Genomic DNA, 57,058 nt, shown 5'->3' on the forward strand with positions numbered 1-57,058 from the left:
CAACCGGGCACTACCGTGGGACACGAGAACCTCCGGTGTTGATGTGACCTTCGACAAGCCACATCCCATCCGGGGGTTCTCGCTCAATCAAACCGGCACGCTGGTACCAACCTCATGGCCGGGTACAGCTAGGCTCGGCGGGTGCGTTACGTGTCGACCCGCAGCGCGGAGCCCGGGCCGGGTTTGCCGTTCTGCGACATCCTGCTCGACGGGCTGGCCCCCGACGGCGGCCTGTACCTGCCCCAGTCCTATCCGCAGCTGAGCGCCGAGACCCTGACCGGGTGGGGCGAGCTGCTCGAGAGCGATGGCTACGCGGCCGTCGCGTTCGAGGTGCTGCGGCTGTTCGTCGACGACATTCCGGACGCCGACCTCCGGGCGATCTGCGAGCGCGCCTACGCCGTGGGGACGTTCGGCGACCCCGTCGTCCCGGTGGCGCCGGTGACCGGGGACCTGTGGCTGCTCAAACTGTCCGAGGGGCCCACAGCCGCCTTCAAGGACATGGCGATGCAGCTGCTCGGGCAGCTCTTCGAGTACGAGCTCGAGCGTCGCGGGCGCACCCTGACCATTCTCGGCGCCACGTCGGGTGACACCGGCTCGGCCGCCGAGTACGCGATGCGGGGACTCGACCGGATCACGGTCTTCATGCTCTCGCCACAGGGCCGGATGAGCCCCTTCCAGCAGGCGCAGATGTTCAGCCTGGACGACCCGCACATCATCAACCTGGCCGTCGAGGGCGTCTTCGACGACTGCCAGGATCTGGTCAAGGCGGTGATGAGCGACGCCGCCTTCAAGGCCACCCACAGCATCGGCGCGGTCAACTCGATCAACTGGGGCCGGGTCGTCGCCCAGGTGGTCTACTACGTGGTCGGCTACCTGCGGGTGCACGCCGCGACCGGCGCCGAACGGGTGTCGTTCGCGGTGCCGACCGGCAACTTCGGCAACATCTGCGCCGCCCACGTGGCCCGGATGATGGGCCTGCCGGTCGATGCGCTGATCCTGGCCACGAACGAGAACAACGTTCTCGACGAGTTCTTCCGCACCGGCGTCTATCGCGTCCGCTCGGGCGCCGCGGAGACCTCCAGCCCGTCGATGGACATCTCCAAGGCGAGCAACTTCGAGCGGTTCGTGTTCGACCTGCTCGGCCGCGACGGCGTCCGGACCGCCGAGCTGTTCGGTCCGACGCTGCTCGAGCGCGGCTTGTTCGACCTGTCCGGCACGCCCGAGTTCGCCGCTGTCCGCGACCGGTACGGCTTCGTGTCGGGCACCTCGACCCACGCCGACCGGCTGGCCACGATCGCCGCGCTCGAGACGTCCGACGGCGTGGTGATCGACCCGCACACCGCGGACGCCGTCAAGGTCGCCCGCGACCTGCGCGCCGAGCTGGCCGGGCCGATCGTGGTCACCGAGACCGCACTGCCGGTGAAGTTCTCGGCCACCATCGTCGAGGCGCTGGGCCGCGAGCCCGAGCGCCCGGACGCCTTCGCGGGCATCGAGGACCTGCCCCGGCACGTCCTCGACATTCCCGCGGACGCCGGGGTGTTGAAGGCGATCATCGCCGACCGGCTCGGCTGAACGGCGAACCGGCTCAGGCGGCCAGCCCGCGCCGCAGCAGCAGGTGGCTGATGTCGGGATCGGCGCCGCGGAAGTCGCGGAAGGTGTCCATCGCCTCGATCGAGCCGCCCCTGGCCAGCAGCAGCCGGCGGTAGCGTTCACCGTTGGCCCTGGTCAGCCCGCCGTTGGCGAGGAACCAGGCGGACGTGTCGGCGTCCAGCACCTCCGACCACAGGTAGCTGTAGTAGGCGGCCGCGTAGCCGCCCTCGAAGATGTGCTTGAAGTAGGTCGAGCGGTAGCGGGTCGGCGCGAGCGGAAAGTCGACGCCGGCGGCGGCCAGTGCCTGGGCCTCGAACCGCTCCACCTCGTCGGCGGACTCGGGCAGGTCGGCCAGCGGCGTCGAGTGCCACGCCTGGTCGAGCAGCGAGGCCGCCAGGATCTCGGTGGTCGCCCAGCCCTGGTTGAACACCTCGGCGGCCCTGAGGTTCTCGATCCAGGCGGCGGGCAGCGGCTCGCCGGTGGCGTGGTGGACGGCGTAGCGACGCAGCAGCCCCGGATCGAACGACCACAACTCGTTCACCTGCGAGGGGAACTCGACGAAGTCGCGCGGGGTGTTCGCACCGGACTGGGAGGGGTAGCGGGTGTCGGAGAGCAGCCCGTGCAGCGCATGCCCGAACTCGTGGAACATGGTGTTCACCTCGCCCCAGCTGAGCAGCGTGGGCCGGCCGGCGGGTGGCTTGACGATGTTGAGGTTGTTCACCACGACCGGCTGCTGGCCGAGCAGGTGGTTCTGGTCGACGATGTTGTTCATCCAGGCGCCGCCCTGCTTGCCGGCCCGGGTGTAGTAGTCGGCCAGGAACAGCCCCAGCCCGGTGCCGTCGGCGTCGAACACCTCGAAGACGCGCACCTCGTCGTTGTAGCCGGCCAGATCGCCGCGCTCGGCGAAGGTGATGCCGAACAGGCCGGTGGCCGCCGCGAACACGCCCTCGTGCAGCACCCGTTCGAGTTCCAGGTAGGGCCGCAGCAGCGCCGTGTCGAAGCTGTAGCGCTGGGCCTTCAGCTGCTCGGCACGGTATTCCCAGTCGGCCGGACGCAACTGTTCGGACTGCAACTGCTGCAGGTCGGACGCCTCGGCCCGCGCGTTGCGGACCGCCGGGCTCACCAGCCGGTGCAGCATCTCCCGCACCGCCTCGGACGTCTTGGCGCAGGCGTCGGCCGCAACGTACTCGGCGTGATGCCGGTAGCCGAGCAGACTGGCGCGTTCGGCGCGCAGCCGGGCGATCTCGACCAGCAACTCACGGGTGTCGTGCTCGCCCTGCCAGCCGCGTGACACCGAGGCCAGGTGGACCCGCTCGCGCAGCGCGGGGTCGTCCAGTTCGGTCAGCACGTCCTGCGGGGTGCACGAGTCGAGCTCGAGCAGCCAGCCGTCGAGGCCGCGGCCCTCAGCGGCGGCCCGGGCTCCGGCCAGCGTCGATTCGGACGCCCCGGCCAGTTCGGCTTCGTCGGTGACCAGGACCGCGGCGGCGTTCGAGCCGGCGAGGGCGGTGCGGCCGAAGGCCGAGGTGAGTTCGGCGAGCCGGGCGTTGAGCTCGCGCAGCCGAGCCTGGTCGGCCTCGGGCAGCGACACCCCGGCCCGGACGAAGTCGCGCAGGTGGGTTTCGATCCAGTAGCGGTCGGCGTCGGTGGCGTCCAGCTCACCGGCGGCGACCCGGGCGTCCAGTGCCCCGACCCGTTCGAACAGGGCCCGGTTCTGGTACATGGCGTCGCTCAACCGGGCCAGCTTGGGCGACAGCTCGGTCTCGACGGCGTCCAGCTCGTCGGTGGTGTCCGCCGGCTGGACGGTGTAGAAGGCCCCCAGCACGCGGCCCAGCAGCTGTGACGACGACTCCCACGCCTCGATCACGTTGCCGATCGTCGGCGGCTCGGGGTCGTCGGCGAGCCGTTGCAGGCTGCTGAGCAACTCGTCGATGCCGGCGTCCGCCGCGGGAAGGTAGTGCTCCGGCCGCACGTCGGCCCACGGAGTCAGCTGGTACGGCAGTGCCGAGGGTGCGGCGAACGGGTTGCTGGGGTCAAGACGCATGTCGCCATCCTTACCCAGCAGGGGTCGGACGGCGAAACCAGCAGGTTGCGTCCGGAGCGCGTGCGAGTCAGCGGGCGTAGCGCTCGGCGTGCAGCACGCGGACGTCGTTGCCCCACCGGTCGACGACCGGGGTGCTGTAGTCGCGGCGTCCCCGCAGCGAGTTCTGCCGAAGGGCGGCTTCGACGGCGGCGATGGGTGCGTACATGATGGTTCCTCCCGTGGCGCGGTCACCCGCGCCGGTGCTTGTCAGGTCAGGTTGGGCCCGGAACTGGTCCGGACCACGAGTTGGTGCGGCAGGGTCAGCTGTCGCGGGGTGCGTTCCGGGTCGAGCAGCAGCTCACCGGCCAGCCGGCCCTTGTCCCGGATGGGTTGCCGGATGGTCGTGAGGCCGCTGCGACCCGCCTCGGGAAGGTCGTCGAAACCGGTCACGGTGACGTCGCGTCCCGGCACCAGGCCGTCGTCGGCGAGGGCGTCGAGGACGCCGAGCGCGAGCACGTCGCTGATGCAGCAGATCGCCGTCGGCCGTTCGGCCGCCTCGAGCGCGTGGCCGGAAGCCAGCCGGCCGGCGTCGCGGCTGTTGGCGCCGGCGCCGACGAACCGGACCCGGCAGTCGGGGCCGAGCCCGTGCAGCAGGCCGCGAATCCGGATGGCGATGTCGAACAGACCGGCTCGCGCCAGGGCGTGGAGCGCCAGCCGGAACGGCTCGCCGTCGACGTCCAATGGGCCGGGCGGCGCGGTGAAGGCGCGGTCGGCGAGTAGAACGACGTCGCGGTGGCCGAGGCGTCGCAGATGCGCACCGAGCTGGGTGCCGGCGGCGAAGTCGTCGATGGCGACCCAGTCGCTGTCGGCGTCCTCGGTGTGTGCCAGCACCATCGGGATCCCGCAGCTGCGGGCGGCCTCGAGTGCGGCGTGGGTGGCACAGAACCCGGCGAGGCCGTCCACGCTGGCTCGTCGGATGACGTCGCGGTCGCTGCCCGGCGCCCTGGGCACCGGCAGCAGCGTCATCGTGGCCCCGGCGGCCTGCAGGGGCTCGCTGAAACCGGCCAGCCACAGCACCGAGTACGGATCGTTGAAGGCGTAACCGAGGCTCTCCGACAGCACCACCCCGTAGCAGTGGGTGCGGCCGGCACGCAGATGCCGGGCGGCCGCGTTGGGACCGCCGTAGCCCATGGCCGAGGCGCGTTGCAGAATGCGTTCACGCAGCGGGGTGGACAGTTGATCGGGCCGGTTGAACGCGTTGGAGACGGTCATCACCGAGACGCCGACCGCTTGCGCGACGTCCTTCATGGTGACCCGTGGCATTGTTCACAACCTCCGCCATCAAGCATGGACTATAACGTTAAAGAATCCAAACCGTCATGGTCTCTGTATCGATACAGCCAAGGATCGTGTGGATGCCGCAGGGCGACCGGGCGGACCGGTCAGACGACGTAGGGCTCGGGCCCGTCGGAATCCAGCGGCTTACCGGCCTGTGCCCAGGCCTGCGTGCCGCCCTCGACGTTGACGGCGTCCACCCCGCGGGCGAGGAGGAACGCCACGGCCTGGGCCGACCGGCCGCCGGAGCGGCAGATGACCGGCAACGGCCCCTCGGAGCGGGGCAGGTCGGCCAGCCGCGCCGGCAACTCACCCAGCGGGACGTGCACGGCGTTGGGGACGCGTCCAGCGGCCCACTCGCCCGGTTCACGGACGTCGAGGACCACGGCGTCGTCGGCCAGGTCGCCGACGGAGATGGCGGGAATGCTCACGGGTCCATCCTGCCAGCATCGCTTCGCGGCACCCGTGCGGGCCGGGATGACGTCAGTGGGGCGCTGTGAGCGGGCGGGGCGTCAGTTGGCCGGCGGCTGCTCGTAGTCGGTGGGGACGTCGGCGTCCAGGTTCGGCGACTCGCGGTGCGCGCTCTTGCTGAAACCGTCGGAGAACACCGTGCGGCCCCGGGCGGACAGCCCTTCGTAGGCCTCCTTGAGCTCGCCGACCAGACCCTTCAACTGGCTCGGCACCTGCTTGGCGTAGTCGCTGAGCGGGCTCGCGCCGGAGGCCTTGCGTTCGGTGTAGGTGTGCCGGCCCTGCTTGACGACGTCCTGCACGGTGCCGGCCACGACATCGGCCAGTCCGGTGACCACGTACGCGGCCTCGGTGGCGACCTTGGCGGCGATCCGGCCGATCTTCTCGGGGGTGATGCGGGTGTTGCTGGACACGTTGGTGCTCCTGATCGGTGGGGACGCGACCTGCCCGCGTCCGAATAACCAGCCTTCCTCGCGCGGCGCACCCGTTCAACATCCCCCAGGGTGCCTCCGGGTGCGCTTGGGGTGGGCTCAGGGGCGTCGATAGGCTGCCGGGATGAATGTCACCGCCGCCGTCGACGCCGTCCTGCCGGGAGTTCTCGCCGATCTGGCGAGCTTCGTCGCCATCCCCTCGGTCAGTGCCCTGCCCGCGCACGCCGCGGACGTCCGGGCCAGCGCCGACTGGGTGGTCGAGCAGGTCCGGGCGCTGGGCTGCGACGACGTCCGGGTGGTCACCGAGCCGGGCGGCCAGCCCGCCGTGATCGCGCGGTTCCCGGCACCCCAGGGCGCGCCGACGGTGTGCCTGTACGCGCACCACGACGTCCAACCGACCGGCGAGGTGTCGTTGTGGACCGGCGACCCGTTCGCCGTCCGGGAGGCAGCCGGGCGGCTGTTCGCCCGCGGCGTCGCCGACGACAAGGCGGGCGTGATGGTGCACTTGGCCGCACTGCGCGCCTTCCAGGGCAGACCGCCGGTCGGCGTCACCCTGTTCGTCGAGGGCGAGGAGGAGATCGGGTCGCCCACCCTGTCGTCGACCCTGAAGGTGCATCGCGACCTGCTCGCCGCGGACGCCTACGTGATCGCCGACTCGGGCAACTGGGAGGTGGGCGTGCCCGCCTTCACCTCGACCCTGCGCGGACTGGTGGACTGCGTGGTCGAGGTCACGACCCTCGACCACGCCCTGCACTCGGGCCAGTTCGGCGGCGTGGTGCCCGACGCGCTGACCGCTCTGTGCCGGCTGCTCGCCACCCTGCACGACGACGACGGCAACGTGGCGATCGAGGGCCTCGGCGCCATGCCCGACCCGGATCTGGACTACTCCGAACAGCGCGTGCGGGCCGAGACCGGCGTGCTGGAGGGGGTCCGGCTGCTGGGTGAGGGCCCGATCGCCGGACGGCTGTGGTGCAAGCCCACCGCGACGGTGATCGGCATCGACGCCACCTCGGTCGAGCACTCGTCGAACACTCTGGCGCCCAGCGCGCGGGCCAAGATCAGCGTCCGGCTTCCGCCCGACACCGACCCCACCGCCGCGATGGCGGCGCTGGCGGAGCACCTGCGCAGCCACGCCCCGTGGGGGGCGAGGGTGACGGTGACCGACGGGTCCAAGGGTTCGGGCACGGTCGTCGGCTTCGACGGAGCCGTGGCCGAGGCCGCCCGGGACGCGTTCACCGAGACCTGGGGCGTGCAGCCGGTGTTCATGGGGCAGGGCGGCTCGATCCCGATGATCGCGGAGTTCCAGCAGGCGTTCCCGGACGCCACGGTGCTGGTCACGGCGGTGTGCGATCCCGATTCGCGGATGCACGGCATCGACGAGTCGCTGCACGTGGACGACTTCGCCAAGGCCTGTCGGGCCGAGGCGGTGCTGCTGGCGAAGCTGGCCGGCTGAGCGGCGCGGCGTCCCGGGGCCGGCGACACCGACCCGCTACAGCAGCGAACGCACGATGCCGGTGGCTGCCAGCACGGCCTGCTGCTCCCAGCCCGCCAGTCCGGACGCCTTCACGGCCTTCTCGAAGGCGGTCAGGGTGGCCTTCGGCGTGCGCCCGGCGGCGATCCGGGCACTGGCGGCCTCCCAGGCCTCCAGCAGGCGGGTCTTCGCCTCACTGTCGGGCAGCGACGACAAAGCGAGCCGGACGCCCTGCAGCGCCGCCCCCAGCGCCACCGACTGCCCCGGGTCCGGGCTGCTGTCGGCCGAGGCGGAGGGGGTCGGTTTCGTCGTCGACGGCTTGGCCTCGGGCGAACCCGACGACAGGGCGCCGGCCAGTTGCGCGACCGCGGCGCCGGTCAGGTTCGCTGTCAGCCCGGCCACCAGCAGCGCCAGTATGAGGCTGACCAGGACACCGGCCAGCCACCACGCTCCCGAGGGTTGCAGGTGTTCCAGCGATCGGGGAGCCGCGAGGGCCGGGGCGGGCCGGCCGGCGGCCGGCGCCGGCTGGGTGTAGGGACGGGTCTGCGGCACCGGGGCGGGCCGCCCGGGCGCGGTCACCGGCCCGCTCGCCGGGGGCGGCAGCTGGACGGCCGGCCCGGACTGATTCGCCTGCAGCGCCTCCAGGGCGCGCAGCGTGGCGGCGGTGTTCGGCCGGAGCAGCGGGTTCTTGGCGAGCAGTGCCGCGACCAGGGCGTCCAGGCCGGGCGGCACGTCCGATCGCCGGGACGCCAGCCGCGGCGGTTCGGCGTTGATCTGCGCCGACGCCACCAGCACCGGCTGGTCGCCGGGGAAAGGCGGGCGGCCGGTCAGCATGGTCATGATCAGGCAGCCGAGCGCGTACAGGTCGGTGGCGGCATCCACCCGTTGCCCCGCGGCCTGCTCGGGTGACATGTAGGCGGCGGTGCCGATCGTCATCTGCGGCGCGGTGAGGTGCGGGTCGACCTGGCCGGTGAGCTGGGCGATGCCGAAGTCGAGCAGCTTGACCCGGCCGTCGCCGAGCATCACGTTGGCGGGTTTGATGTCGCGGTGCACCAGGCCGACCGCGTGCGCGGCGGCCAACCCCCGGGTAACCTGGCGCGCGACGTCGAGGGTCTGGGTGAGGCCGAGCGGCCCGCGGCGGGCGATGGCGTCGGCGAGCGACTCGCCGCGCAGCAACTCCATCACCAGGTAGGCGGTGCGGCCGTCCACACCGCCGTCGAAGACGGTCACCGTGTGCGGACTGGTCAGCCGGGCGGTCAGCACGATCTCGCGCTGGAACCGATCGGCCAGGGTGGGGTCGGAGACCCCCGAGAGGTCGACGGTCTTGACCGCGACCTCTCGATCGAGGCGGACGTCGCGCGCACGCCAGACCCGGCCCATGCCGCCGGCCCCGATCTCGTGCTCCAGGCGGTACCGACCCGCCAGCAGGTGCTCCGCCATCTACTCGCAGGTGCCCATCGGTCCCGACCCCATGTCGGTGGGGGTCTTCTTGTCGTCGCCCCGGTACCAGATGCCGGCGGGCGTCCGGAACACGTAGACGGCCGCCTCGCCGAGCGTGACCCTGCTCAACTTCCCCTTCGGGAAGCTGGACTTCAGTGCGCTGAAGCTGGTGTCGACCGGGAAGCCGTCGGCGACCCGCAGCGCGGAGGGCAGCGGCTGGCCCAGGTTGATCACCCAGCTGGTGAACGTCCGCTTCGAGTCGGCGTTCCCGCCGGCCTTGCTCTGGAAGAGCAGCGCGGCTGCGCCGTAGGCGAGCTGCCGGCCGTAGGCGGTGTCGCTGTCCACTTCGCAGACCGGCCCGGTGTAGGAGTCGTCGGGCTTGCCGAGCTGCGCGGTGAGCAGCGCCGACACGGCGTCCTCGCTGCGGCCGAAATCCATGCCGCTGAGCCCCTTGGGGTGCAGCACCAGGCCGGTGGCGCTGGCGGTCGGGCTCGGAGCGGACGACGTGGCGCTCGCCGACGCGGTGGCGCTGGTGGCGGGCGCGGCACTCCCGGTGCCGCTGGCGGTGCTCGTCGACTCGGCCGAGGCGGACGCCGTGGTCGCGGGCGTCGCGGCCGTCGGGACCACGCTCACCGCCGGCGGCGGGGCGGTGGCACAGGCGGACAGCACCAGCAACACACCGGCAGCGCTGAGCGCGCGCAACGTAGCAGCCATGTAACCACGATAGGCGGAGCGCCGCGATTGGCGGTGCTGCTGCCGGGGTAGGTTGGCGCCATGAACGCCCCGGCCTCCGGCAGCCGCTCCTCAGCCACGTCGTCCTCGTCGTCGAAGAAGGGCGGTGGCGGGCCCGGGTCGAAGCCCACGACGAATGACTCCGCAGAGCAGTCGAAGGCGAAGTCCGCCGCGCCGAAGGCAAAGAAGTCGTCGGGGCGCAAGGGCACCAAGCGGAAGCGGTCCACCCCGGCCAAGCCGCTGGACGGCATGGGGGCGATCGTTGGCGGAGGCGGCGTCGGTTTCCGGGTGTGGGCGCCGCACGCCGACACGGTCAACGTCACCGGCAGCTTCAACGACTGGAGCGACGACGCGGACGCCCTGACCGGTGAGGGCAACGGCTACTGGTACGGCTTCGTCGGCACGGCGAAGCCCGGTGATGAGTACAAGTTCCGGATCGTCAACGGCGACCAGGTGCTGCACCGGATCGACCCGTACGCCCACCAGGTGACGAACTCGGTCGGCAACGGCGTCGTCTACGACCACGCGGCCTTCGACTGGAAGGGTGACGCGTTCGTCTGCCCGCCGCACAACGACCTGGTCATCTACGAGTTGCACGTCGGCTCGTTCGCACCCGACAAAGAGGGCCAGGTCGGCACCTTCGACCAGGTGCAGGCCAACCTGGCGCACTTCCGCAGCCTGGGCGTGAGCGCCATCCAGCTGATGCCGACCGCCGAGTTCGCCGGCGACTGGTCGTGGGGCTACAACCCGGCGCACATCTTCGCCGTCGAGAGCAGCTACGGCGGGCCGGACGCCCTGAAGACCCTGGTCCGCGAGGCGCACCGCAACGGCCTGGCGGTGATCATGGACGTCGTCTACAACCACTTCGGCCCCTCCGACCTCGACCTGTGGCAGTTCGACGGCTGGTCGGAGAACGGCAAGGGCGGCATCTACTTCTACAACGACTGGCGCTCGACCACGCCGTGGGGCGACACGCGTCCCGACTACGGACGCGGTGAGGTGCGGCAGTACCTGCGCGACAACGCCTACCTGTGGTTGCGCGACTACCACGTCGACGGGCTGCGCTTCGACATGACCCCCTACATGCGTTCGGTGGACGCCGACGCCGACCTCGACCTGCCCGAGGGCTGGAGCCTGCAGAGCTGGCTGAACCGCAGCATCCGCCGGGAGTTCCCCGACGCCATCACCATCGCCGAGGACCTGCACGGCAACCCGGCGGTGACCAGCACCGCCGACGACGGTGCCGCCTATCACGCGCAGTGGGAGGCCAAGTTCGTCCACCCGGTCCGGGAGGCGATCATCGTCGCCAGCGACGCGTACCGGTCGGTGCCGGCGGTTGCCGAGGCGATCGCGCACAGCTACGGCGACACCTACGCGCGGGTGATCTACACCGAGTCGCACGACGAGGTGGCCAACGGCAAGGCCCGGGTGCCGCAGGAGGTGGACCCGTCCGATCCCCAGGGCTACTGGGCGCAGAAGCGCTCCACCCTGGGGGCCGGGCTGGTGCTGACCGCGCCCGGCATCCCGATGCTGTTCCAGGGCCAGGAGTTCCTGCAGGGCGGCTGGTTCCGCGACGACGTCCCGCTCGACTGGGAACTCGACTCCGAATACCACGGCATCGTGCGGCTGTACCGCGACCTGGTGGCACTGCGGCGCAACTTCGCCGGTCGCACCAAGGGCCTGATGGGGTCCGGGCTGCGGATCATCCACGCCAACGACGACAACAACCTGATCGCGTTCCAGCGCTGGTGGGACCACGGCGTCCGCGACGACACGGTGGTGATCGCCAACCTGGACGCCCAGGCGCGCAACAAGTACACGATCGGGATGCCGGCCGAGGGATTGTGGAAGCTGCGGTTCAACAGCGACTCGACGATCTACTCCGACGACTTCGGCGACTTCGACTCCTTCGACGTGACCGCCTACCACGAGGACTACGACGGCATGCCCGCGCACGCCGACATCGACATCGCGCCGTACAGCCTGCTGGTGTACAGCCAGGACTGAACCGGAGCCCTTCCCAGCCGGCGGGCATAGGCGCTAGCTTGTGCGCACCTTCCCACCGACCCCCGGGAGCGCAGATGAGTCTGCCGTTGAGTCAGCAACTGTGGCGCCGCAAGCCGATCGTCTTCCAGAACAAGCACCATCAGGGCGAGGAACTGGCCCGCAACCTGTCGACCTTCCAACTGATGATGTTCGGCGTCGGCGCCACGGTGGGAACGGGCATCTTCTTCGTGCTCGGTGAGGCGGTGCCGAAGGCCGGTCCGGCGGTGCTGATCTCGTTCCTGATCGCCGGCATCGCGGCCGGCCTGTCCGCCCTGTGCTACGCCGAATTGGCGTCGGCGATCCCGGTCAGCGGATCGACCTACAGCTACGCCTACCACGCGCTGGGTGAGTTCGTGGCGGTGATCATCGCCGGCTGTGTAGTGCTCGAATACGGGGTGTCGACGGGCGCGGTCGCAGTGGGTTGGAGCAGTTACTTCAACGAGCTGCTGCACGAAACCATCGGCTGGCAATTGCCCGAAGCGCTGTCGGTGTCGCCGATTCCGGTGCCCGTCGAAGGGGCGGACGGCCTGATCACCTACCCCGCCACCGGCGGCCTGATCAACCTGCCCGCGGTCGTGCTCGTCATGCTGTGCATGCTGCTGCTGATTCGCGGAGCGTCCGAGTCGGCAACGGTCAACGCGATCATGGTGCTGATCAAACTCGGTGTGCTGGTGCTGTTCACCGTGATCGGTTTCAGCGCGTTCAACGCCGACCACTTCGCCAACTTCTTCGCCTACGGGGTGGGCGGCATCAGCGCCGCCGCGGGCACGATCTTCTTCTCGTTCATAGGCTTGGACGCCGTCGCGACAGCCGGTGAAGAGGTGAAGAACCCGCAGAAGGCGCTGCCGCGCGCCATCATCGGCGCCCTGGCCATCGTGTCGGGCATCTACATCGCCGTCGCCGCCGCGGGACTGGCCGCCAAGCCGGTCGAGTTCTTCGAGCAGACCCAGGGCGAGGCGGGCCTGGCGCTCATTCTCAAAGAGGTCACCGGCAACCAGATCTGGAGCACCGTGCTCGCCGCCGGGGCCGTGATCTCGATCTTCTCGGTCACCCTGGTCACCCTGTACGGCCAGACCCGCATTCTGTTCGCCGTGGGCCGCGACGGGATGATTCCGAAGAAGTTCCTCGAGGTCAACCCCAAGACCATGACCCCCACCTACAACACCATCGTGGTCTCGATCGCGGTGGCACTGATCGGCGGCTTCGTGCCCGCCGACTACCTGTGGGACACGGTGTCGATCGGCACCCTGATGGCGTTCTCGGTGGTCGCCATCGGCATCATCGTGCTGCGAAGAACCCACCCCGATCTGGAGCGTCCGTTCAAGGTGCCCGGCTACCCGGTGGTGCCGATTCTGACCGTGCTGGTGTGCGTGTACATCATGTGGGGCTTGTCGGCCATCACCTGGGCGATCTTCTTGACCTGGATCGCGGTGGTGTTGCTCTACTACTTCGCCTACGGCCGCAGCCACGCGACGCTGAACCACTACACGACCGACGAGGAGATCGCCGAACCCGGCGGCCGCAAGCGACGGGACGACGAGGAATGACGTACCTGGTCGGCTACAGCCCGCACAAGGACGACCGCGGCGCCTTGGCGCTGGCCTGCCAGTTCGCCCGGTCCGAGTCGGACGACGTGCACGCGTTGACGGTGGTGCCGCGCGGGTGGGAGACGGCGGCGGGCAGCGCAACCGACGGCGAGTTCGAGGCCTGGGCGGCGGCCGAGGGCGAGGCGTCGGCGGCCGAGGCCGCGGCGCTGCTGGCCGAGCACTCCGACATCACCTCCACCGCGACCTGGGTGACCGGCCGTTCGGTGCCGGCGGCGATGCTCGAGCAGGCCGAGGCACTCGGGGCGTCGCTGATCGTGGTCGGCTCGGGCGCCGACGGGCCGCACGGTCGTGTGGCGATGACGTCGAAGACGGACCGGCTGCTCCATTCGTCGCACGTGCCGGTGGTGATCGCGCCGCGCGGCTACACCACCGCCGCCGGGGACAGGATCACCCGGGTGACGCTGGCCTTCCGCGACGACGACGCCACCTGGGCGCTGCTGGACAAGGTGGCGGAGATCTGCACCCGGGTGGGGGCCGAACTGCGTCTGCTGACGGTCGCGCTGCGACAGAAGACCATGGTCACCTCTCCGGTGCGGCGCAACGAGGAGCTCGTGTACCAGCGGCTGCTCGAGCAGGTCCACGACGCGCAGGCCGAAGCCGTCGAGCACCTGGCCGGCAAGGGCCTGCACCCGGACGCCGTCGTCGCCCGGGGGACCTCCTGGCCGGACGCACTGGACGGCCTTGAATGGTTCGGCGGCGACGTGCTGGTGGTCGGCTCGTCGCGCACCCACCAACTGGCGAACGTGTTCCTCGGCTCGAGTGCCGCCAAGATCGTCCGAAACTCTCCGGTTCCCGTGGTCGTCGTGCCGTGATCTCCCGGCAACATCCGGCAACACGGTTGCCGGGCTCCTGCCGTCGCTTTGAATGCTCCGCGGATTTTGAAACGTCTCAATCGACGCGGGGCGAGCCCGGAACAGCGCTCGGTGCGATCGTCGGCGGACGCCTCCGGGCGCGGCGGCAAGCTGTCCTTCTCGCACCTGCTGTGGAAGTGCGGCATCATCGCCAGCCAGGCCTCGGAGCCCTGGTCGGCGACGAGGGAATGTTCGGCGCCCACGTCATGTTTGGCCACATCGCCGTGATCGCGGCGGCGCGTGTGCTGCGGGATCGTGACCCCTGCGGTGAGCAGGCCGTGCAGGACGCCGACGGCGATCAGGTCGTTGTAGCCGACCACGGCCGTCGGCGGGTTCGGCAGCAGCACCTGGGCGGCGGCCAGTCCCCCGTGGAAGGTGGGCTGGAAGGGCCCGATCCGGCGCACCAGGACCCCGGCGGCCTGGCCGTGTTCCCGCAGCGACCGGAAGCGTAGCCCGTCGGTCCACGACGCCTCCGGGCCGGCCGCGTAGGTCAGGCTGCGATGCCCCAGCACCAGTTCGTAGCCCGCCGCGGTGGCGGCGACCTGGGCGCCGCGGATCAACTGCGCGTAGAAGGGGTTGGCGACGTCCGAGACGGTCAGCCCGATCAGCCGGGTGTTGGTGTGGCCGGGCGCGGCGATCGGCTCTGCGCGGTAGCCAGTTCGTCGGCCACCCTGCGCACCCGAGCGGTCTCGGCGCTGACCCGGCCCGGCCTGGCCAGCGCGCGGCTCACCGTCGAGGCGGCCACGCCGGCCGCCTGCGCCACGTCGTAGATCGTGGGTCGGCGGCGCTGCTCACTCACCGGGCAAGCGTAAACCGGCGCTCCGGCGTCCGACCCGGGCGGGAAGGCTCAGGGCGCCAGCCGGTCGCGCACCCAGCCCGCGCCGTCGCGCCGATAGCGCAGCCGGTCGTGCAGCCGGGAGGGCCGGCCCTGCCAGAACTCCCAGGTGCGCGGCACCAGCCGGAAACCACCCCATTCCGGTGGCCGGGGCGGGTCGTCGCCGAATCGTTCGGACGCCGCCCGCTCGTTGGCCTCCAGCTCCGCACGCGAGGCGATCACCGCGCTCTGCGGGGACGCCCACGCACCGATCCGCGAGCCGAGCGGGCGGCTGGCGAAGTATTCGTCGGATTCGGCGTCGGAGACCTTCGTCACGTCGCCCTCGACGCGCACCTGGCGCTGCAGTTCACCCCAGTAGAACAACAGGGCCGCCTGCGGATGTCCGAGCAGCTCCCGGCCCTTGCGCGAGAGGTAGTTGGTGAAGAACACGATGCCCTCGGCGTCGAAACCCTTCATCAGCACGATCCGGGCCGAGGGGCGTCCGTCGTCGCCCACGGTGGCCAGCGTCATCGCGTTGGCCTCGCCTCGACCGAGCGCCGCCGCCTCGGCGAACCACGCCTCGAACTGCCGCACCGGATCGGTGGCCGACGCCGCCTGCTCGTCGAGGGTGTCGCGGTCGTAGTTCAGTCGCATGTCGGCGGGGTCCATGACGGCAGCCTAGGCCCGCCCACGACGGTTCGGCTGGGCTCCGTCCAGCGCTCGTCAGCGGGCCGCGCGCGGCCGCGTCCGGCCCTCGAGCGCACGCTGACAGGCGTCCACCGTCTCGGGCGCCAGGTCGACGCCGAGCGCCCGGGCCTGCCCGGTCAGCCAACGGACCAGCCGCTGGACCTCGGCGGTGTTGCCGGCCATCAGCTCGGTGTTGATCCGCTCGACCAGCAGCAGTTCGTCCTCGGGTGCGGCCAGCAGCGCCCGGGCCGCGGCCCAGCGCGCCACCTCCACCTCCTGGTGCTCCACGGCCCAGCGCGCCAGCACCACTCCGGCGTCGCGGATCAACGAGGACATGTCGGCACGCAGCTCCTCGGCCCAGCGCCACTGCCCGGGTGCCGCGTCGGCGAGCGGCGCCCCCCGGACGAGTTCGAGCATGTCGACCAGCGTTTCGGGCGCCAACCGGTTGACCCCGGGTGCGGCCAGCACCTGCAGGCGCTGCCAGTCCGACTCGACCGCCGGGTGCAGTTCGATCCGGCCCGAGTACGCCTCGGGCAGGTAGGCCCCGCCGTCGGGATCGGCACCCATCCACGACCGCAACCGGGACATGTTCGAGCGCCGGGTGGTTTCGGCCACCACCAGCTCGTTGGCCATCCGGGTGGCGGTGCTGCGGGGGTGCTCGAGCAGCCACCCGCAGTACTCCTCGCACTGCCGCCGCGCCCGGCTCGGCGCCGGACCGGCGGCCCCCAGCAGGTCGATCGGGCCCAGCAGCCGAAGGTAGGGGTGGTCGGGCTCGTCGGGCTCGGCTTCGTCGATCCGCAGCGCCGCACGGTGCGGCAACGCCCGCACGTTGTCGGCCCGCGACCACCACGGCGCCCGGTCGTGGTTGGCCTGGTCCGTGGCGGCGAAGATGGTGCCGATGGCGGCCCGCGTGTGGGCGGCGATCAGTTGCGGGCGCAGCGTCAGCCGCTCGGGCAGCAGGGTGAGGGCGGGATCGTCCTCATCACCGGTGAGAACGAGGGCCGAGGACGTCGAGTCACCCGCAACGATGCCCGCCACCCCGAGGTCGCGCTCGGACAGCACCCGCCCGATCCGCGACCGGGACTCCTCGTCCGGCTCGTCGGCGAACAGCGTCACGTGCGCGGCCCCCGCCTCCGAGCGGTCGGGGTCGACCCTCAGCAGCACGGTGGGTGAGACGTCGGCGCCGCGTTCGGCGGCCAACGCTGCCAGGGCTTCGACGGCCGGCGCGGGGTGGGCGTGGAAGCGGACGAGCTCGGGGCAGGCCGCCCGGACGAACATCTCGTCGCCGCCGACCACCGTCAGCGACACCTCCGACGCCCACGGCGAGCAGGACAGCTCGACGGCGATGGCCGCCGCCACCGCGTGCCGCAGGGCCCGCGACCCGGTCAGGGACAGCGGCGAGCGGGTTTCCAGGTCGATCATCACCCAGTCACCCTCACCGGCGCGGCCCACGGTCACCAGCGCCGGGAACGGCACCGGGTGGCTGGTGGCGGGCAGGGCCGCGGCAGCGTCGATGCTGAGGCTCCAGCCGTCCTGGTCGCCGGTGAATCCGTCGGGCAGAGGGTGATCGTGGCGTTCGTCCCACACGAACCGGACGGCGTCGCCGCTGAGGCGTGCCTGCTGCAGCCGCGGCAGTGGGCGTCCGGTGCGGCGGGCGTGGTCGCCGAGCGCACGCAGCGCCTTCTCGAGCAGTTCAGTCGCTTCGGGCCGCTCGCGATGCCCTAGCGCCGTCTCGTACCGGCGGACGTCGACCGGCGGGTGGCCGATCCGCCGGCCCAGCGGACGCGTCCGCAACTGGGCGAGCCGGCTCACCCCCAACCCGGCGAGGATCATCGCCGCCGCACTGCCCGACAGTCCCCCGATCAGCGGCCAGGTCACGTCCGCCGTCCTCGTCGCCGCGGACTGCTGCGCGTCGGTGCTCGGGGCACCGGACGCCGTGCTGGCCGGCGTTGCGGCCGAACTGGGTGCCCGGTCGTCGGGTCCGGGCGGGGCGGGAGCCGGCTGGTCGGCGTCCTGTTGGGCCCGTGGGAGGTCGGCTCGGGGCGCCTCGATCTGCGACCGGTCGACCTGCTTGCGCGCCGGTCGCGCCTCGGCGGGTTTGGGTTGCCGCCCCTTGCCGGCCGGAAGGACCAGCTTCCAGCCCACGTCGATCAGGTCGGGATCGGCGATCCGTTGCGGGTTGGCCCTGAAGATTCGCGGCCACTTCGCCGCATCGCCGAGGTGTTCCTCGGCGAGGCCGCTGAGCGTGTCGCCGCGCTCCACCACCACCGTGCGCTGCCGCGTCACCCTGCGTTCGGCAGGTCGGGGCGCGCCGCCGCCGGCACGCTGGTGCGCCGCATTCTCGGCGTCGTCGCTCAGCCCGGCCGGCTGGCCGGCCCCGATCGGCGCGACCGGCATCGCCAGCCGGGTCCCCGCTTCGAGATCGATGGTCGGGTTCTCCTGCAGGTCGGCGTTCACCTCGACGATGCGCCGCCACTGCGCACCATCGCCCAGTTCCTGCTCGGCGATGCTCCACAGGTCGTCGCCCGGCCGCACCAGATAGCCGGACGCCTCGGCGGCGCCGGCAGGGTCGCCCACGACACCGGAGTCGTCGGCACCGCCTCCGGGCGCCGCCGACGGCCGCTCGGGGCCGTCCACCCGGGCGACGGCGTCCGCGGGCAACGCCGACCAGGACAGGGCGGTGAACACCAGCACCCCGGCCAGCGCCTGCAGACCGTTCACCAGCGGCAGCCGCAGCGGCACCGCGCGCCGGCCCAGCAGATTCACCGCTTCGGCCGCCACCGACGCGGTGAAGCCGGCCCAGGCCAGCCAGCCCAGCACGGTGAGCAACGCCAGGACTCCCGACCCGTCGTCGGGTCGCAGCAGATTGGCCAGGGTGGTCGGCGACGTCCCCCACGCCGCCAGGGCCAGGGGTACCCCGACGACCCCGGCGAGCAGCAGCAGGGCCGCTCCGGCGGCGCGCAGGCGAGCCATCTCAGCTTCTCCTTCGATAGCGGTCGAGGGCCGAGGTCGACTCGGCCGACAGTTCCCAACGGCCCGGCCAGCCGGGAACGATGAGGTCGGACAACGGCACCGAACAGCTCACCCGGGCCGACACCCGGGCAGGTTCGCCGACGGGTGTTGCGAAGCCGGTCACGTCGAGGTCGACGTGCACGGCGGCGCAGGACAGGCCGGCCGTCTCGAACTGGGTGCGCGCGACCCGTTCCGCCGCCACGCGCGCCTCGCCGGGCGTCCGGGCGGCCGAGGCGGCGCGTGCCGCGGTGCCGGCGACCTGTTCCACCTGGGTGTGGGCGAACCACACCCGTCCGGCGCCGATCATCGTCGTGATCAGCAGGCCGAGCGCCGGCACGATCAGCGCGAACTCGAGCGCGGCCGCCCCCCGCTCGGACCGCGTGACACGGCACGGCCCGGTCATGGCCGCTCCTCGGTGACCATCACCGAATGCTCGGTGACGGCGCCCAGGCCGAGGTCGAAGATGAGGGGTGCCCGACCGGTCACCTGGACCCTGACCAGGCCGGACTGCCGAACGATGTGGACCTCAGGGCCCTGCAGCCCGCCGCCGGTGGCGATCCGGCGTCCCATCGCGGCCGCTTCGCCGTCGGACGCGCGACCCCAGGCGACCTGTTCGGCGACGGCCGAGGCAGCGTTGGACGCCACGGTGCGCCCGTGCAACCAGACCCCGGCCTGAATCGTGCCGAGCACGACGAGCATCAGCGCAGGGATCAGCAGAGCCCACTGGGTGGACTCGGCGACCCCGCGCTCATTCATTTGAGCTTGCCCATTTGGCTGGTCACGAAGGTGGTCACGGCGAAGACCACGATGCCGGCGACCGCGACCGCCCCGGCCAGCAGCAGGGCGTTCTCGGTCGACTGGGACAGGCCCCGTTCGTCCCGCTTCGGCGGGCTCAGCAGGAAGCCGACGACGAGGTTCAGGAATGCGGACATGGGTCTCCTTCGGGGTTGGTCAGCTGCCCAGGATGCGCAGCAACGGTGGGATGAGGAACAACAGGGCGAAGACGAGGCTGGGAACGACCATCAGGAACGTCATCCGCTCCGACACCGCGGACGCCTCGATCTTGGCGGCGGTCAGGTGCGCGTCGCGCAACTCCTTGACCCGCGCCCGCAGCGCACCCGACAGCGAAGCCCCGGAGTCGTCGAGCTTCATCACATCGGCGATGTCGCACAGCGCCGGCAGCTCCAACTGCTCACCGAGCTTCTTCAGGTCGGCGAACGGGGCACGTTGCTCGAGCCTGGAGCGCTGCAGGCTGTCCCGGATCGCGACGAAGACCGCCTGGTCCGAGACGGCCGCGGCCGCGTGCAGCGACTGGGTGGCGCTGGAGTTGGCGAGCCGCTCGAGGGTGACCAGGTCCATGAAGGTCAGCAGGGCCTCGACGGCGTCGGACGTTGTGGTCTTCGCACCTCGCCCGATGGCGATGTCGGGTGCGAAGAATCCGATCAGGCCGAGCACCACCGACAACAGCAACGGCAGCAGCAGCGACGCCCCCGTCGTGACCAGCAGCACCAGCCCCAGCAGGCTCGGCAGGGCCAGGCCGACCAGTGCGCCCGCCACCTTCCACGTGTAGAACCTGTCCAGACCGATGCTGCGCAGCTGCAGCTCACGCGCGATCCGCTCGTCGACGGTGCCACGGGTGCGGACCCGCACCCAGGCGCCCACCCGGTCCGGGCCGGCCGACGTCACGGCGGCGACCGGCTCGAGCTGCCCGTCCAGCGAGCGGAGGGCGTCCGACAAGCGCGGATGCGCCGGAACGAACACCCCGGCCAACGCCCACAGCCCGCCGGCGACCAGGACGCCGGAGGCGATCGCCACCCACAACCCGGTCATCGCACCCCTCGCAGGATGCGATCGCGCCTGCGCGGCGTGGTCATTCGCCGGAGCACCACCAGCGAGCCCACATAGGCCGCGAGCAGCACCGACAGGATCAACTGACCGATCGCGGTTCCGTACGGTTCGAAGAACCCGCGTCCGAACAGCAGCGCGCAGGCGAGCACGGACACCGTGACGATCGTGACCTGCCGCACCACGATCCGCGGCTTGGCCCGTTCGGTCTCGATCTCACGTTGGGCCCTGAGCCGCTCCTGGATCGAGTCGGCCAGTCCGTGCAGCGTGGCGGTGGCGCCGGTGCCACCACGGGCGGCGGCCAGCGACAGGGCGGCCAGCACCGCGTCCGCATCGGTCGAGTCGAGTTCGTCGGCCATCGCCCGCAGCGCCTCCGACGCGCTCCAACGGTCGTCGAGCCGGGCGACCAGCAGAGCCAGCGGGGCGGCGAGCGGTTCGGGGGCGTTGCGGACCGAGGCCCTGATCGCGTCGGTGATCGACCGCCCTGTCGGCAACATGGCGGCCAGGCCGCGCACCCACTTGTCCAGCGCCTGCAGCAGCTCGATGTCGCGATTGGCCGGGGTACTGAGCAGCATCGGCAGGCCGACCGCCGCCACCGGCACGGCGACCAGCATCACCGGCAGTCCGGCGATCGCGGCGAAGACGATGCCACCCGCCACGCCGAGACCGAGCGCCAGCCCGTGCCTGCGGGCCAGGGCCGTCAGCCGCGGAAGCCAGTCGGGACGCCGCATCGGCACCCGTTCGGGTGCCGGCGTCCGCGGCCGCAGCCCCGCCACCACCAGCACCACCCCGCCGGCCAGCAGGGCGCCCAACAGGCAGGCCACGACCGGCGTCACGACCGGTCCCAGGCGTCGGTGAACTCGGCGAGTTCGTCGGCGAAGGCCGGCTCTGGATGGAAGACGCCCTCGGCGGACGAGGTCGGCGCCCGGTAGACCAGATGGGTGACCGGGCGGCCCGACTCGACCGCACCGGTCAGCTGCCGAATCTCGGCGACCAGCCGGGTGCGGCGTCCTCCGCGCCAGGTGTCGTCGACCAGCTTCACGTAGATCAGCAGGTGGATGTGGTGGGCGATCTGGCGGTACGCCTCATCGACGCTGAGCACGCCGCCCTGAGCCACCCGGGAGGCGAGTCGGTCCATCGTGGACGCAGCAGAATGCGAGTGCGTGGTGGACAGCGTGCCTGCCCCGGACTGCATCGCCTCGAACATCGCGCCCGCCTCGGTGCCGCGAACCTCGCCGACGACCAGCCGAGACAGATTCTGCCGGAGCGCCTCGGGAATGAGGTCGGCGACGGTGTATTCACCGAGCCGGCGGCCCTCGGACTGCTCGCCCAGGCCGACCTTGGCCTGCAGGGCCAGCATGTTGCGGCGGTTCGGACGCAGGTGGGTGAGCAGTTCGTAGTCGGTCTCGAGGGTGCCGAACCGTTCGTTGTCGGGGATCGCATCGATCAGCGCCCGCAGCAGGGTCGTCTTGCCGGCGCCCTGCCCTGCTGCTAGCAAACCACTACTGTTGAAGGGGCAGGAACACCCGAGCCGCCAAGGAGCCCACCATGTCACCCACCAAGGTCCGCCGTTGCGTGCTGTACGCCCGCATCTCGTTGCGCACCGACGAGTCGGTGTCCATCGCCCGCCAGCTAGAAGCCGGGCAGGCGTACGCCCAAGCTCGCGGCTGGAAGGTCGTGGGCACCTTCACCGACGAGGGCGTCAGCGCGACGCACAACCGGCCCGAGGACCGCGAGGGTTGGCGGGCGATGCTGGCGAGCCCGACGAGCTACGACGCTGTAGTCATCTGGAAGGTCGACCGGCTGGCCCGCCGAGTGATCGACTTCCTCAACGCGAACGAGGCCGTCAAGGCAAAGGGTGGCGGCATCGTCGCCGTGGAAGACCCCATCGACATGACCACCGCGCAGGGCGAAGCGTTCGCGATCATGCTGGCTGTGTTCGGCCAGATGGAAGCCGCTGCCATGCGCGACCGGCAAACGGCCGCCAGGGACTACCTGCTCCGCTCGGGCCGCTACGCGGGCGGGGTGCTGCCGTACGGCTACCGCAAGGCCCCCAACCCCAACGGGGCCGGGTACGTCATCACGCACGACGCCGACCGCATCGACACCCTCCGCGAGATTGTGCGCCGCACCGAGGCAGGCTTCTCGATCTACTCGACGATGCAGTGGCTCCAGGAGTCGGGTGCGCCGACGCCGCGACAGGCCGACCGCTGGCGGTACTCGACCGTGGATCGTTTGGTGCGGCATCCGCTGTTGGCGGGCATGCTGCCGCACAACCCCGGCAACACCACGAGCCACGCCCGAGGGGCCGAAGTCGTGCGCGACGCCGACGGCCTGCCCGTCGTAGACGACTCGCTCGCGGTGATGCCGGTGGGACAGTGGCGGGCGATGCTGGCCCGGCTGCAGGAGCAGGACAAACCACAGAAGGCCCCCCGGGCGATGCGCCGGAAGCACTCGGGCCTGTTGTCGGGGTTGCTGTGGTGCGCCGAGCACGACGAGCCCGTGCGTATGTGGCGCAAGGTGATCGGCACCAAGGACCGGCCGCGCGCCGCGTACCACTGCCGCGAGTGCGGCCAGACGATCACGAGCCCCGACGACTTGGTGGTGGCGCAGTTCTTGGCCGAACTCGGCGACGTACCGCACTTCACCGTCGTGGTGGAGGTTGTGGAGGGTGGCTCGGTGCAGTTGCAGGAGGCGTCGGTGCGGCTGGCCGAGCTTGGCCGCGAGGTCGTGAATGCGACGCCCGAGCGGGCGGCCACCATCGTCGCCGAGATCGGCCGGCTGAAGGAGGTCCAGGAAGAGGCCCGCCACCAGCCCGCCCAGACGCGGCTCGTGCCGCTGGGCGAAGTGCGTACGTTCGCCGAGGACTGGGAGGCCGCGGAGGGCGACGAGCAGCGGCGGCAGGTGTTGGGACACGCGCTCGACCGCGTGATGGTTCGGCGGGGCAAGTGGGGCGACCGCACCGACGCCGGACGGCTGGCGCGGTTGTCGTTCGAGTGGGGCATGTCCCCCGGCGACGCGGAACCGGGCGGCGGCTCAATCGTGGATGCCGGTTGGACGAACGTACAAGAGCACGGTTCGATGTAGGTGTTTGGGGTACTGGCTGGGTGGCCGGTGGGGTACTGGGGTACTGGCAGTACCCCGGGGGTGTGTGTTGGGCGGCGCTGGGCCTAATACGCGAGTGGATCGATCTCTCTATTTCACCTTGTAGCTCTATATTTGGGCCGTTTTGGGGGTTGGTGGTGGTCGACACACACCCCCTGGGGTACTGGCAGTACCCCCAGTACCCCTGAGGTGGAGAGGGCCGCCAGGTTCCGGCAGCGACTCGGTGATTAGCTCAAGGCTAACTATCCCTTCCGCCCATTCGTACTACCTTTATAGCGCCATCGGTGGTTGGTATTATTAGGACATGCGTTCGACTCCCAGCAGGCCCCGAGTAATCGGCTACATCCGCGTCAGCACCAACAAGCAAGAGAACGGCCCCGAGGCGCAGGCGCGGGACCTACAGATCGCGGCCGACCTGCGAGGGTGGGACCTCGACATACGCCGCGAGCGAGCCGCCAGCGGCAAGAGCCTCGCGGGCCGCCCCGTCCAACTGCTCGGCTCGGTGGCTCGACATTCACAATAGCTCAGGTGCCCAGCAAACCCAAGCGCCGCAGGCAGTGTTTTGCCTTGTCAAGTTGCGTTTAGCAACTTCAGGGTCCACAGTCGGCAGGGCATTCCGTACAGTAGTGGTTTGCGGTCGGCCCGTTGGTCGCCGGCGATCACCATGGACTTGCGGGCCATCACCGCCGCGTGCAGGAACCGTCCGACCTGCTCGGGCATCATCCCGGCGCCGACGATGTCCTTCAGCGACACCTCGGTGAGGGTGTGCTGCCTGATCGTGATGCTCGGTCTGTACGACAGCCCGAAGCCGATCGCGTGCAGCCGGAACCGGTCGCCCAGGGCCAGTGTCATCGTCGGGTGCGCGTCGTCGAAGGGCCGGGCCGGCGACACCGACTCGCCGAGGAAGCGGATCGCCTCGACGAGTTCCTGGTCGGAGTCGGCGACCGGTGGCCGCGCCTCGCGGCGTCCGTCACCGAACTGCACCATCACCGAGTCATGGCCATGGATCTCGATGTTCTCGGCGCCCGGGATCTCGAACAGCGGCTGCAACCGCCCGTAGCCGAAGATGGCGTTCTCGACCCCCTCGGCGTAGGCGTGCTCGACGGCGATCGACCACAACGCCCGGCCGTTGCTGGAGAGATCCTCGGCGTGGTCGCGGACCACCTGCCGCACCAGTGAGCGACCGAGTAGCCGCCGGTCGACGTCGGGCATCGCGAGGCCGTGCTTGTCCTGGTGCTCGGCCAGCGCCCGGGCGATCAGTTCGGACGCCTTGCGCCTCAGCACGACCACCAGCGCCCAGTCGATCGATGCCGGTTCGCCCGCCCGGACGCCCGGGCGGGACTCCTGCCAGTCGGGCCCCTTGCCTCCCGTGCTCTTCGGACGCCGTGGCGGCAGCCGGTCGGCGCTCACCGTCGTCTCGAACGGCAGGTCCTGCAACAGCGGCACCGTGGTCAGCCTGGTGGAGGTCATCGGCGTGCCCCGATCAGTTCCCGGGCCGCCTCGAGGCGGCCGCTGATCGAGGCCGCGGCGACCCGCAGGCTGCGGACGTAGGACGACTCGGCGAACCGCCGCGGCACCGGGGCCCCGTCGCTGAGCACGGCGGCATGGCCCGGGTGGTGCTCGACCTCGGCGGCGATCGTGGTGGCGAATTGCTGCTGCACCTCGGCGCGGCTGTAGGGGCGGCCGCTGCCGACCAGCAGCAGCGCGGTCTCGGACGCCTGTTCGGCCAGGGCCGGCAGGTACAGCCGCAGCCCAGCCAAGGACACCAACGACGATCCGGTGACGACCAGCACCAGATCGGCGGCGGTCACCAGAGCATCCGGCAGGCCGTCGGCCCCGACGCGGCCGGCGTCGACCAGCACGTCGCCCTCGGTCGCGCTCAGCGCACCGGCCAGGTCGGCCCAGGCCGCGCCGAACAGCCCCACGATGCCGGGGTGCGGGAAGCCGGGCAGGAACCTGGCCGGCCGGGCGCCGGCCAGCAACGGTGGCAACTCGAGGGTCTCGCCGTCGATCACCTCGTCGACGCCACGTCGCTCGCGGACGGCCTGCAGCAGCCGGCCGAGACCGTGCTGACCGGGCCGTTCACCCCGCAGGTAGCCGGCCAGTACGGCCTGCGTCGGAGTCCGGTCGGCATCGACGAGCAACACCTCGCGGGGCCAGGTCAGGGCCAGGCCGAGGGCGGTCGTGGTGACGCCGGGAGCGTGCCCGGCGCTGGCGAGCACGATGATGGCCATCAGGCCGCCCGCTTCACCACGACGAGCCGGCCGGCCGCGGCGAGCCGGGCCACCTCGTCGCTGTCCGCGTTGCCGACCGTCACCTCGATCGACGTGCTGCCGTCGGCCAGCATGCTCGGGGCGACCGCAACAGTCGCCCGGTACGAGGCTCCGGACGCCTCGCCGTCGTTCGCGGCGGTGATCGGCACCAGCACCACCGGTGTCCCGGCCGGCAGCGGCGACACCGGCACCTGGCCGGGGTTGAGCTTCAGGCCGAGCCTGGACTCACCCGCCGCGAGCTGGGGCTCGCCGATCGAGGTGGGGGTGAGCAGCGAGCCCTCGGCCAGGTCGGTCAGCGCCGTCTTGCCGATCAGCTCGGCGGCCGCCTCGGCCGGCACGGTGACCACGCCCAGGTGGGTGCCGACGTTCACCGGGCCGAGATCGGCTGCACCGATCACCTCGCCGCGGTAGATGGTGCGGTTCACCTTCAGCACGGCAGTGGCGTCGGACACCGACGAGTACAGCACCGCCGATCCGAGCCCGCCGAGGCAGATCGCGAGTACCCCGATCAGCACCCAGCGCAGGTTTCTGCGGGGGCGGACAGCGGCGGCAGCCGGCGGCTCGTTCTTGTCGGTCATCGACGTTGCACCTCGGGTGGGCGACAGGGTGCGTTGAGAGTAAGTGCGCACACAGACGGTTCCGGGAAGTCTCATGAAATCTGTGGACAACCCCGGCCCTGGACGCCGTGTGGCACGGTCTGTGGTTCGACGCAGGCCCGATAGCGCCTCACGGGAGCCATGCAGCCTGTGGATAACCCTGGCGTCAGTCCCTGATCAGCGGTGGGTTGAGACCCACCGCGTCACCCGCCCGGTACAGCGCGGCGGGGCGTCCGGGACCCTCGCTGCGGGTGCGGCCGGTGTCGATCAGCAGGCCGGGCGTTCCGGTCACCTTGCGGTGGAAATTGCGCGGGTCGAGCCCGGTTCCCCAGACCGCCTCGTACACCCCGCGCAGGTCGGCGACGGTGAACTCCTCGGGACAGAAAGCCGTAGCCAGAGTGGAGTATTCGAGCTTGGCGCGGGCCCGTTCCAGGCCGTCGGCGAGCACCCGGTCGTGGTCGAAGGCGAGCCCGCCGGCCAACGCCTGGTCGATCGGCACCCAGGCCGCCGAGGCGGCGTCCGAGCCGGGGGTGACGTCGGGCAGGTCGGGCGCCAGCGCCAGGTAGGCGACCGAGATCACCCGGGTGCGGGGGTCGCGCCCCGGGTCGCCGTAGCTGCGCAACTGCTCCAGGTGCGCCTCCACCTGCCGCAGACCGGTCTCTTCGCGTAGTTCGCGCTCCGCGGCGGCGTCCAGGGTCTCGTCGGGCCCGACGAAGCCGCCCGGTAACGCCCGGCGCCACAGGAACGGGTCGACCCCCCGGGTCACCAGCAGCACCCGCAAACCGTCCTCGCGCAGCGTGAAGACCACCAGGTCGACCGCCACCGCCTGCGGAAAGGTCGCTGGATCCTGCTGCCATTCACCCATCCCCGCACCCTATCGCGTCAGATTGACGATTAATACGGAACGGGTTATCGTCATAATGACGAGAACAAAGGAGGACCCCATGGCCACGATCACCGCCTACCCGTTCCTGCGCCACCTGCGCGCCGGCACCACGGGGCACGTGCTGCAACTTCGCGACGGCCGCGTGGTGCGCTCGGGAACCGGCCTGGCGTTCTGGTTCCGGCCGCTCACCGCGGTGCTGTCCGAGGTGCCGGTCGACGATCGCGAACTGCCGGTCGTGGCCCACGCCCGCACCGCCGACCTGCAGCAGGTCACCGCGCAGGTGACGGTCAGCTACCGCTTCACCCAACCCGAACTGGCCGCCGAGCGCCTCGACTTCGGCATCGACCCGCGCACCGGTCAGTGGACGGCCTCCCCACTCGAGCAGGTCGGCCAACTGCTCGGCGAACTCGCCACCGGCCACGTGATGGACGCCGTCGCCGGCCTCACCCTGCGCGAGGCGGTCTCGGTCGCCACCGGACCGCTCGGTGAACGGGTCGGCGCCGCCCTCGGCGCAGACGCTCGGCTCACCGCCGGCCTGGCCGTCCTCGGCGTCCGGATCAGGTCGGTGCGCGCCGACGCGGACCTCGAGAAGGCACTGCAGACCCCGGCCCGCGAGGCCGCCCAGACCGAGGCGGATCGCTCCACCTACGAACGCCGCGCCAAGGCGGTCGAGCGCGAGCGGGCCATCGCCGAGAACGAACTCGCGAACCGGATCGAACTCGCCACCCGGGAGAAGCAACTGGTCACCCAGGAGGGCGCCAACGCCCGTGCGCGGGCCGAGGAGGCGGCCGCGGCCGCGCTGATCGACGAGCGGTCCAAGGCCGAGCGACGGCGGTTGGTGACCGACGCCTCGGTCGAGGCGACCCGCGCCGTCGGGCAGGCGGAGGCCGACGCCGAGACCGCCCGGCTGGCCGCCGCCGCCACGGTGTCGACCGAGGTGCTGCAGGTGCTGGCGCTGCGCGAACTGGCGGCGCACCTGCCCGCCATCGGCTCGCTGACCCTCACCCCCGACGTCCTCACCGGCGCGCTGGCCGCGCTCGGCGTCCGCAAGGAGGCGTGAGGTGAGCCTGCAGCCGCGCGCGATCGTGGTGCACCGCGCCGCCGAACTCGACGGGCTGATCGACCGGCACGGTACCCGGGGCCAGGTGGAGTTCTTCCTGCGCACCCGGGGCCGCAGCCTGGCCGACCTGCAGGACCGCTCCGACGCGCTGGACGCCGCCCTGGCCACCGCCCGGGCGGCCGTCCCCGCGGATTGGCGGCGGGGCTCGGTGGAACGCGCCGACCTGCACCGGTTCGACTTCGAGCCCGGCGACGTGGTGATCGTGGTCGGCCCGGACGGCCTGGTCGCCAACACCGCCAAGTACCTCGACGGCCAACCGGTGATCGGTGTCGACCCCGAGCCGGGCCGCAACCCGGGCGTGCTGGTGCAGCACCGCGCGGACGCCACCGCCGCCCTGCTGCGAGCCGTCGCCGCCGGCCGGGCGCACCTGCAGGCCCGCGCGATGGTGCGCGCCCAACTCGATGACGGCAGCATCCTGGACGCCCTGAACGACGTCTACCTCGGTCATGCCTCGCACCAGTCGGCGCGCTACCGGCTCCGACTGCCCGATGGCCGGGGCGAGGCGCAGTCGTCGTCCGGGCTGGTCGTTGCGACCGGCACCGGGGCGACGGGCTGGGCGGCCTCCATCGCCCACGAACGCGGCGGCTCGACGCTGCCGGCCGCGGCGGCGTCCGAACTGGCGTGGTTCGTGCGTGAGGCCTGGCCGTCGCCATTCACCGGCACGTCCTTCACGGCCGGGCTGCTGGACGCCGACGCCGGCCTCGAGGTGATCGTGCAGTCGGACGCCCTGGTCGCCTTCGGCGACGGCCTGGAAGCCGATCGGCTCACCGCCACCTGGGGCCAGACGGTCCTGCTCGCCACCTCGCCCCGGCGCCTGCAGCTGGTGGTCGCCGACTCACCACCGGCCAGCCGCGCCCCGCGGCGGCGTCCGTGGCTCAGCCCTGCTCGGCCCACCAGGCCCTGAGCGCCTCGGTGGCGCGTTCCTCACCGAGCGGGCCGTCCTCGATGCGCTTGTCGAGCAGGAACTTGTACGCGCGACCCACGTCCCGACCGGGCGGGATGCCCAGGATCGCCATGATCTGGGTGCCGTCCAGGTCGGGCCGTAGCGAATCCAGCTCCTCCTGCTTGGCGAGCTCGTCGATGCGCCACTCCAGCTGCTCATAGGCGGTGCGCAGCCGGGCCGCCTTGCGCGCGTTGCGGGTGGTGCAGTCCGAGCGGGTCAGCACGTGCAGCCGCTCCAACTGGTCGCCGGCGTCGCGGACGTAGCGGCGCACCGCCGCATCGGACCAGTCGGCGTCGGCGTAGCCGTGGAAGCGCAGGTGCAGCTCGACCAGCTTCGCCACCGCCTTGATCTGGTCGTTGGGGAAGCGCAGCGCCTGCATCCGCTTCGTCGCCATCTTCGCCCCCACCACGTCGTGGTGGTGGAAGGACACCTTGCCGCCCGGCTCGAAGCGCCGCGTCCGGGGCTTGCCGATGTCGTGCAGCAGCGCCGCCAGCCGGGCGATCAGATCCGGGCCACCCAGCCTGTACTCCAAGTCGATGGTCTGGTCGAGCACGGTCAGGGTGTGTTCGTAGACGTCCTTGTGCCGGTTGTGCTCGTCGCGCTCCATCCGCAGCGCCGGCAACTCCGGCAGCACGCGCTCGGCCAGGCCGGTCGACACCAGCAGGTTCAGCCCGGCCCGCGGGTCGGGCGCCATGATCGTCTTGACGAGTTCCTCGCGGACCCGCTCGGCCGACACGATCGAGATGCGCTCGGCCATGTCCGTCATCGCGGCCACCACGTCCGGCGCCGGACGGAAGCCGAGTTGCGCAGTGAACCGGGCCGCCCGCAGCATGCGCAGCGGGTCGTCGCTGAACGACAACTCGGGCGTGGACGGCGTCATCAGCACCCGGTGCTCCAGGTCGTCACGCCCGCCGAACGCGTCGAGCAGCTCGCCCGAGGCCATGTCGAGCGCCATCGCGTTGACGGTGAAGTCACGGCGCACCAGGTCACCGCCCAGATGATCGCCGAAGACCACCGACGGCTTGCGCGAGTCGGCGCTGTAGGCGTCGGAGCGGAACGTGGTCACCTCGATCACCAGGCGGCCCTCGGGTGCGAAGTCGGCCGTCGGCGTCCGGTCGTCGACAACGGCGCAGCCTATGGTGCCGAAGTCGCGGCCCATGTCCCACACCGCGTCGGTGAGCCGTCGCAGCAGGCGTTCGATCTCGTCCGGGCGGGCCGAGGTGGTGAAGTCCAGGTCGTGCCCGGCCCGGCCCAGCAGTGCGTCCCGCACCGGGCCGCCGACCAGGTAAAGCTCGTGGCCGGCGGCGGAGAACGACTCCGCCATCGCCGTGACCGTGGCCGAGCTCGTGCGCAGCCACTCGAGGGCGGCACGCTGGGCGCTGGTCAGATCGGGCACGTCGCGACACTTTACCGGCCGACGCCCCCGGCCCCGCGGCACCGCCCGAGGGGTTGATCCACATCGGGCACCGATGTCGGTGCCCGATGTGGACCAACCTCCGCACCCGGCCAGCCTCCTCACCGACGCCACCAGCCCCGCACCCTACGATGGGCGAGTGATCCGCACCCGTCCGGCCTGGCTCGCCCTCGTGGTGGCCTGGTTGGTCGGTACGGCTGCGGTGCTGATCGGGCCCAGCGCTCCGGCCGGGGCTGCCGCCGCACCGGAACTCAGCATCGCCCTGACCAGTCTGCGCACCGTCGGCAGTGGCAAGAAGACCAGCATCGAGCTGCAGGGCACCGTCACCAACACCGGGGCACAGCCGGCGTTCGGTGTTCGGGTGGCACTGTGGCGCACCCGTGACCCGATCCGGGAAACCACCGACTTCGACACCGTGGTGGCCGGGCAGAGCCAGCCGTGGGGCGAGCGAATGCCCTGGTCGGAGGACCACTACTTCCGGATCAAGGAATCCGACGAGTCGTTCGACCCGGGTGCGACCGCCGAGTTCACGGTGCGTGGCACCCTCACCGACCTGGGCTTCACCGCCGACGGTGCCGTCTACCTGACCGGCGCCCAGGTGCTGGGCACGGCCGACGCGTCCAGCAACTACCAGGTGCTCGCGCAGAGCAGAACCTTCTACGCCACCGACCCCGGCTCGCCGCTGCCGCTGGCGTCGGTGGTGCTGCTGCAGGCCACCCCGACGAAGATCCGGCAGGACGTGTTCGCCAACGAACGCCTGGTCGGCGAACTGACCGGACGCCTCGACAGTCTGCTCACCCTGGCCGGCCGGCCCGGGATGTCCTGGCTGGTCGACCCCGCCCTGATCGACGAGGTGACCGACCTGGCCGACGGCTACACCGTCGTCGACGGGGACGACACCCGCCCGGGCACCGGACAGGCCGCGGCGCAGGCCTGGCTGGCCCGGTTCCGGGCGTTGTCCAGCCGCTACGGTGCCCGCACCCTGTTCGCCAGCCCCGACATCCTCGGCGCCGAGCACAACGACAGTCCCCAGGTGCTCACCCACGCTCTCGAGGCCGGCTCAGACGTCGCCGGGCTGGACACCCTGCCGTTGATCGTGCTGCCCCACGACGGACTCGCCGACGCCACCCTGCCGGCCTGGCTGGCCGACGCCGATGCCGACGCCATCGCCGTCCGCACCGCCGGCATCGGCCAGGTGCTGGTGCGGGGCCGGGCCTCGTCGACCCTGCTGCGGCTCGCCCCGGCTCTGGACGCGGCCGGCGGCCCGGGGACCGACGACGGGCCCGTCCAGCGGACCCAGCGACTGCTGGCCGAGGCGGTGCTGGGCGGCGGACAGGTGCGGTTGATCACCTCGACCGGTGACGCCGACGCCGACGCGGCCGCCAATCCGAAGTGGCTGGCCCGGACCACTCTCGACCGCGTGCTGAACGGCACCCCGGCACGGCCCGCGGCCACCCTGACGCTGCCCGCCGACGCGGCCACGCTGCCGGAATCCAGGTTCGTGCAGTACGGCATGCTCGAGGACGACTTCGCCCGCTACCGCTCGCTGGTGCCCGATTCGGTCCTGGCCGAGGACGAATCAGCAACGCTGAGCCGCCTGGTGTCGGACGCCTGGATCGACTCCACCGGCGAAGGGTCGTGGCTGCGCGCGGTCAACGACACCTTCAGCGCCTCGGCCATCCAGGGCCAGGTCAGCCTCTCGGCGAGTCCTCGGGTGCTGATGTCGTCGCGCACCAACGAGTTCCCGATGACGGTGACCAACCGGCTGGCGGAGCCAATCGTCGTGCGGATCACCTTCGCCTCGGACAACCCCCAACGGATCAGCATCGCCGACTCGGAACTGATCACGGTCGGCGCCGGCCAGAGCCAGACCGTCAATGTGCGCCCCGAGGCGAGCTCGAACGGCTTGGTGAACATCACCGCGGGACTCCGCACCGCCTCCGGCGAACCCGTCGGTCGAACCACCCGGATCGCGGTAGAGGTCACCGACCTGGGCGTCATCGGGTGGATCATTGTCGTCGTCTCGGGTGTGGTGCTGGTGGCGACGACCGCGCTCCGCATCCGTCAGGTGCGGCGCAAGCAACGCGAGGAGGAGCAGTGAGCGACGAGGGCCGCGAAGCCCCCGCGACCGGTGGACGCCGGTTGCTCAACGCCACCGCAGTGATGGCCTCCGGCACCATGGTGTCGCGCATCCTCGGCTTCGGCCGGGCCATCCTGCTCGCGTTCGCCCTGGGCAACAGCACCCGTCAGGCCGAGATGTTCGGCCTGGCCACGCTGATCCCGAACACGCTCTACATGCTGTTCGCCGGCGGCGCCCTGAACACCGTCCTGGTGCCGCAGATCGTCCGGGCGATCAAGAACGACTCCGACGGCGGCCAGATCTACGTCAACCGGATCATGACCGCGTTCCTGGCCGCGCTGGCCGCGGTCACGGTGGTGATGGTGGCCGCGGTGCCCTGGCTGCTGACGTTGTGGACCGACCCGCAGTGGCAGTCGCTGCCGCACTGGCAGTCGCTGCTGTACATCACCTACCTGACGATGCCGCAGCTCTTCTTCTACGGCGCCTTCTTCCTGATCGGCCAGGTGCTCAACGCCAAGGACTCGTTCGGCCCCATGATGTGGGCCCCGATCGCCAACAACATCGTCCAGATCGCCATACTGGTGCTGTACGCGGTGATCTGGGGTCAGGGACTGGACACCTCGGCGCCGTTCACCAACGAGCAGGCGCTGCTGCTGGGCGGCGGCTCGACGCTCGGCATCGTCGTCCAGACATTGATCCTGATTCCCTACTACCGCCGCACCGGCTTCCAGTACCGGCCGCGCTGGGATCTCAAGGGCACCGGGCTCGGGCACACGTTCCACCTCGCCAAGTGGATGATGGGCTATGTCGCCCTGACCCTGGTCGCGCAGGCGGTGGTGACCAGGCTGGCCACCTCGGCCGTGGTCGGCGGGTCGGGCGCGGGCAGCACCGCCTACAACCAGGCCTACCTGATCTGGGTGCTGCCGCATTCGCTGCTGACGGTCTCGCTCGCCACGGCGATGCTGCCCCAGGCGTCCCGGCTGGCGGCGGTGAAGGACCTGGTGGGCGTCGCCGACGAGGTCGCCCGGGCGATCCGCTTGGCGGTCACCTTCCTGGTGCCCGCCGCCATCGGCCTGATCGTGTTGGCCGACCCCATCGCGGAGGTCGCGTTCAGCCACGGCCAGGGCGCCAGCGGCTACCACTTCGTCGCCTGGACGCTGATGGCGTTCGCGATCGGCCTGGTCCCCTACACGATCCAGTACCTCTACCTGCGCGGCTTCTACGCGCTCGAGGACACCCGGACGCCGTTCCTGCTGCAGGTGGTGATCTCGGGTCTGAACACGGTGCTCGCGGTGGCGCTGGTGCTGGCCTGGGACGACGTCAACACCGTCGCCCCCCGGCTGGCCCTCTCGTACAGCATCTCCTACCTGGTCGGGGTCTGGTTGTCGCACCGGTCGCTGCGCAAGCGGCTGGACGGCCTGGACGGGTCGGGGTTGATCCTGCATCTCGCGAAGCTGACGGCGGCCACCGTGCCCGGCGCCGCGCTGGCCTGGGCGATCACCTGGTGGTTCTCCCGGTTCACCTCGACGCTGCTGATCCTCATCGGACTGGGACTGGCGGGCGTGGTGGCCCTGCTCACCTTCTTCTTCGCCGCGAAACGGCTCGGCATCGCCGAATCGACCCAGGTGCTGCAGGCCCTGCGCCGCCGCCGCGAGGAGTCGGTGGTCTCCCAGCAGGCGGACGAGTTGGCCGAGGAGATCGGCAACGGACCCATCGTCGGCCCAGCCGACGACTCCGACCGCTCCCCGGCGTCCCCGAGGACCCCGGCGGAGCACGCCGAGGAGGTCAACGACGATCCGGACGGGGCCGGCCGTTTCGTCCCCATCGCCGCCGCCAGGCCCGTGGACGCGCCGCTGCTGCACTACCCCGACCCCGAGGACGGTCACCTGCCGGCGATGGAGGTGCCGACCGACGCCGAGGTGCCCGCGGTGGTGGTGGGTCAGGTGCTGGGCGAGCGCTACCGGCTGGACGAGGTGCTGGCCCGGCGCGGCAGCGCGCTGACCTGGCGGGCGTTCGACCAGCGGCTGTCGCGTCCGGTGCTGATGCACCTGCTGCCGCCGGACGATGCGCGCGGCCCGGAGCTGATCGGGGTGGCCAAGCGCGCCTCCGGCGCCCCCGACTCCGCCTTCCTGCGGGTGCTGGACGCCGGCTCGTTCGACGAGGGCGAGCACTACATCGTCTACGAGTACGCGCCCGGCACCTCGATCCAGCGAGTGCTCGCCGCCGGGCCGCTGTCGCCGGTCGAGTCGGCCTGGGTGGTCAAGGAGCTGGCGCAGGCGTTGTCGGCGCTGCACAGCCGCGGGCTGTACCACGAGCGGGTCAACCCCGACACGGTGGTGATCACGGCGGCCGGCAACGTCCGGATCGTCGGGCTGCTGGTCGAGGCGGCCCTCGACCCGACGCCGCAACCGTTGGCGGACGAGGCCGCGGACGTCCGCGCGCTCGGCGCTCTGCTGTACGCCTGCCTGGTCACCCGCTGGCCGGGCGGCGACGCGTACGGCCTGACCGCGGCACCCACCGACGGCGCCCGGACGCTCACCCCGGCGCAGGTGAAGGCCGGAGTGCCCCGAATGCTCGACACGCTGTGCGACCGCATCCTGAACCCGACCCCGCGCAACCGGCAGACGCCGATCACCACCGCCCGGGCGGTCGCCCAGCAGCTGTCGGCGGTGCTCGGCCAGGCCAGCGCCGCCCCCGACCTGGAGCGCCGGCTGCGCATGCCGGTGGAGCAGTTCCGCACCGCGAAGCCGCAGACCCCCGCAGCCGGCGGAGGGCCGCGGTTCAGCTCGCCGGTGCCGCCACCCCTGCCCAGGCCGCTGGGCCCCGACGACGACCCCTCGGCCGACGGGGACGACGACTGGGACGCCACCGGCGAGTCGACCCAGCCGTGGCAGCTCCCCGGGCTGAAGGCGGACGATCCGACCACCGAGCCGTTCACCCCCATCCCGCCGCCGGCCACGTCCGCCGGCCAGGCACAACTGATGGTTCCGGGCGCGCGGCGGGGCGGCATGGGGCGTCCGCCCCGGCGGTTCATGGCGGTGGTGATCGGCGTGTTCGGGCTGCTGCTCGCCCTCGGCCTGGTGTGGGTGGCGGTCAGTCAACTCAATGCCCGGCGGGCCGATCCGGTGCCGTCTGCGGACCAGACGGCCGCGCAGGTGATCGCCGTGGTGTCGGCGACCGACTTCGACCCGTCCGCCGACGGGGGCAGCAACGCCGAGAACCCGCGGCTCACCCCCCGCGCCATCGACAACGACCCCGATTCGGCCTGGCTGACCGAGCGGTACCGCGGGAAGCCCGAGCAGGGTGGCCTCAAGCCGGGCATCGGGTTGGTGCTCGACCTGGGCGCCGTGAAGCGGGTCAGTCAGGTGAACGTCACCCTGCTCGGCAACGGCACCGACATCGAGTTGCGGCTGCCGGCCGACCCGGACGTGACCCGCGCCCCGATGCGCTCACAGGCCGACTGGACGGTCGCGGCCTCCGTCGAGCAGGCGACCGGTACGGCGGTCATGAAGCTGGACGAACCGGCCACCACCCGTTTCCTGCTGGTCTACCTGACCTCGCTGCCGCCCGAATCCGGCAGCTACTACCAGGGCGGGATCAGCAACATCGAGGTCCGCGGGTGAGCGCCAGCTGAGTCGGCTGCCGTCCGGCCGACACCGGCCCCGGTCCCGGGCTCCGGCCGAATACCCCGCCCAGGGATGTAGCCGATAACCTGCCGCTGTGATCGTCCCCACCCACCGTCCCGCCCCGGGCCGGCCGCTTGAGGACGCCACCGACGCCGAACTGCTCAGCACCCACGTCGCCGGTGACGACCGAGCGTTCACGGTGCTGATCGAGCGGCACTCCGACCGGCTGTGGAGCCTCGCCCTACGGGTGATGGGCAGGCCCGAGGACGCCGCCGACGCCCTGCAGGACGCACTGATCTCGGCCTTCCGTCGCGCGGGCGACTTCAGCGGCGACGCGGCGGTCACCACCTGGCTGCACCGGATCGTGCTCAACGCGTGCTTCGACCGGCTGCGCCGGATGGCCGTCCGGCGGGCCGAGCCGCTGCCCGAGGACGCCGACCGCGCCCCCGAACTGATCGCGCCGGACGACCCGGAACGTGACGCCGTCCGGGCCGGCATCGCCGACGAGGTGACCGCCGCGTTGCGCCGGATCGGTGCCGACCAGCGGGCCGCGCTGGTGCTGGTCGACCTCGAGGGCTACTCGATGGAGCAGGCGGCACGCATCCTGGGCTGCGCGCCGGGTACCGTAAAGAGTCGATGCTCACGAGGCCGGGCCAAACTCGCAGTGCTGCTGCAACACCTCAGGGAGGTGGACTGAATGGGAACCGAACCCGGGTCCGCCGCGTCAAACCCAGGGTCACCGGCAGAAGGAGTTCCCATGGTCTCCGACGAGGCGGTCACCCGATTTCTCCGGGCCGCCCCGATTCCGGCCTGCCCTGACGACGTCCTGACGCGGTTGCGGGCCACCATCGCCGGCGAGGTCGAACTGCGGCGCGCCAGCCGGGTGGAACCCGACATCGACCTGACCGGCATCAAGCCGGCCTCCGACCTGTGGAGCGACGAAACCGTCGACGACCTGTGACACCGAGGCCCCGCCCCGGCGTCCGTTACGCTGACCACGATGTCGCCACGGACCAGTTCGAAGGAGATCGCCGCCCTCGGTGAGGCGGTCCGCACGGCACGGGCCGATCGTGGCTGGTCGGTGGAGCAGTTGGCCCGCGAGTCCGGGCTCAGCGTAGGCATCGTCTCCCAGATCGAACGCGGCCGCGGCAACCCGTCGCTGACCACCATGCGCAGCCTGGCCGAGGGTCTCGGCTTCGAGCTCGGTGACCTGTTCGGCGCCGCTCTCAGCCGGAACGCCGTGGTCGTCCGCGAGCCCGACCGGCTGCTGCTTCCGCCGCTGTCGCCCGACGAGCCCGCGCCCGGGCTGAGCCGGGAGTTGCTCACCCCGCCGCGCAACGCCACCCTGCAGGTGATCCGCACGGTGATGCCGGCCGGGTACAGCAACCGCAGCCGTCCGTTCCGCCACCTCGGCGTGGAGTCGGTGCACGTGCTGGCGGGACGGCTGCGGGTGGTCACCGATGTCGGCGAGCATCTGCTGGAGGCCGGCGACACGATCACCTACGACTGCTCGACCCCGCACTGGTGGGAGAACCCCGGCGAGGTCGAGGCGGTCGTGCTGGGGTCGGTCATCCCGTTGGGTCCGCTCCCCCTGCCCCGTCCCAGGTTGGCGTAGCCGCCTGGGGTACGCCGAGCAGGTCGCGGTGGTACAGGTCGATCAGCCGGCGCAGTTCGGTGACCGGGTCGGGGTGGTCGTCGACCCGCAGGTCGCACACGGTCTCGGGCGGCCAGGCGTCCAGCTCGGCGTTCGACACCACGTACACCGCGGCGCTCTGCCGGCCGCGGCGGTCGCCCCCGGCAGCCTGACCGGCGGCCAGCACCTCGACCAGCCGCTGCGCGAACGGCACCTCTGCGCTGCTGTCGTAGCGCTCGGCCATGGCGTCCACCACCTCGGGGCCGGTGAGCAGGTTGCCGAGCAGCACCGACCCGGGCCGGCACAATCCCCCCGCCCACGGCGTGCAGTCGTCGCCGGTGTGCATGGCGCTGCGGCCGTTGATGTCGAGCACGGCGACCTGGCGCATCGCGAACCCCGGGTCGCTCTCGGCGAGCGCCTGGATCACTAACGTGGGATCGGCCTCGCGGCGCAGCAGTTCCAGGGTGTGCGAACGGAAGCGGCGGTTGGTGTAGGCCTGGGTCGCGATGGCGCCCACCCCCGGCGCCGCGGCCAGCACCGCGGATCCGACCGCAAGCGTGCAGGTGGCTGTCGCCACGCCCAGGTTCATGCCGTCCTCGCTGAGCGCGACCACGGTGAACGTCATCACCACCTCCTCGTTGCGACTGGGTAACGCTGCCGCACGAACTCTTGCGGCCGTACCAGCCCCGTAACAGAATGTGCCAACCTTCAATATTTTGAACCGGAGTCTAGAAGGGCCCCGAGGGGCTGTCGAGGGAGAGGATCCGACGTGGCACGACGCGGAAAATGGACGGCCCTGGCGGCCGCGGCGGGCGCGCTGATGCTCGCACTCACCGCCTGCTCGGCAGGCTCCGGGGTGAACGTGAACCCCAGCACCGTCACCAGCGGTGGCACGGGGGGCGGCACCCTGGTCGCCGCCATCGGCGGCCAGCCCGATCAGCTCGATCCGGCGGTGACCACCTCCTACAACTCCTTCCAGGTGCTGGAGAACGTCTACGACACCCTCGTCGAACCCGACCAGAACCTGGCCATGCAGCCGGCGCTGGCCGAGAGCTGGACGACCAGCGACGACCAGCTCACCTGGACGTTCAAGCTGCGCCAGGGTGTCAAGTTCCACGACGGCAGCGACTTCACCTCGGCCGACGTGGTCTACTCCTACGACCGGATCATCGACGAGAAGCTGTCCCCGTCGTGGCGGTTCTCGGCGGTGAAGAGCATCAAGGCGCCCGACGACTCGACCGTGGTGATCACCGTCAAGTCGCCCTCGCCGAACCTGCTCGCCAACCTGGGCGGGTTCAAGGGCCTCGGCATCGTGAAGAAGTCCAACGTCACCTCCGGCGACATCAAGACCAAGCCGATCGGCACCGGCCCGTTCTCGGTGGAGAAGTTCACCGCCGGCGACAGCATCGAGCTGGAGGCCAACCCCGACTACTGGGGCGGTGCGCCGAAGCTCGACGGCGTGAAGTTCACCTTCATCCCCGAGCCGAGCACGGCGATGGCGGCGCTGCAGTCCGGTGAGGTGCAGTGGACCGACTCCGTGCCCGCCCAGGAGGTCGCGACCCTCAAGAACGACAACACGATCACCCTGGGCCAGGTCGGCTCCAACGACTACTGGTACCTGGCCCTCAACCAGGCCAAGTCGCCGTGGAAGGACGTCCGGGTGCGGCAGGCGGTCGCCTACGCGATCGACCGGGACGCGATCACCCAGGCCACCAAGTACGGCAACGCCACCGTCAATCAGCTCGCCATTCCCAAGACGTCGCAGTGGTACACCGAGTACGCCCCGTTCACCTTCGACGAGGCCAAGGCCAAGTCGCTGATGGCCGAGGCCGGGGTGACCAGCGCGAACATGACCTTCCTGGCAACCTCCGACTACCCCGAGACCGTCACCGTCGGGCAGCTGCTGGCCGACGCGCTGGGCAAGATCGGCATCACGGTGAAGATCAAGACCGTCGACTTCGCCACCTGGCTCGACGAGCAGGGCAAGGGCAACTTCGACCTGCTGATGATGGGTTGGCTGGGCAACATCGACCCCGACGACTTCTACTACGGCCAGCATCACACCGACGGCTCGAACAACTACCAGCACTACAGCAACGCCGAGGTCGACAGGCTGCTGGACGCCGGCCGCACCGAGACCGACCAGGCCGCCCGCAAGGATCTGTACGCGCAGGCGGCGAAGATCATCGCCGACGAGTGCAGCTACATCTATCTGTACAACCCCGACGTGCTGCAGGTGTGGTCGACCAAGCTGACCGGCTACGAGGTCCGCGGCGACCGGGCGATCCGGTTCCGCACGGCGTCCCTGGCCGGCTGAGGCCGGTCCGGCCCGTAATGGAACCTTCCCGATTTCAGGCCGGCCTGAAATGGGGACGGTTCCATTTGAGGCCACCATTACCGACACGATCGGAGGATCATGACGCTGTTCCTGCTGAAACGCCTGGGCCACATGGCGATCGTGCTGATCGGCGTCACGCTGGTGGTCTTCGCGCTCATTCAGCTGGTGCCGGGCGACCCGGTCAGGCTGGCGATGGGAACCCGGTTCGACCCGGACGTCTACGCGGCACTGCGGGCGGCGTCCGGGTTGGACCGGCCCCTGGTCGAGCAGTACTTCAGCTACCTCGGCAACGCGCTGACCGGCAACCTGGGGGTCAGCTTCCGTTCGGGTGACCCGGTCACCCTGCTGCTGCTGGCGAGGCTGCCCGCCACGTTGTCGCTGGCTATCGCCTCGCTGGTGGTCGCGGGGCTCATCTCGTTCCCGCTGGGCATTCACAGCGCACTCAACCGTGGCAAGTTCTCCGACGTGGTGGTGCGGGTGATCAGCCAGTTCGGCGTCTCGGTGCCCGACTTCTGGATGGGCATCATCCTGATCCTGGTGTTCTCCACCACCCTGGGCTGGCTGCCGCCGTCGGGCTACGTGGCGATCACCGAGAACCCGTGGGAGTGGTTCCGCCGGGTGCTGCTGCCGGCCATCACGGTGGGCACGGCGTCCGGGGCGATCATGACCCGCTACATCCGCAGCTCGGTGCTCGAATCGCTCGGCTCCGACCACGCCCGCACCGCCCGCTCGAAGGGCCTTCCCGAACGCATCGTGATGAGCCGGCACATTCTGCGCAACGCCCTGGTGCCGGTGATCACCGTCGGTGGCGTCCAGCTGGCCGGACTGCTGGGCGGCGTCGTGGTGGTCGAGGTGGTGTTCGCCTGGCCCGGGCTGGGACGCCTCGTCTACGACTCGGTCGCCGCCCGCGACTACCCCGTGATTCAGGGCGCGGTGCTGCTCATCGCGGTGCTGTTCCTGTTCATCAACCTGATCGTGGACATCGTCTACGCCAAGGTCGACCCGCGGATCGCACTGTCATGAGGAGGGCACTGTCATGAGCGCCGCCCAGGTCACCGCCGACACCGCTGCGGTCACCGGCTCCGCCCCGTTGTGGCGCCGTTCGCTCAAGGCGCTGCTGGCCTCGCCGGTCGTCTGGTTCTGCCTCGTGGTGCTCGGCACGGTGCTGCTCTGCGCCGTGTTCGGCGAGCAGATCGCGCCGCAAAGCGCCAACGAGACCGACGTCTCCCGGGCGTTCACACCGCCCGGCCCGGACGCCTGGATGGGCACCGACGACCTCGGCCGGGACGTCTTCTCTCGCGTCGTGCTGTCGGCCGCCCCCACGCTGCAGGTCAGCGTCACCTCCGTCGGCATCGCCCTGGTCGTCGGCGTCACCCTGGGCCTGCTGGCCGGCTACTACCGGGGCTGGGTGGACGTCGTGGTGATGCGCGTCGTCGACGTGATGTTCGCCTTCCCGGTGATGCTGCTGGCGATCGCGATCGTCGCGGTGCTGGGCGCGGGCCTGACCACGGCGATCATCGCCATCGGCGTCGTCTACACCCCGATCTTCGCCCGGGTCACGCGGGCCAGCGTGCTGAGCGTGCGCGAGGAGCCGTTCATCAAGGCGGCCAAGTCGCTGGGGGCGCGCGACTCGCGGATCATCTTCACCCACGTGCTGCCCAACGTGAGCGCGCCGATCATCGTGCAGACGTCGCTGTCGTTCGCGTTCGCGATCCTGTCCGAGGCGGCGCTGTCGTTCCTGGGCCTCGGCGTCCAGCCACCCGACCCGTCGTGGGGCCGGATGCTGTTCGACGCCAAGAGCTTCCTCAACCAGGGCTGGTGGCTGTCGGTGTTCCCCGGCGCCGCGATCTTCATCACCGTGCTGGCCTTCAACCTGATCGGTGACGCGCTGCGCGATGTGCTCGACCCCAAGACCATGACGAAGGAGCGGGCATGACGACCACGAACGTCTCGACCACCGCCGCCTTCGGGGTGGACGACCTGTCGGTGCGCATCGGCTCGGCGCAGATCCTGAACGGCGTCACCTGGTCTGTCGAACGCGGCGAGACCCTCGGCATCGTCGGCGAGTCGGGTTCGGGCAAGTCGATGACCGTGCTGTCGGCCACCGGCCTGGTGCCCCGTCCGCCCGCGGTGGTGACCGGACGCGCCCTGCTCGGCCAACCCGACGGCAGCCAATCCGACCTGCTCACCATGACGGCCGCACAACTGCGGGCGGTTCGCGGGCGGCGGCTGGGCTACGTGTTTCAAGACCCGTCCACCTCGCTGAACCCACTGCTCACCGTCGAGCGGCAGCTCACCGAGGGCCTGGAGTACCACCTGAAGATGCGTCCTGCGGAGGCTTCGAAGCGGGCCGTCGAGTTGCTCGAGATGGTGGGCATTCCCGACCCGGCCCGGCGGGTGAAGAACTACCCGCACGAGCTGTCGGGCGGTATGCGGCAACGGGTGATGATCGCCATCGCGCTGTCGTGCGACCCCGAGGTGCTGATCGCCGACGAACCCACCACCGCTCTGGACGTGACCATTCAGGCGCAGATCGTCGACATCGTCCGGTCGCTGCAGCAGCGGCTGGGCACCGCGGTGATCTGGATCAGCCACGACCTCGGTGTGGTCGGCGGGCTGGCCGACCGCATCGTGGTGCTGTACGGCGGCCAGGTGGTCGAGCAGGCCGATGTCGAGACGCTGTTCGAGCAGCGCTCGCACCCCTACACGCAGGGGTTGTTCGCCGCTCGTCCGACATTGGGGCGCACCGGCAACGAACTGGTCACCATTTCCGGCTCGCCACCCGACCCGCGCGAGTTGCCGCCCGGCTGCGTCTTCTACGACCGGTGCGAGCTGCGGCTCGACGACCGCTGCCGCACCGAGCGGCCGCCGCTGGTCGAACTCGGGCCCGAGCACTGGGTGCGTTCGTTCTGCGCCACCCCCGAGCGGCAGGAGGCCACCGCATGAGCGAGGAGTTGCTGCGCGTCGAAGGCCTGCAGGTGCGCTTTCCGGTGCGCAACGCGAACGCGTCGGTGCGCGACCTGATCCAGCGCAAGGGCCCGGCGCTCACCCAGTGGGTGCATGCTGTCGAGGACGTCACGTTCACCGTCGGGCGCGGCGAGACGCTGGGCCTGGTGGGCGAGTCGGGCTCGGGCAAGTCGACCGTCGGCAACGCGATCATGCGGCTGGTGCCGGCCAGTGCCGGCAGCGTCATCCTCGACGGCGAGAACCTGCTCGACGCCAAGGGTGAGCAGCTTCGCAAGTTGCGCCGCCGGGTGGCGATGGTGTTTCAAGACCCGCTGGCCTCGCTCGACCCGCGCCGTCCGATCGATGAGTCGATCGCCGACCCGCTGCAGATTCACGGCCTGCACAAGGGGCGACGCAGCCAGCGGGTGGCCGAGCTGCTCACCATGGTGGGCCTGCCCAAGCGGTTCATGGGCCGCTACCCGCACGAACTGTCGGGCGGGCAGCGGCAGCGGGTGTGCATCGCCCGGGCGCTGGCCTGCGAACCCGACCTGATCATCCTCGACGAGGCGACCGCCTCGCTCGACGTGTCGGTGCAGGCGCAGGTGATGAACCTGCTCAAGCGCCTGCAGCGCGAGCTCGGGCTGTCGTTCATCTTCATCGCCCACGACCTGGCGGTGGTGGAGTACATGAGCGACCGGGTGATGGTGCTCTACCTGGGCAGGGCGATGGAGGTGGCGGGCCGCAGCGAGCTGTACGCGCACCCGGCGCACCCCTACACCCGGGCGTTGATGTCGGCGATCCCCGCGGAGGATCCGATCGCCGAACGCACCCGCAGGCGGATCGTGCTGACCGGCGACGTGCCGTCGCCGCTCAACCCGCCCTCGGGCTGCGTCTTCCGCACCCGCTGCCCCGACGCGATCGACGCCTGCGCCGAGGCGATCCCGCCCATGGAGGTGCTCGGCGAGGACCACACCGCCGCCTGCATCAGGGTGCACGACCTGGCCGCCACACCCCCGCGCTGACCCGGCCTGAAATGGAACCGTCCCCATTTCAGGCCACTCTCACCCTCGACGCTCAGAAGATCCTGTTCACGATGGACGCCGGGGCGTCCAGCAGGGCCTCGATCTCGTCGTCCAGCCTCACCAGGGTCAGCGAGGCGCCGGCCATCTCGAGACTGGTGCAGTACTCGCCCACGTAGCTCTTCGCCACCGTGATGCCCTGGTCGGCCAGTTTCTGCGCGGCGATGCCGAACAGCAGGTACAGCTCGCTGATCGGGGTGCCGCCCAGGCCGTTGATCATCAGCGCCACCCGGTCACCGGACGCGTACGGCAGGTCCGGCACGACCGCGCCGAGCAGCTCGTCGACGATCTCGTCGGCACTGACCAGCTTCGCCCGGCGCCGTCCCGGCTCGCCGTGGATGCCGACCCCGACCTCCATCTCGTCGTCGGCCAGCTCGAACAGCGGCGCGCCCTTGGCGGGCGGGGTGCAGGCGGTCAGCGCGATGCCCATCGTGCGGGTCACGCTGTTCACCTTCTCGCCGACCGCGATCACCTCGTCGAGTTCGGCGCCCTGCTCGGCCTTCGCACCGACGGCCTTGATCACGAAGAAGTTGCCGGCCACCCCGCGGCGGCCGACCGTCCACGTCGAGTCCTGCACGGCGACGTCGTCGTCGATGAACAGCGTGGCCACCTTGATGTCCTCGGCCTCGGCCAGCTCCTGGGCCATCTCGAACGCCATCCGGTCACCGGTGTAGTTGTTCACCAGCAGCAGCACGCCCTTGTCGGACGCCACCCGCTTGGCGGTCTCGAAGACGTAGTCGGCCGGCGGGGCGGCGAACACGTCGCCGGGGCAGGCGGCGTCGAGCATGCCCGGGCCGACCGCCATCACGTGGGCCGGCTCATGCCCGGAGCCCGATCCCTGCACGATCGACACCTTGTCGTTGTTCGGCGCGTCCGAGCGCATGATCAGGTTGTACTCGGGCACGTAGGTGATCGTGTCCGGGTTGGCCAGCGCGATGCCCTTGAGCATTTCGGGCACGAACTGCTTGGGATCGTTGACGAACTTCTTCATGTGCTCCGCCCTTCGTTGGGTGAGTGGTGGTTGGGGGTGTGCGGGTGCGACGTCGGTGTCGCGCCCGGGTTCGGGGGGACCCGGCCCCGCCGGGCCGGGTCAGCGTGCCTGGTAGTCCTGCGCCAGCTTCTCCAGGATCACGGCGATCGCGGTGGCACCGGCGTCCACCGAGCCGATGCTGCGCTCGCCGGTGTAGCTCGCCCGGCCACGCCGGGCCTGCAGCTTCGCGGTGTCGTCGGCGGCCTGCCTGGCGGTCGCGGCCATCGCCGCCACCGCGTTGGTCGGGGACGCGCCCGCCTCGATCTGCTGCTCGAGGGTGTCGATCGCCGGCACGAGCGAATCCAGCAGGGTCTTGTCGCCCAGTTCGGCCTTGCCGCGAGCCTGGATGCCCTCGACCGCCTTGCGCAGGCCGGCGACCACGTCGGCGGCGTCGAAGGTGTCGGAACCCTTCAGTGCGCTGCCCAGCCGCAGCATCGCTGTACCCCAGATCGGCCCGGAGGTGCCGCCGATGCGACCCGAGATCGTCATCGCCACCTTGGTGAGGAAGACCCCCGGATCGGTGCGGTCGAAGTCATCGAACTGGGCGTCGACGATCTCGAAGCCGCGAGCCAGCGAGTAGCCGAAGTCGCCGTCGCCCACCACGGCGTCAAGGTCCCCGAAGTACTTCTCGTTGTCGAGCACGGTGCGTGTCACGCTGCGGAGCGCGAACTCCACGTCGGCCAATGAGCCGCTCATGTTCCTCCTGTGGTCGAGGTAGGCGCGTGGCCCGCCACCGGAACAGTCCGGTGACGGGCCACGCTGGGGTCAGGCGTCAGCCCTGCGAGTGAGCTCGGCTCACTCCTTGACGTCGTCGTCCACCCAGTCGAAGGTCCGGGTGACGGCCTTCTTCCACTGCCGGTAGAGGCGCTCGCGCTCGTCCTGGTCCATGTTGGGGGTCCAGCGCTTGTCCTCGGCCCAGTTGTCGATGACGTCCTGCTCGCCGTTCCAGTAGCCGACCGCGATACCGGCCGCGTAGGCGGCACCGAGCGCGGTGGTCTCGGCGACCACCGGACGGACGACGTCGACGCCGAGCTGGTCGGCCTGGAACTGCATCAGGGTGTCGTTGGCGGTCATGCCGCCGTCGACCTTCAGCTCGGCCAGGGTCACACCCGAGTCGGCCTCCATGGCGTCCAGCACCTCACGGGTCTGGAACGCGGTTGCCTCCAGCACCGCACGGGCGATGTGGTTGCGGTTGACGTAGCGGGTCAGGCCGACGATCGCACCGCGGGCGTCCGACTTCCAGTACGGGGCGAACAGGCCCGAGAACGCCGGGACGACGTAGCAGCCGCCGTTGTCCTCGACCTTGCTGGCCAGCTCCTCCACTTCGGGGGCGCTGTCGAACATCTTGAGGTTGTCGCGCAGCCACTGCACCAGCGAACCGGTGACGGCGATCGAGCCCTCCAGCGCGTAGATGGGCTTGTTGTCGCCGATCTTGTAGCACACGGTGGTGAGCAGACCGTTCTTGCTGGGGACGAGCTCCTCGCCGGTGTTCATCAGCATGAAGTTGCCGGTGCCGTAGGTGTTCTTGGCCATGCCCACCTCGAACGCGGCCTGGCCGAAGGTTGCCGCCTGCTGGTCGCCCAGGTCACCGGCGATCGGGACGCCGCCGAGCAGGCCGGCCTCGCGGCCGTGACCGTACACCTCGGAGGAGGACTTGATCTCGGGCAGCATGGACATCGGGATGCCCATGTCGGCCGCGATGCCCTCGTCCCAGGTCAGGGTCTTCAGGTCCATCAGCATGGTGCGCGAGGCGTTGGTCGGGTCGGTGACGTGGACGCCGCCGTCGGTGCCACCGGTGAGGTTCCAGATCACCCAGGTGTCCATGTTGCCCATCACCAGGTCGCCGGACTCAGCCTTCTCGCGGGCGCCCTCGACGTTGTCGAGGATCCACTTCACCTTGGGGCCGGAGAAGTAGGTCGCCAGCGGCAGGCCCACCTTCGCCTTGTACTTGTCCTGGTCGCCGCCGCCGAGTTCGTCGACGATCTTCGCGGTCCGGGTGTCCTGCCAGACGATGGCGTTGTACACCGGCTCGCCGGTGTTCTTGTCCCAGACCAGCGTGGTCTCGCGCTGGTTGGTGACGCCGACCGCCACGAGGCTCTCCTTGTTCACCTGGGCGTTGGCGAGGGCGATACCGACGACCTCGCGAATGTTGTCCCAGATCTCCTTGGCGTCGTGTTCGACCCAACCGGCCTTCGGGAAGATCTGCTCGTGTTCCTTCTGACCGGTACCAACGATCCGGCCCTCGTGATTGAACACGATCGCGCGGGAACTCGTGGTTCCTTGATCGATCGCGAGGACGTACTTCTCAGCCATTACGTTCCTTTCCACATCCTTGTAGAGGTTGTTTACATGGTGCCCTGTGCCGGGCGGCTGCACCAGAAGCTACCGCCCGGCACTGTGAGCGTCCTACGGAGCCGCTGTGTCAGGACAGCAGCAGCACCTTGGAGGCCAGACCGGCCAGGACGCCGCCGATGATCGGGCCGACGATCGGCACCCAGGAGTAGCCCCAGTCCGACGACCCCTTGTTCGGGATCGGCAGCACCGCGTGGGCGATGCGGGGGCCAAGGTCACGCGCAGGGTTGATGGCGTAACCGGTGGGGCCACCGAGCGAGGCGCCGATGCCGACGATCAGCAGGGCGACACCCAGGGCTCCGAGCCAGCCGAGGCCGGCCGGGGTCTTGGTGGCCGAATCGCCCCAGTGGCCCGCGGCGAGCACCACGAAGACCAGCACGAAGGTGCCGATAACCTCGGTGACGGTGTTCCACAACGGGTTGCGGATCTCCGGCCCGGTCGAGAAGACGCCCAGCTTGAAGCCGTCGGGGGCGTCCTGATCGAACTGCGTCTTGTAGGCCAGCCAGGCCAGCACGGCACCGATGAAGGCACCGACCAACTGGGCACTGATGTAGGTCGCGATCGAGGCGAAGTCGACCGGGATACCGGGCACGAACTCGGTCGCTCCCGACGCCACGATGCCCAGGGTGACGGCCGGGTTCAGGTGCCCGCCCGACTTGTACGAGACCAGGACGCCCGCGAAAACCGCGAGACCCCAGCCGAAGTTGACCATCAGGAACCCAGTTCCGTTGCCCTTGTTCTTGGGCAGGATGTTGTTGGCAACCACGCCGGCGCCGAGCAGCAGCAGCATCGCTGTACCGACGACTTCGGAGAGGAAGATGGTTGCGAGAGTCACTGTGATACTCCCTTCAGGCACCGACCGGTGCCACTTATGCAACGTTCGGACGTCCCGAACGCCGACACAGAATCTACGCCGCACCTGGCGGTACGACCGGGATTCGGGGGTGTCCGGGAGATGCGGCGGGAAGAATCCACGCCGACTCTCGGTGATCGCCGTCCGCTTCCGGCTATCGGCAACATCATGGAGCGTCTTGCGATTGCATGAACGGGTGCGCTAGGTCTATGCACGAACGTGCAGGGCGACGGGGGTTCCATGAACGAGCGGTACGACCAGATGTACCAGGCCGCGTCCCGCTACTACGTCCAGGGCGAGACGATGGAGTCGATCGCGCGACAGCTCGGCCTGTCCCGCTCGAGCGTCAGCCGTCTGCTGAAGCAGGCGCGCACCTCCGGCCTGGTGCGGATCAGCCTGGCCGACCAGCAGGGATCGCCCGCCCCGCTGGCGGCCGCACTCGACCGGGCGTTCGGCGTCCGCGTGCACCTGGTGGCGGTACGCGAGAGCGCGTCGGAGAACCGGCGCTTCGACCAGGTCGCCCGGCTCGCCGGGCGGCTGCTCAGCGAGGCCGTCGGCGACCGGCAGGTGATCGGCGTCGCCTGGGGAGTCACCGCCTCGCACGTGGTGCGCTACCTGCAACCTCGCCCGCTGGTCGGCGCCACGGTCGTGCAGATGAACGGCGGCAGCAACCCGTGGTCGTCGGGCATCCCCTACGTGGGCGAGATCCTGCAGTCGGTCGGGGACGCGTTCAGCGCCCGGGTCGTCTACTTCCCGGTGCCGGCCTTCTTCGACTATCCCGAGACCAAACGGGCGATGTGGCGGGAACGGTCGGTGCAGAACGTGGTGCAGCTGCAGCAGCGGATGGACGTCGCGGTCTTCGGGGTCGGCTGTCTCAACGCCCAGGTGCCCTCGCACGTCTACACCGCGGGGTACATGGACGACGCCGAGAAGCAGCGACTGGCGGCCGACGGTGTGGTCGGCGACGTGGCCACGGTGCTGCTGCGCGAGGACGGGTCCTGGACCGACATCGACCTCAACTCCCGTGCCTCCGGGCTCAGCCCGGCCGAGCTCGCGAACGTGCCGCGACGGTTCTGCGTGGTCGCCGACCCGTCCCGGGCGGCCGCAGTCGTCGGCGCCCTGCGGGCCGGCACCACCACCGACCTGGTGATCGACGAGAGCACCGGCCGTGCGGTGCTGGAGCGGCTGTGAGGCCGCTGATCGGGCCGGCCTCGCTGCTGGAGTCCGACGACCGTCCAGCCTGGTGGACCCCGCCGTGGGCGCCGCGGCGGCTCGAGGCGCTGGTCGGGCGCGAGAACGGCGACGGCACCCTGACCGTGCGGCACTGGTTCCGCGGCCAGTCGCGTCCGGACAACCCGTGGTTGGCCGGCGACGTTGTCAGTATGGCCGCCACCGGCCCGGCCGCGCTGGCCCAGCGCGGACGTTCCGGCACGTCCGGCCACGAACTGGTGGCCACCGTGCCGGAGGCCCAGGGCAGCGTCGAGTACGCCTGGGCGGTCAACGTCGCCGGTCCCGGCCGGTGGCGGCGGATCGGCCCGGCCGCACCACCCGGGCCCCCCGACCGGCCGGCCTGGGACGGTCCGGCGAGCGCCGCCGAGTGGGGTGACGGGACCGTGATCGCGGTGGCGACGGCCGCCACCCGGTTGCGCTCGGGTTGGGTGCAGGCGCTGGTGCAGGTCGACGCCTCGGTCTACCACCTGCACCGGCAGGAGCGCCGCGACGGCATCCGCTGGCTGCGCAACGCCTGCCTGTCGCTGGCGGACGACTCGCCGTTCGGCACCGCCGAACAGGCATCGGTCAAGCTCGCCCAGGTGAGCGGCGAGCGCGACACCCAGCCGGGACGTCCGCTCGGCACACTGTCGGGGTCGGAGTCCCGCTCGGGGGTGCGCGGAACGGACCTGGGGGTCCGCATCGACCACGCCGGACGCACCTTCCTGCTCTGCGGCGACACGCACTGGTCCCGCCGCCCGTGGCTGGGCACCAGGGACTCGATCGCCGAGATCACGGACCCGGACGCCGAGCGCCCCACCGTCACCTTCCACGGGGCGCCGCTGTCGGTGCGCGGCGACCGCACGACCATGCGCGAGTACGACGTACCGCTGGACGCCTTCGGCCTCGGCGACCAGCTGTACGCCTTCTTCACCTCGGACCACTTCCGCGACGCCCAGGTGATGGGCCGCAGCGTGCTCGCCCGGGCACTGGGCACGGCCCCCGTGATCGATCCGCGGCGGCGGTTGCGTCCGGTGCGGTTCAGTCAGCTGGCCACCCTGTCCGACCACCGGTTCGTCAACGTGTCGGTGCACCGCGACGGCGACGTGCTGTGGCTGTGGGGCACCGGCGCCTACCGCGCCGACGACGTCCGGCTGGCCCGGGTCGACCTGGCCGCACCGGGGGTGCGCGACGGCCTGCGGGCCGGGCAGGCCGAACCCTTCCTGGCCGCCCTGCGCTACTGGACGGGCGGCACCACGTGGTCGCCCGCCGAGGCCGACGCCCGGCCGCTGTTCACGCCGGGCGCCCTGGGCGAGCTTTCGGTGCGCTGGGTGCCGGAACTCGGCCGGTACCTGATGCTCACCATGTCGGGCCCCGGCGACCCGATCGGCGCCGCGGTCGTGCTGCGCACCTCGCCCACCCCGTGGGGACCATGGTCACCGCGGCTGCGGCTGTTCGACTGGATCGCCGCCGGGATGAGCTTCGGCGACCCCTCACAACGCTTCATCCGCGCCCTCGGCGACGGATCCGACCCGGTCGGGGACGCCGTCTTCCGGGGGCAGGCCAACGCGACGGGCGCTGCCTACGCGCCGTACTTCTTCGACCTGCGGCCTGACGGCGACGGGTGGCGGTTGCGGTACACGCTGTCGACCTGGAACCCCTATCAGGTGGTATTGATGCAACATCGCCTCACGACAACAGATCTGGTTGTAGCCTCACATCCAATGTGAAAACGCCCTGCACCGTTGCACGAAGGGATCGGTCCCGACCTGCGGCCTGCACATCCGCTCCGTTGGGATGTGGCACCGGACATCCGGGCTGGGGCTCCATAGCCTGGTGCGAACGTGGCCGGCCGCCAGCGACGGCGGCCAGCCGCAGAACGGAGGTAGGCACGTGAAGACTCTTTCCGCAGACGTGGTCGTGGTGGGCGGCGGTTCCACCGGCGCCGGCGTGGTGCGCGACGTCGCGATGCGCGGCTACTCGGCCATCCTGGTCGACCGGGCCGATCTCGGTCAGGGCACCACCGGGCGCTACCACGGCCTGCTGCATTCCGGCGGCCGGTACGTGGTCAGCGACCCTCATTCGGCCACCGAATGCGCCGAGGAGAACGAGATCATCACCCGCATCCAGTCGCACGCGGTGGAGAAGACGGGGGGCTACTTCGTCGCCACCCACGTCGACGACCCCGCCTGGGGCGACGAATGGGCCAAGGGCGCGACCGACACCAAGGTGCCGTTCGAGGAGGTCTCCGTCGCCGAGGTGCTCAAGGCCGAGCCCCGGGTGAACCCGAAGATCTCCAGGGCGTTCAAGGTGCTGGACGGCTCGGTCGACGGGTGGCAGCTGGTCTGGAGCGCGGCCAACTCGGCCAAGCAGTACGGCGCCCAGATCCTCACCTACCACCGGGTGACCAAGATCGAGCGCGACGGCGACCGGGTCTCGCAGGTGGTCTGCACCGATGAGAAGACCGGCGAAGAGGTTCGGATCAACACCAACTTCGTGCTCAACTGCGCCGCCGCCTGGGGCGGGCAGATCGCCCACATGGCGGGCTGTCCCGACGTCCAGGTGGTGCCCGGCGCGGGCATCATGATCGCGATGAACCACCGGCTCACCAACTCGGTGGTCAACCGGCTCACCTACCCCGCCGACGGCGACATCCTGGTGCCGGTGCACACCGTCTGCATCATCGGCACCACCGACCAGAAGGCCGACGACCCGGACAAGCTGGTGATCGCCTGGGACGAGGTCCAGCAGATGCTGGACTGCGGCGAACTGCTGGTGCCCGGCTTCCGCGAGGCCCGGGCGATCCACGCCTGGGCCGGGGCGCGTCCGCTGGTCAAGGACTCCCGGGTCGGCTCAGGCGACACCCGGCACATGAGCCGCGGCATGTCGATCATCGACCACTCCGAGCGCGACGGGCTGAAGGGCCTGCTGACCATCGCCGGCGGCAAGCTGACCACCTACCGGCTGATGGCCAAGAACGTGGTGGACGCCATGTGCGCACAGCTGGACGACCCACGGCCCTGCACCACCGCCGACGAGCAGGTGCCCGGCTCGGAGGATCGCAAGAACTACGTGATCACCCACCGGCTCGAGGAGCGTGAGCACGACCGCACGGAGGACCAGATCCTGTGCGAGTGCGAACTGATGAGCAAGGGCATGTTCACCAGGGCGCTGGCCGACCAGCCCAAGGGCAACTTCGACGACCTGCGGCGCCAACTGCGGCTCGGCATGGGCCCCTGCCAGGGCGGCTTCTGCTCGATGCGGGCGACCGGTGTCGCGCACCAGAGCGAGCACATCGACATCGAACGCGCGACCGGGCTGATGCGGCTGTTCCTGAAGAATCGGTGGATCGGCATCTGGCCGATCCTGTACGGCGACCAGGTTCGCCAGACCGCCCTGGACAACTGGATCTTCCAGGGCACGTTGGACGTCGAGCACCTGCCCGGGCCGACGCACGAGGAGGTTGTGTGATGCAGCGTGTCGTGGTGATCGGGGCCGGTGTCGCCGGCCTGGTGGCAGCCATCCGGCTGGCCCGCGGTGGCGCCCGGGTGGCGCTGCTGACCAAGGGGACGGGGGGCCTGCAACTGTCCCAGGGCACCGTGGACATTCTCGGCTACTCCCCCGACCGGGTCGAGCGTCCGCTGGACGCGCTGGCCGGTTTCGCCGGCTCACATCCCGGCCATCCCTACGCCCAACTGGACGCCGCCGAGGTCGGCGCGGCGGCCGACTACCTCAAGGAGTTGGTCGGCCCCGGCCTGCTGGTCGGCGATCCCGCGGTCAACCTGCAGTTGCCGACCGCCGTGGGCGCCGTCCGGCCCACCGCGCTGGCCTCGCCGAGCATGACCGCCGGCGCCTGCGTCGACGGTGCGAAGTTCGTCATCGTCGGGCTGAGCCGGCTGAAGGACTTCTATCCCGAGCTGGTGGCGCAGAACCTGAATCGCACCGAGCTGCCCGGGGGCGGACGCCTGAGCGCCCGCGGGGTGACCATCGACGTGGTGGCCCGCGAGGGCGAGGTCGACTCCTCGGGGCTCACCTTTGCCCGGGCGCTGGACGACTCCGGCTACCGGCGACGGTTCGCCCAGGCCGTCAAGGCCGTCGTCGAGCCCGGCGAGACGGTGGGGCTGCCCGCGGTCCTCGGCCTGGACGACCACGGCGCCTGGGCCGAGCTCGCCGAACTGATCGGGGCCGAGGTGTTCGAGATCCCGCTGCCCCCGCCGTCGGTGCCCGGCATGCGGCTCAACCGCACCCTCACCCAGCTGGCGAAGGACGCCGGCGTCCGGTACGTGCCCGGCAGCCGGGTGGGCGGCTTCTCGGCGTCCGGCGGCCGGGTCGACAGCGTCCAGTTGGGCGTGGCCGGCGGCCCCCGCGACTTCCGCGCCGACGCCTTCCTGCTGGCCACCGGCGGCTTCGAGTCGGGTTCGCTGCACGCCGACTCCTACCACCAGGTGCACGAGATCGTCTTCGACCTGCCCCTGCGGGTTCCCGAGGGCGCCCTGGTGCACGGTGACTACTGGGGCGAGGCGCAGCCGCTGTTCACCGTCGGCGTCGAGACCGACGAGCGGATGCGGGTCCGGACGCCGCGTGGCGACGTCGTCTACGACAACGTCTACGCCGCCGGCGGCATCCTGGCCGGCGCCACCCGCTGGCAGGAGAAATCGGGCGAGGGCATCGCCCTGGCCAGTGCCGTCAAGGCCGCGGACGCCATCCTGGCCGCCGCAGAATCCACCACCTCGCAAGGAGTTGCCTCATGAACGACGCCTCCCACGGCTTGGAGTTCGCCCAGACGCAGGTCGCCCGGGCGTCGCTGGACCACTGCGTCAAATGCACCATCTGCGAGACGCACTGCCCGGTCTCGGCGGTCACCCCCAAGTTCACCGGGCCGAAGTTCGTCGGGCCGCAGGCCGAACGGTTCCGGCACGGCGAGTCGGTCGACCATTCGCTCGACTACTGCTCGTCGTGCGGCGCGTGCACGCTGAACTGCCCGCAGGGTGTCCAGATCGCCGAGTTGAACAGCCAGGCCCGCGCGGTGATGAAGGCCGACCACATGCCGCTGCGTGACCGGCTGGTCTCGAGCACCACCCTGATGGGCACGCTGATGACACCGGTCGCGCCGCTCGCCAACGCCGCCTTGTCGATCAAGCCGCTGCGCACCGTGGTCGAGAAGGTGATCGGCATCCATCGCGACGCCCCGATGCCGAAGGCGAACACCCAGACCATCACCGGCTGGCTGAAGAAGCGGAAGAAGCCGGCCACCCCGGCGTCCCGCGGCACGGTGGTCTTCTTCCACGGCTGCGCCGGCGGCTACTTCGAGGTCGAGACGTCGAAGAAGTCGATCGAGGTTCTGGAGCACCTCGGCTACGAGGTGCTGGTGCCACGGCAGGGCTGCTGCGGGCTCGCCCAGCAGTCCAACGGCCTGTTCGACCAGGCCAGCGACAAGGTGCTCAAGCTGTGCGACGAGCTGCGAGCCGCCGGCAAGGACCTGACCATCGTGTCGGCGTCCGGGTCGTGCACCGGCATGCTCAAGCACGAGGCGCACGAGATCATGGGCGTCGACGACGACCGTCTCAAGGACGTCGGCACCCGCATCCGCGACATCATGGAGTTCCTGCTGGAGCTGTACGAGGAGGGCGACCTGCCCACCGATTTCGCCGAGGTGCCGCTGACGACGGTCTATCACGCGCCCTGCCAGCTCAAGAGCCAGGGCATGGGACAGCCCGCGCTGGAGATCCTCAAGCTGATCCCGGGCGTCGAGGCGGTCGAGAGCGGCGCCACCTGCTGCGGGATCGCCGGCACCTACGGGCTCAAGGCCGAGAAGTACGACGTCGCCCAGGCGGTCGGAAAGCCCCTGTTCGACAAGGTGCGCGACGTGAACCCCGAGTTCGCGTTGTGCGACACCGAGACCTGCCGGTGGCAGATGCGCAAGGGCACCGGCGCCACGGTCGAGCATCCGATCTTCGTGGTGCATCAGGCGTACGGCCTGAGCTGATCGGCGCCGGCCGGGCCGGGATCCCGGCGTCGACCCGGGATCCCGCTCGTCGCGGCCTCAGCCCTGGCCGGAGCCGTTGGCGCCGAAGAAGGTCTTCCACGGCACGTCGACCGCGGCGTCCTTGGCGACGACCTGGTGCAGGTGTCGCAGCAGCGGGAACTGTTCGGGCTGCAGCACGCCACGCTCGGTGAGCCGCTCGAAGGCGTCCCCGATCACCTTGATCGCGGCCGCTCCCTCGAGGGTGACCCCAGGCATCCGGTCGCGCGCCTCTGTGAAGGTCAGCCCCTCCCCGACCAGCGTGCCGACCTTCACGTTGCGGCCGCCCATCGAGGTCACGAAGCAGTCGCCGATGCCGGGCAGGCCCAGCACCGTCGTCCGCTCGCCGCCGAGCAGATCCATGAACTGGGTCATCTCGACCGAGGCCTGGCCGAACAGCGCCGCGCCGTAGTTGAAGTTCACGTACAGCGGGTCGACCTCCTTCAACGCGTTGAGCTGGCCGTGCATGAAACCGGCGCCGAACGCGTAGCAGTTCTTGGTGGCGGCGCAGACCTCGACGCCGACGAAGTCGGTGCTCGTCCAGACGTGGTAGAAGTCGGTCTCGTACAGCCCCTTCCACATCTGCAGGACGCCGGCGTCCTCGCCGGTGAACACCACGCTGGTGTGCCGCCTGATCGCCACCTCACCGGCGATCGACGGTCCCGCGATGGCCGAGATCGACACCTGCGAGCGGACGTCCTCGGGCACGTGCGCCATCAGCGCCCGGGGCAGGATGGTCAGGTTGCCGTCGTCGTCGGCCTGCATGCCCTTGGCCAGCGCCAGCACGTGCATGCCCGGCCGCAGCAGCCCGGCGAGCTGCTCGCCGGCCCAGTCGACGCCGAAGCTGTTCACGCCGCTCATCACCAGCTCGACGCCGTCGAAGGCCTCCGCCGCCTCCTCCAACTGGTAGGCGGTGACGTTGTCCGGCACCTTGAGCTTCAGGTTGGGATGAATGCCGGACGCCTTGATCGAGTCGATGATCTCGCGATCGAGATGGGTGCCGACCAGTCGCACCTCGTTGCCGTTGTCGGTGAAGGGCGTAGCCAGCGCGGTCGCCATGATTCCCGTTCCAAGCACCACCAGGGTTGCCATGGGCGTTCTCCTTTCCGGCGACAGGACGCCGGGTTGCGTCGACTCGGCGGCCGACGGGGGGTTGGCTCGGCACGTGTTCACGAGCAACGCTGCCGGACCTGAGTCTCCCAAC

The 57,058-nt window shown here is 70.6% G+C and carries 50 protein-coding genes and 2 pseudogenes; 24 read left to right on the forward strand and 28 right to left on the reverse strand.

What is annotated here, in order from left to right:
* Positions 1–141: 141 nt before the first annotated feature.
* Positions 142–1,572, forward strand: a complete 1,431-nt coding sequence (thrC, locus tag OIE40_RS15375; RefSeq protein WP_264703689.1) for a threonine synthase — start codon at positions 142–144, stop codon at positions 1,570–1,572.
* A gap of 13 nt (positions 1,573–1,585) precedes the next feature.
* Here the strand turns inward: thrC and OIE40_RS15380 are convergent, their stop codons facing one another.
* The 5 genes from OIE40_RS15380 to OIE40_RS15400 all read right to left on the reverse strand — a co-directional run bounded on the left by OIE40_RS15380 (position 1,586) and on the right by OIE40_RS15400 (position 5,826).
* Entirely contained in the window at positions 1,586–3,631 is a 2,046-nt protein-coding gene (locus OIE40_RS15380; RefSeq protein WP_264703690.1) for a M3 family metallopeptidase, read from the reverse strand.
* 67 nt (positions 3,632–3,698) lie between these two features.
* Positions 3,699–3,836, reverse strand: a complete 138-nt coding sequence (locus OIE40_RS15385) for a hypothetical protein (protein WP_264703691.1) — start codon at positions 3,834–3,836, stop codon at positions 3,699–3,701.
* Positions 3,837–3,877: 41 nt separating this feature from the next.
* A complete protein-coding gene (locus OIE40_RS15390) occupies positions 3,878–4,933 on the reverse strand; it encodes a LacI family DNA-binding transcriptional regulator (protein ID WP_264703692.1) in 1,056 nt (351 codons plus the stop codon).
* Positions 4,934–5,052: 119 nt separating this feature from the next.
* On the reverse strand, positions 5,053–5,376 hold the full coding sequence (locus tag OIE40_RS15395; RefSeq protein ID WP_264703693.1) for a rhodanese-like domain-containing protein: 324 nt from the start codon (positions 5,374–5,376) through the stop codon (positions 5,053–5,055).
* An 81-nt stretch (positions 5,377–5,457) separates the two neighbouring features.
* The gene (locus tag OIE40_RS15400; protein ID WP_264703694.1) at positions 5,458–5,826 is read right to left on the reverse strand and encodes a hypothetical protein; all 369 of its coding nucleotides are present in this window, start codon (positions 5,824–5,826) and stop codon (positions 5,458–5,460) included.
* Between the two features lie 142 nt (positions 5,827–5,968).
* On the opposite strand from OIE40_RS15400, the gene OIE40_RS15405 reads away from it, so the two are divergent.
* On the forward strand, positions 5,969–7,297 hold the full coding sequence (locus tag OIE40_RS15405) for a dipeptidase (RefSeq protein ID WP_264703695.1): 1,329 nt from the start codon (positions 5,969–5,971) through the stop codon (positions 7,295–7,297).
* A gap of 36 nt (positions 7,298–7,333) precedes the next feature.
* Here the strand turns inward: OIE40_RS15405 and OIE40_RS15410 are convergent, their stop codons facing one another.
* Positions 7,334–8,755, reverse strand: a complete 1,422-nt coding sequence (locus tag OIE40_RS15410) for a serine/threonine-protein kinase (RefSeq protein ID WP_264703696.1) — start codon at positions 8,753–8,755, stop codon at positions 7,334–7,336.
* A complete protein-coding gene (locus OIE40_RS15415) occupies positions 8,756–9,469 on the reverse strand; it encodes a hypothetical protein (RefSeq protein WP_264703698.1) in 714 nt (237 codons plus the stop codon).
* A 60-nt stretch (positions 9,470–9,529) separates the two neighbouring features.
* Here OIE40_RS15415 and OIE40_RS15420 point away from each other — a divergent pair, with 60 nt between their 5' ends.
* The 3 genes from OIE40_RS15420 (at position 9,530) to OIE40_RS15430 (ending at position 13,952) form a co-directional block, all read left to right on the forward strand.
* Positions 9,530–11,494, forward strand: a complete 1,965-nt coding sequence (locus OIE40_RS15420; RefSeq protein WP_264703699.1) for an alpha-amylase family glycosyl hydrolase — start codon at positions 9,530–9,532, stop codon at positions 11,492–11,494.
* Positions 11,495–11,568: 74 nt separating this feature from the next.
* Positions 11,569–13,080, forward strand: coding sequence for an APC family permease (locus tag OIE40_RS15425; protein ID WP_264703701.1), 1,512 nt, complete (start codon positions 11,569–11,571; stop codon positions 13,078–13,080).
* Positions 13,077–13,952 carry a universal stress protein gene (locus OIE40_RS15430; RefSeq protein WP_264703703.1) on the forward strand — a complete coding sequence of 292 codons (876 nt, stop codon included), beginning with the start codon at positions 13,077–13,079 and terminating at the stop codon, positions 13,950–13,952. The genes OIE40_RS15425 and OIE40_RS15430 overlap by 4 nt, the downstream gene beginning before the upstream one ends.
* Positions 13,953–14,296: 344 nt before the next feature.
* Here the strand turns inward: OIE40_RS15430 and OIE40_RS17085 are convergent.
* The 10 genes and pseudogenes from OIE40_RS17085 to OIE40_RS15480 all read right to left on the reverse strand — a co-directional run.
* Positions 14,297–14,503: pseudogene (locus OIE40_RS17085) on the reverse strand (LacI family transcriptional regulator); the annotation flags it as partial.
* Between the two features lie 92 nt (positions 14,504–14,595).
* Positions 14,596–14,790, reverse strand: coding sequence for a LacI family DNA-binding transcriptional regulator (locus OIE40_RS15440; protein ID WP_264703707.1), 195 nt, complete (start codon positions 14,788–14,790; stop codon positions 14,596–14,598).
* Positions 14,791–14,838: 48 nt separating this feature from the next.
* On the reverse strand, positions 14,839–15,474 hold the full coding sequence (gene pdxH, locus OIE40_RS15445; RefSeq protein ID WP_264703708.1) for a pyridoxamine 5'-phosphate oxidase: 636 nt from the start codon (positions 15,472–15,474) through the stop codon (positions 14,839–14,841).
* Positions 15,475–15,528: 54 nt separating this feature from the next.
* Positions 15,529–18,465 carry a LysM peptidoglycan-binding domain-containing protein gene (locus OIE40_RS15450; RefSeq protein WP_264703709.1) on the reverse strand — a complete coding sequence of 979 codons (2,937 nt, stop codon included), beginning with the start codon at positions 18,463–18,465 and terminating at the stop codon, positions 15,529–15,531.
* Between the two features lies 1 nt (position 18,466).
* Complete coding sequence (locus tag OIE40_RS15455) at positions 18,467–18,907, reverse strand: TadE family protein (protein ID WP_264703711.1); 441 nt, start codon at positions 18,905–18,907, stop codon at positions 18,467–18,469.
* On the reverse strand, positions 18,904–19,260 hold the full coding sequence (locus OIE40_RS15460; RefSeq protein WP_264703713.1) for a TadE/TadG family type IV pilus assembly protein: 357 nt from the start codon (positions 19,258–19,260) through the stop codon (positions 18,904–18,906). Before OIE40_RS15460 ends, OIE40_RS15455 begins: the two co-directional genes overlap by 4 nt.
* Positions 19,257–19,436, reverse strand: coding sequence for a hypothetical protein (locus OIE40_RS15465; RefSeq protein ID WP_264703870.1), 180 nt, complete (start codon positions 19,434–19,436; stop codon positions 19,257–19,259). Before OIE40_RS15465 ends, OIE40_RS15460 begins: the two co-directional genes overlap by 4 nt.
* Before the next feature lie 19 nt (positions 19,437–19,455).
* Positions 19,456–20,334: a hypothetical protein gene (locus OIE40_RS15470; protein ID WP_264703715.1), complete on the reverse strand. Its 879-nt coding sequence runs from the start codon at positions 20,332–20,334 to the stop codon at positions 19,456–19,458.
* Complete coding sequence (locus OIE40_RS15475) at positions 20,331–21,185, reverse strand: type II secretion system F family protein (RefSeq protein ID WP_264703717.1); 855 nt, start codon at positions 21,183–21,185, stop codon at positions 20,331–20,333. Before OIE40_RS15475 ends, OIE40_RS15470 begins: the two co-directional genes overlap by 4 nt.
* Positions 21,182–21,847, reverse strand: a pseudogene (locus tag OIE40_RS15480) (ATPase, T2SS/T4P/T4SS family); the annotation flags it as partial. The pseudogene OIE40_RS15480 and the gene OIE40_RS15475, both read right to left, overlap by 4 nt.
* 50 nt (positions 21,848–21,897) lie before the next feature.
* On the opposite strand from OIE40_RS15480, the gene OIE40_RS15485 reads away from it, so the two are divergent.
* Both OIE40_RS15485 and OIE40_RS15490 read left to right on the forward strand, forming a co-directional pair.
* A complete protein-coding gene (locus tag OIE40_RS15485) occupies positions 21,898–23,436 on the forward strand; it encodes a recombinase family protein (RefSeq protein ID WP_264703719.1) in 1,539 nt (512 codons plus the stop codon).
* A 322-nt stretch (positions 23,437–23,758) separates the two neighbouring features.
* On the forward strand, positions 23,759–23,977 hold the full coding sequence (locus OIE40_RS15490) for a recombinase family protein (RefSeq protein WP_264703721.1): 219 nt from the start codon (positions 23,759–23,761) through the stop codon (positions 23,975–23,977).
* Positions 23,978–24,024: 47 nt separating this feature from the next.
* On the opposite strand, the gene OIE40_RS15495 is transcribed toward OIE40_RS15490, so the two are convergent.
* From OIE40_RS15495 to OIE40_RS15510, 4 genes are all read right to left on the reverse strand, one after another.
* A complete protein-coding gene (locus tag OIE40_RS15495) occupies positions 24,025–24,924 on the reverse strand; it encodes a hypothetical protein (RefSeq protein WP_413774504.1) in 900 nt (299 codons plus the stop codon).
* Positions 24,921–25,688: a CpaE/TadZ family protein gene (locus OIE40_RS15500; RefSeq protein WP_264703723.1), complete on the reverse strand. Its 768-nt coding sequence runs from the start codon at positions 25,686–25,688 to the stop codon at positions 24,921–24,923. The genes OIE40_RS15495 and OIE40_RS15500 overlap by 4 nt, the downstream gene beginning before the upstream one ends.
* A complete protein-coding gene (locus OIE40_RS15505) occupies positions 25,688–26,305 on the reverse strand; it encodes an SAF domain-containing protein (RefSeq protein WP_264703725.1) in 618 nt (205 codons plus the stop codon). Before OIE40_RS15505 ends, OIE40_RS15500 begins: the two co-directional genes overlap by 1 nt.
* Before the next feature lie 184 nt (positions 26,306–26,489).
* Positions 26,490–27,188 carry an NUDIX hydrolase gene (locus tag OIE40_RS15510; RefSeq protein ID WP_264703727.1) on the reverse strand — a complete coding sequence of 233 codons (699 nt, stop codon included), beginning with the start codon at positions 27,186–27,188 and terminating at the stop codon, positions 26,490–26,492.
* 79 nt (positions 27,189–27,267) lie between these two features.
* Between OIE40_RS15510 and OIE40_RS15515 the strand changes: the two genes are divergently transcribed.
* Both OIE40_RS15515 and OIE40_RS15520 read left to right on the forward strand, forming a co-directional pair.
* A complete protein-coding gene (locus OIE40_RS15515) occupies positions 27,268–28,269 on the forward strand; it encodes an SPFH domain-containing protein (protein WP_264703728.1) in 1,002 nt (333 codons plus the stop codon).
* A 1-nt stretch (position 28,270) separates the two neighbouring features.
* Complete coding sequence (locus OIE40_RS15520; RefSeq protein ID WP_264703730.1) at positions 28,271–29,233, forward strand: NAD(+)/NADH kinase; 963 nt, start codon at positions 28,271–28,273, stop codon at positions 29,231–29,233.
* Here OIE40_RS15520 and OIE40_RS15525 read toward each other — a convergent pair.
* Positions 29,205–30,659 carry a CCA tRNA nucleotidyltransferase gene (locus OIE40_RS15525; protein ID WP_413774506.1) on the reverse strand — a complete coding sequence of 485 codons (1,455 nt, stop codon included), beginning with the start codon at positions 30,657–30,659 and terminating at the stop codon, positions 29,205–29,207. The two genes, OIE40_RS15520 and OIE40_RS15525, sit on opposite strands and share 29 nt — an antisense overlap.
* 166 nt (positions 30,660–30,825) lie before the next feature.
* On the opposite strand from OIE40_RS15525, the gene OIE40_RS15530 reads away from it, so the two are divergent.
* The 5 genes from OIE40_RS15530 to OIE40_RS15550 all read left to right on the forward strand — a co-directional run bounded on the left by OIE40_RS15530 (position 30,826) and on the right by OIE40_RS15550 (position 38,007).
* Positions 30,826–32,787: a DUF6049 family protein gene (locus OIE40_RS15530; protein WP_264703731.1), complete on the forward strand. Its 1,962-nt coding sequence runs from the start codon at positions 30,826–30,828 to the stop codon at positions 32,785–32,787.
* On the forward strand, positions 32,784–36,389 hold the full coding sequence (gene murJ / locus OIE40_RS15535) for a murein biosynthesis integral membrane protein MurJ (protein WP_264703733.1): 3,606 nt from the start codon (positions 32,784–32,786) through the stop codon (positions 36,387–36,389). The genes OIE40_RS15530 and murJ overlap by 4 nt, the downstream gene beginning before the upstream one ends.
* A 97-nt stretch (positions 36,390–36,486) precedes the next feature.
* On the forward strand, positions 36,487–37,089 hold the full coding sequence (gene sigM, locus OIE40_RS15540; protein ID WP_264703734.1) for an RNA polymerase sigma factor SigM: 603 nt from the start codon (positions 36,487–36,489) through the stop codon (positions 37,087–37,089).
* A gap of 60 nt (positions 37,090–37,149) precedes the next feature.
* Entirely contained in the window at positions 37,150–37,353 is a 204-nt protein-coding gene (locus OIE40_RS15545; RefSeq protein ID WP_264703736.1) for a hypothetical protein, read from the forward strand.
* 39 nt (positions 37,354–37,392) lie between these two features.
* Positions 37,393–38,007, forward strand: a complete 615-nt coding sequence (locus OIE40_RS15550; RefSeq protein ID WP_264703739.1) for a helix-turn-helix domain-containing protein — start codon at positions 37,393–37,395, stop codon at positions 38,005–38,007.
* On the opposite strand, the gene OIE40_RS15555 is transcribed toward OIE40_RS15550, so the two are convergent.
* The gene (locus OIE40_RS15555; protein ID WP_264703741.1) at positions 37,961–38,650 is read right to left on the reverse strand and encodes a DUF1028 domain-containing protein; all 690 of its coding nucleotides are present in this window, start codon (positions 38,648–38,650) and stop codon (positions 37,961–37,963) included. The genes OIE40_RS15550 and OIE40_RS15555 overlap by 47 nt on opposite strands.
* 144 nt (positions 38,651–38,794) lie before the next feature.
* Here OIE40_RS15555 and OIE40_RS15560 point away from each other — a divergent pair, with 144 nt between their 5' ends.
* From OIE40_RS15560 to OIE40_RS15580, 5 genes are all read left to right on the forward strand, one after another.
* Positions 38,795–40,342 carry an ABC transporter substrate-binding protein gene (locus OIE40_RS15560; RefSeq protein ID WP_264703743.1) on the forward strand — a complete coding sequence of 516 codons (1,548 nt, stop codon included), beginning with the start codon at positions 38,795–38,797 and terminating at the stop codon, positions 40,340–40,342.
* Positions 40,343–40,441: 99 nt separating this feature from the next.
* Positions 40,442–41,386, forward strand: coding sequence for an ABC transporter permease (locus OIE40_RS15565; protein ID WP_264703744.1), 945 nt, complete (start codon positions 40,442–40,444; stop codon positions 41,384–41,386).
* 13 nt (positions 41,387–41,399) lie between these two features.
* A complete protein-coding gene (locus OIE40_RS15570) occupies positions 41,400–42,299 on the forward strand; it encodes an ABC transporter permease (protein ID WP_264703746.1) in 900 nt (299 codons plus the stop codon).
* A complete protein-coding gene (locus tag OIE40_RS15575; RefSeq protein ID WP_264703748.1) occupies positions 42,296–43,309 on the forward strand; it encodes an ABC transporter ATP-binding protein in 1,014 nt (337 codons plus the stop codon). Before OIE40_RS15570 ends, OIE40_RS15575 begins: the two co-directional genes overlap by 4 nt.
* The gene (locus OIE40_RS15580; RefSeq protein ID WP_264703750.1) at positions 43,306–44,331 is read left to right on the forward strand and encodes an ABC transporter ATP-binding protein; all 1,026 of its coding nucleotides are present in this window, start codon (positions 43,306–43,308) and stop codon (positions 44,329–44,331) included. Before OIE40_RS15575 ends, OIE40_RS15580 begins: the two co-directional genes overlap by 4 nt.
* 52 nt (positions 44,332–44,383) lie before the next feature.
* On the opposite strand, the gene dhaK is transcribed toward OIE40_RS15580, so the two are convergent.
* The 4 genes from dhaK to OIE40_RS15600 form a co-directional block, all read right to left on the reverse strand.
* A complete protein-coding gene (dhaK, locus tag OIE40_RS15585; protein ID WP_264703751.1) occupies positions 44,384–45,379 on the reverse strand; it encodes a dihydroxyacetone kinase subunit DhaK in 996 nt (331 codons plus the stop codon).
* 99 nt (positions 45,380–45,478) lie between these two features.
* On the reverse strand, positions 45,479–46,114 hold the full coding sequence (gene dhaL / locus OIE40_RS15590) for a dihydroxyacetone kinase subunit DhaL (protein WP_264703753.1): 636 nt from the start codon (positions 46,112–46,114) through the stop codon (positions 45,479–45,481).
* Positions 46,115–46,213: 99 nt separating this feature from the next.
* Positions 46,214–47,731 (reverse strand): glycerol kinase GlpK, encoded by a 1,518-nt coding sequence (gene glpK, locus OIE40_RS15595; protein ID WP_264703755.1) that lies wholly within the window; start codon positions 47,729–47,731, stop codon positions 46,214–46,216.
* 109 nt (positions 47,732–47,840) lie between these two features.
* Entirely contained in the window at positions 47,841–48,611 is a 771-nt protein-coding gene (locus OIE40_RS15600) for an MIP/aquaporin family protein (RefSeq protein WP_264703861.1), read from the reverse strand.
* A 252-nt stretch (positions 48,612–48,863) separates the two neighbouring features.
* Here OIE40_RS15600 and OIE40_RS15605 point away from each other — a divergent pair, with 252 nt between their 5' ends.
* The 5 genes from OIE40_RS15605 to OIE40_RS15625 all read left to right on the forward strand — a co-directional run bounded on the left by OIE40_RS15605 (position 48,864) and on the right by OIE40_RS15625 (position 55,818).
* Positions 48,864–49,814 (forward strand): sugar-binding transcriptional regulator, encoded by a 951-nt coding sequence (locus tag OIE40_RS15605; RefSeq protein ID WP_264703756.1) that lies wholly within the window; start codon positions 48,864–48,866, stop codon positions 49,812–49,814.
* Positions 49,811–51,562: a DUF4185 domain-containing protein gene (locus OIE40_RS15610; protein WP_264703757.1), complete on the forward strand. Its 1,752-nt coding sequence runs from the start codon at positions 49,811–49,813 to the stop codon at positions 51,560–51,562. Before OIE40_RS15605 ends, OIE40_RS15610 begins: the two co-directional genes overlap by 4 nt.
* A 163-nt stretch (positions 51,563–51,725) precedes the next feature.
* Positions 51,726–53,303: an anaerobic glycerol-3-phosphate dehydrogenase subunit GlpA gene (gene glpA / locus OIE40_RS15615; RefSeq protein WP_264703758.1), complete on the forward strand. Its 1,578-nt coding sequence runs from the start codon at positions 51,726–51,728 to the stop codon at positions 53,301–53,303.
* Entirely contained in the window at positions 53,303–54,583 is a 1,281-nt protein-coding gene (gene glpB / locus OIE40_RS15620; RefSeq protein ID WP_264703759.1) for a glycerol-3-phosphate dehydrogenase subunit GlpB, read from the forward strand. The genes glpA and glpB overlap by 1 nt, the downstream gene beginning before the upstream one ends.
* Entirely contained in the window at positions 54,580–55,818 is a 1,239-nt protein-coding gene (locus tag OIE40_RS15625) for an anaerobic glycerol-3-phosphate dehydrogenase subunit C (protein ID WP_264703761.1), read from the forward strand. The genes glpB and OIE40_RS15625 overlap by 4 nt, the downstream gene beginning before the upstream one ends.
* Positions 55,819–55,875: 57 nt before the next feature.
* Here the strand turns inward: OIE40_RS15625 and OIE40_RS15630 are convergent, their stop codons facing one another.
* A complete protein-coding gene (locus OIE40_RS15630; RefSeq protein WP_264703763.1) occupies positions 55,876–56,946 on the reverse strand; it encodes an NAD(P)H-dependent glycerol-3-phosphate dehydrogenase in 1,071 nt (356 codons plus the stop codon).
* Positions 56,947–57,058: the final 112 nt, after the last annotated feature.

Source organism: Micropruina sonneratiae, from assembly GCF_025972045.1.
Lineage (GTDB): Bacteria > Actinomycetota > Actinomycetes > Propionibacteriales > Propionibacteriaceae > Micropruina > Micropruina sonneratiae.

What these genes read in the sequence shown, in the direction of transcription:
- OIE40_RS15625 (WP_264703761.1), top strand. Translation starts at nt 54,580, where the DNA reads ATGAACGACGCCTCCCACGGCTTGGAGTTCGCCCAGACGCAGGTCGCC.
- OIE40_RS15405 (WP_264703695.1), top strand. Translation starts at nt 5,969, where the DNA reads ATGAATGTCACCGCCGCCGTCGACGCCGTCCTGCCGGGAGTTCTCGCC.
- OIE40_RS15605 (WP_264703756.1), top strand. Translation starts at nt 48,864, where the DNA reads ATGAACGAGCGGTACGACCAGATGTACCAGGCCGCGTCCCGCTACTAC.
- glpB (WP_264703759.1), top strand. Translation starts at nt 53,303, where the DNA reads ATGCAGCGTGTCGTGGTGATCGGGGCCGGTGTCGCCGGCCTGGTGGCA.
- OIE40_RS15430 (WP_264703703.1), top strand. Translation starts at nt 13,077, where the DNA reads ATGACGTACCTGGTCGGCTACAGCCCGCACAAGGACGACCGCGGCGCC.
- dhaL (WP_264703753.1), bottom strand. Translation starts at nt 46,114, where the DNA reads ATGAGCGGCTCATTGGCCGACGTGGAGTTCGCGCTCCGCAGCGTGACA.
- pdxH (WP_264703708.1), bottom strand. Translation starts at nt 15,474, where the DNA reads ATGGACCCCGCCGACATGCGACTGAACTACGACCGCGACACCCTCGAC.
- OIE40_RS15385 (WP_264703691.1), bottom strand. Translation starts at nt 3,836, where the DNA reads ATGTACGCACCCATCGCCGCCGTCGAAGCCGCCCTTCGGCAGAACTCG.
- OIE40_RS15555 (WP_264703741.1), bottom strand. Translation starts at nt 38,650, where the DNA reads ATGACGTTCACCGTGGTCGCGCTCAGCGAGGACGGCATGAACCTGGGC.
- OIE40_RS15500 (WP_264703723.1), bottom strand. Translation starts at nt 25,688, where the DNA reads ATGGCCATCATCGTGCTCGCCAGCGCCGGGCACGCTCCCGGCGTCACC.
- OIE40_RS15580 (WP_264703750.1), top strand. Translation starts at nt 43,306, where the DNA reads ATGAGCGAGGAGTTGCTGCGCGTCGAAGGCCTGCAGGTGCGCTTTCCG.
- glpK (WP_264703755.1), bottom strand. Translation starts at nt 47,731, where the DNA reads ATGGCTGAGAAGTACGTCCTCGCGATCGATCAAGGAACCACGAGTTCC.
- OIE40_RS15455 (WP_264703711.1), bottom strand. Translation starts at nt 18,907, where the DNA reads ATGACCGGGCCGTGCCGTGTCACGCGGTCCGAGCGGGGGGCGGCCGCG.
- OIE40_RS15545 (WP_264703736.1), top strand. Translation starts at nt 37,150, where the DNA reads ATGGTCTCCGACGAGGCGGTCACCCGATTTCTCCGGGCCGCCCCGATT.
- OIE40_RS15460 (WP_264703713.1), bottom strand. Translation starts at nt 19,260, where the DNA reads ATGAATGAGCGCGGGGTCGCCGAGTCCACCCAGTGGGCTCTGCTGATC.
- OIE40_RS15570 (WP_264703746.1), top strand. Translation starts at nt 41,400, where the DNA reads ATGAGCGCCGCCCAGGTCACCGCCGACACCGCTGCGGTCACCGGCTCC.
- OIE40_RS15465 (WP_264703870.1), bottom strand. Translation starts at nt 19,436, where the DNA reads ATGTCCGCATTCCTGAACCTCGTCGTCGGCTTCCTGCTGAGCCCGCCG.
- OIE40_RS15565 (WP_264703744.1), top strand. Translation starts at nt 40,442, where the DNA reads ATGACGCTGTTCCTGCTGAAACGCCTGGGCCACATGGCGATCGTGCTG.
- OIE40_RS15505 (WP_264703725.1), bottom strand. Translation starts at nt 26,305, where the DNA reads ATGACCGACAAGAACGAGCCGCCGGCTGCCGCCGCTGTCCGCCCCCGC.
- OIE40_RS15510 (WP_264703727.1), bottom strand. Translation starts at nt 27,188, where the DNA reads ATGGGTGAATGGCAGCAGGATCCAGCGACCTTTCCGCAGGCGGTGGCG.
- OIE40_RS15515 (WP_264703728.1), top strand. Translation starts at nt 27,268, where the DNA reads ATGGCCACGATCACCGCCTACCCGTTCCTGCGCCACCTGCGCGCCGGC.
- OIE40_RS15470 (WP_264703715.1), bottom strand. Translation starts at nt 20,334, where the DNA reads ATGACCGGGTTGTGGGTGGCGATCGCCTCCGGCGTCCTGGTCGCCGGC.
- OIE40_RS15410 (WP_264703696.1), bottom strand. Translation starts at nt 8,755, where the DNA reads ATGGCGGAGCACCTGCTGGCGGGTCGGTACCGCCTGGAGCACGAGATC.
- OIE40_RS15495 (WP_413774504.1), bottom strand. Translation starts at nt 24,924, where the DNA reads ATGACCTCCACCAGGCTGACCACGGTGCCGCTGTTGCAGGACCTGCCG.
- dhaK (WP_264703751.1), bottom strand. Translation starts at nt 45,379, where the DNA reads ATGAAGAAGTTCGTCAACGATCCCAAGCAGTTCGTGCCCGAAATGCTC.
- OIE40_RS15390 (WP_264703692.1), bottom strand. Translation starts at nt 4,933, where the DNA reads ATGCCACGGGTCACCATGAAGGACGTCGCGCAAGCGGTCGGCGTCTCG.
- OIE40_RS15490 (WP_264703721.1), top strand. Translation starts at nt 23,759, where the DNA reads ATGCGTTCGACTCCCAGCAGGCCCCGAGTAATCGGCTACATCCGCGTC.
- OIE40_RS15575 (WP_264703748.1), top strand. Translation starts at nt 42,296, where the DNA reads ATGACGACCACGAACGTCTCGACCACCGCCGCCTTCGGGGTGGACGAC.
- OIE40_RS15550 (WP_264703739.1), top strand. Translation starts at nt 37,393, where the DNA reads ATGTCGCCACGGACCAGTTCGAAGGAGATCGCCGCCCTCGGTGAGGCG.
- OIE40_RS15485 (WP_264703719.1), top strand. Translation starts at nt 21,898, where the DNA reads ATGTCACCCACCAAGGTCCGCCGTTGCGTGCTGTACGCCCGCATCTCG.
- OIE40_RS15450 (WP_264703709.1), bottom strand. Translation starts at nt 18,465, where the DNA reads ATGGCTCGCCTGCGCGCCGCCGGAGCGGCCCTGCTGCTGCTCGCCGGG.
- OIE40_RS15630 (WP_264703763.1), bottom strand. Translation starts at nt 56,946, where the DNA reads ATGGCAACCCTGGTGGTGCTTGGAACGGGAATCATGGCGACCGCGCTG.
- OIE40_RS15425 (WP_264703701.1), top strand. Translation starts at nt 11,569, where the DNA reads ATGAGTCTGCCGTTGAGTCAGCAACTGTGGCGCCGCAAGCCGATCGTC.
- OIE40_RS15415 (WP_264703698.1), bottom strand. Translation starts at nt 9,469, where the DNA reads ATGGCTGCTACGTTGCGCGCGCTCAGCGCTGCCGGTGTGTTGCTGGTG.
- OIE40_RS15380 (WP_264703690.1), bottom strand. Translation starts at nt 3,631, where the DNA reads ATGCGTCTTGACCCCAGCAACCCGTTCGCCGCACCCTCGGCACTGCCG.
- OIE40_RS15420 (WP_264703699.1), top strand. Translation starts at nt 9,530, where the DNA reads ATGAACGCCCCGGCCTCCGGCAGCCGCTCCTCAGCCACGTCGTCCTCG.